The sequence below is a fragment of the Peribacillus sp. B65 genome, from assembly GCF_058513295.1.
Genome location: NZ_CP195840.1, coordinates 4,636,340 through 4,694,010, shown reverse-complemented (window position 1 = coordinate 4,694,010; position 57,671 = coordinate 4,636,340). Strand labels below are relative to the sequence as shown.

The window sequence follows — 57,671 nt, the reverse complement described above, 5'->3', positions numbered from 1 at the left end:
TACAGGAAAACTTCGGTGTCAAGGTCGATCATGTGGCGGTAATTGACTTTCAGGGATTCGTGAAGATGGTCGATTTACTTGCACCTGAGGGGGTAGCGGTGAATGTGGACCAGGAAATCATTGATGATATGAGCATTCAAGCAAGCGTCGGTAAAAATGTTTTACATGGCGAGGAAATATTGAAATATGTCCGTTTTAGACATGACGATGAAAGTGATTTTGGAAGGGTTGAGCGACAACAAGAAGTAATGGTTCAATTAAAAACAGCCTTTATAAATCAAATCTCGTCCTTCGAAGGGATGGCAGCCCTTCCTAGTATAATCGAACAAGGACTCTCGTACTTGGATACGGATATTGGACTGAAAACAATAATGGAAATGGGGCCAAAAGCCGTCTTCCATACACCAGACACCGTCGAAACCTTAAGGGTTCCAGTGGAAGGTAGCTTTAAAGATGAAATATATCCCCAGTCCGGAGCCGTTTTGGAAATGGACTACACTAAAAATAAGAAGGCACTTCAAGAATTCTTTTCAAAAAAATAAAAATTGTATTATGGACCTCGCAAGAATAATCACAAAAACGAGAGGGATAAGTAATCCTTCTCGTTTTTTATCATCAATAAAGCAACCTGGATCATTTAACAAAAAGCGGAATGTTTTTAATGAAATCCGGGGTTATGATGCCATTTTCGGTAATGATGCTTGTAATTAGATGATTCGGTGTAACATCAAAGGCTGGATTGAAAGTCTTCACGTTTTCAGGAGCGATCCTAACACCTTGAATGAAGGTGATTTCCGCTTCATTCCTTTCTTCGATCGGGATGGAAGTGCCGGACTCGAGAGTGAGGTCGAATGTGGTTGATGGAGCGGCCACGTAAAAAGGGATACCAAAGTGCTTGGCTAATATCGCCAATCCCAATGTCCCGATTTTATTGGCTGTATCTCCATTAGCCGCAATTCTGTCGGCACCGACGATGATTCCATTTATTCCTTTCTGATGAATCGTATGGGCAGCCATATTATCAGAAATTAATGTGACATCAACCCCCGCTTGCATCAATTCCCAAGCAGTCAAACGCGCCCCTTGCAGGACAGGCCTGGTTTCACATGCATACACTTTTAGCGGAAAGTCCTTTTCTTTTGCCAGGTGGAAGGGAGCCAAGGCTGTGCCATACCGAGCCGTGGCAATTCCCCCAGCGTTGCAATGCGTTAGAATGGAATCTCCTCTAGTGAATAAGGATAAACCATGTTCCCCGATTTTCCTGCACATTTCTTCATCTTCAGCAAAGATGGCTTTAGCCTCCGATATAAGTGCTTCCTTGGCAGTTGAAATGCTTTGCGCAGCTTCCAGAGTATTTTCCATCCTCCTTAACGCCCAAAAAAGGTTGACAGCGGTTGGCCGTGATGATGCGAGTTTTTCAATATGCCTTGATACATTTTTCTTGAATTCGGCTAATTCAGCGGTTGTTTCCTGTTTCGCACCAAGTGCAACACCAAATGCTGCCGTCAGTCCAATTGCTGGGGCACCGCGAACTTTTAATGTCAAAATGCTGTCATACACATCATCAACAGAATGAAGTTCAATGAATTCAGTTATGGAAGGAAGGGCTTGTTGATTTAATAATGTAATATGGGTATCAGCCCATTGTACCGAATAAGGTAATGGTGCTTGTGTTGTCATGTGCAGGTCTCCTTTTAAATGGTTGAGTAAGATGGCAGTGTACGTTGCTTCAAGGCTTCAATGACAGCTGGAACATCCAATTCTTCCCGTTTTTTAATTAAAAAAGCACCAATTTCCAATGTAGCCGTTTTGGCAGCGATCCTTGTTTCTTTATCTTCAATGACATTTAAATCGGCAACATGGGAAAGTCCGATGGTTCGCCGAATCAGTTCACAGCCGGCAAAGCCGAATGCATCTTTTTTGAATTTTGTCAGTAAATAAGGCAGATAACCTTTCACATGGCAAAATGGGCTTTTATTTTGGCCTTCCCATAATTCGGAATAAGTTTCTTCAAAGGCATTCCAAAATTCATTAAGGTGTGTGAAAATCTCTTCCTTTCCAACGCTATTACGTGTGACTGCCTGAAAGAGAAGGTTGGCAGTGTATTGACCAAGGTCAAAACCAACTGGACCATAAAAAGCGAATTCTGGATCGATAACCTTTGTTTCAGTTTCACTTGCAAATATACTTCCAGTATGTAAATCTCCATGAAGCAAGGCTTCCTGCTCGGTTTCAAAGCTTTGTTTCAGCTTAGCGACCTCAAGGATCACTTCTTTATCATTCCATATATTTTTGGCGGCATCAGTCAATTCCACCTCGAAATCTCCCGGGAGTTCCTCAAAAAATGGATCCGTGAAAATGAAGACCTCAGTGATTTTGCAGAGTTCGGGATTCGTGAAATGTCGGGCAACTTCCTTTTTGGCAGAGGGTTCTAAATGATAATCGGATGTATAAAATGCCGTTTTCGCAACATATTCACCAATATGCTGTGAAAGCAATGGATATGAATCGCCTTCGATCAATCCTGTTCTAACGATTTTCAAATGGGATAAATCCTCCATGACCGTGATGGCAAGCTTTTCATCAGAATAATAGACTTGCGGTACGAATTCTGGGCAATAACTTCTGAAATGAATCAGCGCATTCGCTTCAATGGCAGCCCTTTTCAATGTCAGCGGCCAACCTTCGCCAAGTACCTTGGCATAAGGAACCGCTTGTTTAATAATAATTCCTTTATTTGTGTCTGTGTCTGTAATATGAAAAACATAATTTAAGTTTCCATCGCCGATTTCTTTACATGTTAAACTTGCATCCGCATTGACCAACCCAAGTTTTTTTGCAAGGGTTATAGCTGTTTCGTTTGTCAATCTCTTAAAATTTGAATGGTTTTGAGTCATTCTTTTCCCCTCCGGATTCAAAATAAGAATAAAAAAGCCTCTTTCATATAGAAAGAGGCAGAAGTTTTGGCTTCGGACCTCTTATCTTCCAGAATATGAATTCTGGTGGAATTAGCACCGTGCTCTGTGGATTTTATAATCCGGCGGTGAATCCGCCCCATTTCACAATGGTATTACAGTCGGTTGCTGGGCTTCATAGGGCCTTTATCCCTCAGCCTGCTCTTGATAAGAGTAAATGTTTTCTGAAATTTTAATCTTCGGGAAAATAATATCAACTTTTTAAATAGTTTGTCAATGGGTAATTTAATAAAAATCAGGACGGCGATCTTCGAATACAGGTATTTTGTTACGTGCTTCCGTAACTTTATTGAAGTTCAAGGTGCCTGTCAGGAGTTCGTTTCCTTCTCCGGCTTCACTTATGATATTTCCCCAAGGATCAATAATCAGGGAATGACCGGCAAATATATTATTGACATCAGAGCCTGAGCGATTAACGGCTACTACATAGGCTTGGTTCTCGATGGCACGGCTAATCAATAAGGCTCTCCAGTGATCGAGTCTCGGCTTTGGCCATTCAGCCGTAACGAATAGAACTTCGGCGCCTTTAGCGGTATGCGCTCGCTGCCATTCAGGGAAACGGATGTCATAACAAATGAAACCAGCACATATTTTTTCATCAAGAGTAAATAAACCATCCTTTTCTCCTGGCTTCAGGAAATGATGTTCATCCATTAACTGAAATAAGTGAAGCTTATCATATTCTTTTATGAGACTTCCCTGTTTATCGATGATGATCATGGTGTTATAGATTCCCTTGCTTGTTTTTTTCGCAATGGAACCGCCTACTATGTGAATCTCGTGTTTCCTTGCCTGTGTTTTAAGAAATTCAATCGTTTTTTCCGCCTCTTGATCAGCAATCTCATTTAACCTGCTTAAGTCGTATCCGGTTGTCCAAAGCTCTGGTAAAATGACGATATCGGGTTCTGACCGTGCTGCTTTTTCCAACCATTGTTCCGCAACCTGAAAATTGATATCCGGTTGCCCGAATGCTATATCCATTTGAATACAAGCTATTTTCCACTTCATCGTTTAAAACCCCCACATGTAAAAAATGCTTTACAAGACTATGATAAACATATATCATTTGTGTCTAGAATTTCAAGAAATTTCAGAGAAGGTGTATAAATGGTGCAATTCGAAAAATCCAGACAGCTTCAGGACCTGCCCAAGCAGTTTTTTGCCTCACTAGTCGCAAAAGTCAATGCCATCACGGAGCAAGGACATGATGTCATTAATTTAGGCCAGGGAAACCCTGATCAGCCGACACCAGACCATATCGTGAAAAGCTTGCAGTCTGCCGCTGAAAAAACGATTAATCATAAATATTCGCCATTCCGGGGGCATCAATATTTAAAAGATGCTGCTGCCGTCTTTTATGAACGTGAATTCGGTGTCAAGCTGGATCCGAAAAGTGAAGTGGCGATTCTCTTCGGGGGAAAGGCAGGCCTTGTCGAACTGCCGCAGTGTTTATTGAATCCGGGTGATACGATCCTTGTTCCGGATCCCGGCTATCCGGATTATCTTTCCGGTGTTGTTTTAGCCCAGGCAAAGACCGAATTCATGCCCTTGACAGAAGAAAATGATTTTCTTCCAAAATACAGTGACATACATAAAGAAGTGCTTGATAAAGCCAAAATGATGTTCTTGAACTATCCGAACAATCCCACAGGTGCTTCTGCAACTGAAAGTTTCTTTGATGAGACCGTCTCTACTGCAAAAGAGCATTCAATTTGTGTGGTCCACGACTTCGCTTATGGGGCGATAGGATTCGACGGAAAAAAACCGATAAGCTTTCTCCAGTCAGAGGGAGCGAAGGAAATAGGAATAGAAATATACACACTATCGAAAACATACAATATGGCAGGGTGGAGAGTCGGCTTCGCAGTGGGGAATAAGAGTGTCATAGAAGCTCTTGAACTATTACAAGACCATCTTTATGTGAGTCTGTTCCCGGCGATACAAGAAGCTGCCGCAAGCGCTTTGCTTGACTCGCAGAGCTGTGTAGAGCAGTTAGTGCAGATGTACGAGGGACGAAGGAATGTTTTCATTGAGGGATTGAGGGCAATCGGCTGGGATGTCAAAGCTCCTGCTGCATCATTTTTTGCCTGGCTCAAGGTACCTAAAGGTTTTACGTCCGAGAGTTTTGCAGACTATTTATTAACGCATGCCCACGTTGCTGTTGCCGCAGGGAATGGATTTGGTGAATTTGGCGAAGGTTATGTCAGGGTAGGGCTGCTGACTTCGGAAGAACGGCTGAAAGAGGCTGTGGAACGGATAAGTAAATTAAAATTATTTTAACCACAATGATATATCCGATTAATTCACCCTTAAATAGTTAAAACTTATTGACAAAGTAGGGATTACCTGTCAGAATACAAAATAAATTCTTAATCTTTCGATACTTGGATGCAAATTTATATATCAGCGTTTTCTTATTTTGAGCAGGTGGAGGGACTAGCCCTATGAAGCCCAGCAACCGACCGTAATTCCATTGTAAAATGGGGCGGAATTCTTCGCCGGATTTTTCTTGAAATCCACAAGGCACGGTGCTAATTCTTGCAGCCAATGGCTGGGAGATAAGAAGATGGCTTATTAAAGCCTCTTCTTTATGAAGGGGCTTTTGCCATTTTGAGACCATTTCAGGTTAATGACATCGAGAGTTTACTAACGTGATATAGGAGTGATCAAATGAGCGAGATAGTCGCTACTTATTTAATTCATGATTCTAAGGGAAATCATGAGAAAAAAGCAGAGAGCATTGCCTTAGGTTTGACTGTCGGGACATGGACGGACCTGCCCCATTTAGTCCAGAAACAACTGGAAAAACATAAGGGACGCGTCGTATCGGTGACACCACTTTCCGAAGAAGAGAGGGCAAACAGCTACTTTAATCGTAAAGTATACCGTTCGCTTATTAAAATTGCCTATCCGGCAAGGAATTTCTCCAATGATTTACCTGCAATCCTAACGACGGTCTTCGGCAAACTTTCATTGGACGGGGAAATAAAACTTATCGACTTGGATTTTGTCGGTGATATCCAAAAAGCCTTTCCCGGGCCGCAATTTGGCATTGAAGGCATTAGGAAAAAGATTGGCGTATTTAACCGGCCCCTGGTGATGAGCATCTTTAAAGGTGTATTAGGAAGAGACCTAACATTCCATAATGAGCAACTGAGGCAACAAGCATTAGGAGGTGTCGACCTAGTTAAAGATGATGAGATCCTCTTTGACCAGGAACTGACTCCATTTTTCGATAGAATAAAAACGGGAAAAAGAATATTGAATGATGTCTATGAAACCACTGGCCACCGAACTTTATATGCAGTCAATCTATCAGGGAAAACATTTGAATTATTGGATAAGGCAGAGCAAGCGGCTGATGCAGGGGCAGATGCCTTGTTGTTCAACGTTCATACATATGGTTTGGATGTATTGCAGGCCTTGAGTGAACATGATCGTATCAAGCTGCCGATCATGGCGCACCCCGCATATAGCGGGGCATTGTCAGCTTCATCATTTTATGGGGTCGGCTATCCATTATTGCTTGGTAAATTAGTAAGGTTATCAGGTGCGGATTTATCCTTGTTTCCGTCCCCTTATGGAAGTGTCGCACTTGAAAAAAAGGAGACCTTGGCGATTGCTGAAGCTCTGACAAAAGATGAACTTTCATGGAAAAAAGCCTTCCCTGTTCCCTCTGCTGGCATTCATCCGGGCATGGTTCCGGATCTAATCAAGGATTTTGGAATCGATAGTGTGATTAATGCCGGAGGTGGAATTCACGGGCATCCTGATGGAGCAGATGGCGGGGCAAAGGCTTTCCGATCCGCTGTGGAAGCCGTACTGGCAGGAAAGGAACTATCTGAAGCGGCTGCTGAGGATGAAACACTAAAAAAAGCTCTTGTGTTATGGGGAGGCCTATAAGAAATAATGAAACCGATCATCTTTTGTGATTTTGACGGAACGATCACCAACTCGGATAATATCATTTCCATCATGAAGAAATTTGCGCCTCCGGAATGGGAAGCGTTGAAAGACGGTGTCCTTCAGCAAAAAATCAGTATATCTTCAGGAGTAGGGGATATGTTTTCCCTGCTTGATAGCGGCTTGAAGGATGACATCATCCAATATGTAAGAAAGACGGCCGGCATTCGTCCAGGGTTTTATGAATTCGTTGAGTATACGAAACAAGCCAACATCCCTTTATATATTGTAAGCGGGGGCATGGATTTTTTCATTGCTCCGCTTTTAAATGATATCTTGCCAACAGAGTCCGTTTATTGCAACCGTGCATTTTTTGATAAGGAAAAGATTTATATTGAGTGGCCGCATTCTTGTGATGATCAATGTAATAATGGTTGCGGTTGCTGCAAGCCATCCATTATGAGGGAAATTGCGGGTGCGGAAGATTTTAAATTCGTTATTGGAGATTCAGTAACGGATTTTGAAGCTGCAAAACAGGCGGATTTTGTCATAGCCCGTGACATACTGCTTGAAAAATGCGATAGGGAAGGGATTCCACATCAAGGATTTGAAACGTTTTTTGATGTAATTGATATTATTAAGCAGCAAAAGGTGGGTAAAGCGTGAATAATCATTCTAAAGAATGGCAGGAGCTGGCAGATATTAAAGCTGAACTGGCCGAAAGGGATTGGTTTATGGGAACTAGCGGGAACTTGTCCATTCGGGAGCCTAAAAGACCTTTCTTTTATATTACGGCAAGCGGTAAGGATAAAAGGAAGCAATCGGATTCGGACTTTTTACTGGTGGATTTAAAAGGAAAGCCAGTTGAAGAAACGAACCTAAGACCATCGGCCGAAACTTTACTTCATACAGTCATTTACCGGAAAACGAATGCGAACTGTGTACTCCATGTCCATACAGTTGAAAATAATGTGATATCCGAATTGTACGGGGATGAAGGCCAAGTTTCATTTCGTAATCATGAAATCATTAAAGCGACCGGTCGGTGGGATGAAGATTCGGAACTTCGGATTCCAATCATATATAATCATGCTGACATTCCGCTGTTATCAGATAAGTTCGAGCCACATGTCGAAGAAGACTCTGGCGCCGTGCTGATCCGCAATCATGGTATTACGGTTTGGGGTAAAAGCGGACTCGAAGCAAAGAGAATACTTGAAGCTTGCGAATTTTTATTTCAATATCAACTGTTGCTTAATCAACAAAAGGCATTTGCAGTTTCTTTAAGATAAACACTAATGTAGGAGGAATGAATGATGGCGACGATCAGATTCCAGGAAACAAACGAGGTTATTGAAAACGGTGAACAGGTAAAAGGCTTTTTAGAAACACAAGGGGTTATTTATGAGCAATGGGACATTTCTAAATTACCGGCCCATCTCGTGGAAAAATACGATCTAACAGATACTGAAAAGGAGGAAATCCTTGCAGCATTCCAATCAGAGATAGCGGAAATCTCCGAAAGAAGAGGCTATAAAGCGCATGATATCATCACATTATCCGATGCGAATCCGAACTTGGATCAAATGCTTGAAAACTTTAAGCAGGAACATCACCATGAAGATGATGAAGTGCGTTTCATAGCAGGCGGTACGAGTATCTTTGCGATTGAAGGCAAAGAGAAACAGTGGTTTGACGTGCGCCTTAATCCAGGTGATCTTATTAGTGTACCAGAATCAACAAGACATTATTTCACGCTTGCAGAAGATAGAAAAACTGTTGCTGTCCGCATTTTCGTTACAGCGGCAGGATGGGTGCCGATTTACGAAAAAGACGAAGTTCAAGCATGAATCAATGTTAAAAAACCAGCTTACGGGCTGGTTTTTATTTGTAGAAAAAAGGGAAGTCGGGATGATCTCACCTAACCTTGATTTTATAAAAAAACATGATTAATCCCTTTGTGTTTTTTCTATTTTATAGGAAAGAAATCTCGCAAGATTGAAGAAATTTGCGACACTCCTGCCGAATAACTGGCTAGCCGAGGCCCCACAGACGCTTGCGTCGAGGAGGCTCGGGAGACAGTCGGCGGAAAGGGAGCGGATTTCTGAAATCGACTGGACGTTTTTAAATAAAAAACTGCAGTCGAACTCGCTTTTCTTCGAATTTGCCTAGTCTGAAACCAGCTTACGGGCTGGTTTTTTTATGTGAATCCGGCAAGTGCTTTAGTAAGGTAATTATGATAAAATTTAACGGAATCGAATTTAACAGGATCATAGGAGCAGATAAGAATGAAAACAACCGAAGTGTACATATTGGGCGGCTTTCTCGGCAGCGGGAAAACGACGCTTCTTCGAAATATATTAAAGCAGGAAAGTGACGCGGGCAGAAAAGTGGCCGTGCTTTTAAATGAGCTCGGCAGTGTATCGGTTGACAGCGGACTCATTGGTGATGGAGTGCCTCTGAAGGAGTTGTTTGACGGGTGCATCTGCTGCACAATTCAAGATAAACTGGAAGTTCAGCTTCATGAATTGCTAACCGAAAATGACTTGGATGCGGTTTATATTGAAACGACGGGCGCTGCTCATCCAGTTGAAGTATTGGATGGCATCATGTCCCCGATCTTCGCCAAAAGGCTGGAGTATAAAGGGATTATCACCGTGGTCGATTTATTAAGGTGGCGCGATCGCGAGGAACTGTCTCCGCAGCTTCGACAGCTGCTTGCCGAGCAAATCCACCATGCCGATTTCATACTATTGAATAAAGCGGATTTAGTAAGTGAGATGGAGGCCGCACAGCTGATATATACGATACAGGCACTGAATACGGATGCTGTATGTTTATTGACGGAGTATGCAGACGTTTCCTTGAAATCATTGCAAGGGATGCAAAGAAATCGGCAAAATAGCCATCAAAAGCTTGATGTACATGACAATTTGCATTTAACTGCAGTCGTTCATACCTTTGAAGGTGCCGTGGCACAAACCGACTTTGAAGAGTGGCTTAGGTCCCTGCCGGAAACGGTATATAGAATGAAAGGATACATTTCCTTTACACATTCACAATACCCCCATTTATTTCAATACTCCTACGGAATGCCGATGTATATGAATGAAATGATGAAAATGCCATTGAATATCGTCATCATCGGGGAAAAGTTGGATGAGGAAATGTTGATCGGTCAGTTGAAAGCTTTGGAAGCGAGAGCGGTCTGATAAACGTTTACCGCCCATAAAAGAAGGGAAACATATAAGAAGACTTTCTTATCAAGGAGGCGGTATTAATGCCATGGAATAAGAACGATTACCCAAATTCGATGAAGAATCTAGATAAAGATGTCAGGGAAAAGGCTATAGAGATCGCGAATGCATTATTGGATGAAGGATATGAGGATGGGAAAGCCATTCCAATTGCCATAGACCGGGCTAAGATGTCGGTGGGAAAAGATTGAAAAAATGGTCAGACCCATTTGAGGGTCTGACCATTTTTATTCTTGCATTCCAAAGGCGGCAAATGTCTTTTCGTCTTCTATTAATCCGCACGCAGCACATTGCACCCGAACTTCAGGACCATTATATGCTAGATGGAACGGCTGAAGGGAATCGTTCGAATATTGTTCAACAATCTCACCGGATTGCGGATCCTTTTTAACAGGGGTTGCTACTTGCTGAATGAGATTGAAGCGAGATTTATTTGTCCGGCAATTCGGACAGCGGTATACTTGAGACACTGTACTCACTCCTTTTTTGAATTTTAAAAAGCGTAATCGTATTATTAAGATAGTCTTTACGAACTTGATCAATAATATGTATGAATTAGTAATGGATGGAAGGGATACTATGAAGGAAAATATCAGGCAAGAAGAATTACTGGTGGCTTATTTAAGCATATGGAACAATCGTAAGGTGACCGATGGAGGTGGAAGGGAAGTTTTGCCGGAACTCGTCCGCCGTGAGCTTTTGGATGAAAATGCCCATCCCCGTGCCCGAAAACCAGTATTGGAGAAATTTTACCTCTCCATTAAACGCGTGATGGAATCTTCGCTTTCGGAAGAAATGAAAAATGCAATCGTCATGCTCTATATCACTGAATTGGAAAGATTATGATTCCAGATTGTGATACGGGTGCTTGTTAGCAAATATTCTTATCCGCTTCATACTTTTTTCACAAATCATTGTTAAAATTTTAAAAAAATAGATATTTAATGAATAAGGAGCTTAAAATATGAAGTGGGGCATTGGGCTTTTTCTTGCCATCGTACTGCTTACTGGGTGTAATAGCGGTAATGCATTTACTAAAATCAATAAAAGTGAATCTTTCCTGGCGACTGTCAATATCAAGGATACTTCTCTGACTTTTATAGATGAAAACTATCATCCATTTGCAAAATGGGATATTTCAGAACCATTTACCGGAGCCCTGCTCCTGGCAGACAAAGATACTATCCTGCTTTATGGAAAAGAGATGAAGAAAGTCCAAGTTTACTCTTTATCAGCAGGAAAAATGATAAACAGTTGGGAAATTGGGAAAGGAATCGTCAATATGCAATTGTTACGTGATGGAAAAAGCATCGTGGCGGTCAATCAAGCGAATCACTCCATTTATTTTTTAAATGCTGATGGGGAGGTACAGGATATTGTCAAGGTTGGTAAAAGCCCCTTGACCGTTCTTCAAGGAGAGCAAGCAAATCGCTTGTATGTTATTAATTTTGGTGATACCAAATGTTCAGTGATAAATCTTGAAACGAAAAAGGTCGATTTCGAATTTCCCGTACATAGTTCCAGCACCGGCACGTTATTAAGGGAAGAAAAGGATGAAATATGGATCGGAGGACATGGTGATGGGGACCAAGTGGAAGAAGATCTATATATTTATTCGGCAAAAACGGGAGAGTTGAAGAAGAAACTGAAGGCCCCCACCATGCCGATAAAGTTCCTGGAGAATGCTGAAGGCATATTTGTCCTAAGTCATGGTACAAGCTCCTTATATAAATTGAATGATCAATATGAGGAAGTGAAAAGCAAAGTGGTCGGCGTCAACCCCTTTGAAATGGCGAACTTCAATGAAGATGTGGTCGTGGCGGGATATGATAGTGATGAAGTGTATGTAATGGATGCTGAAACAGTCGATGTTAAAAAAACGATAAAAGTCGGCGAAGGTCCGTTCCAATTGATGTTGAGGGAGTAGATGACATGCATGCTTACACCATTTTAGTCGTGGATGATGAAGAAGATATGCGAAATCTAGTTGAAATGTATTTGCTGAACTCAGGTTATCGATGCCTTCAAGCTGCGAATGGAAAAGAAGCTATAAGGATGGTTGAAACAGAGGAAGTGGATTTAATCCTATTGGATATCATGATGCCAGGTATGGACGGTTTCTCCGTTTGTGAAGAGATTCGTGATAATTGGGAGATCCCTGTGATATTTGTCAGCGCGAAAGGTGAAGAATGGGATAAGGTGAAAGGGCTGAAGCTTGGCGGCGACGATTATATCGTCAAGCCGTTCAATCCAGGAGAATTGGTAGCAAGGGTCGAAGCTGTATTGCGAAGGACAGGGAAATTATCATTGAATGAAGAGAATCAAAACCATGTCCGATTCGGTAAAATTAGCTTGAACTTACAATCCAGAACGGTTTTGGTTGAAGGGAAGGCAATCAATTTAACCTTGAAAGAATTCGAATTGCTGTTATTTCTCATGCGTCATAAAAGCCAGGCACTCAGCCGCGAACAACTGCTTGAAAATGTATGGAGCGGGGAGTATGGAGGATCTTTACGTACTGTGGATACCCATATCAAAACGTTACGAATGAAATTAAGAGCGGCCGATTACATTCAAACCGTCTGGGGAATCGGTTATAAGATAGAGGAAAAGAAATGATCAATAAATGGCGAACCCTTTCATTTAAATTATGGCTCACCATCATCACCGCCATCATCCTTTCCGTTCTGTTCGCATACTCACTTTCTCAATATTATTATAAAAATCTATATGTCGAGAAGCTTAAAACAGATTTAGTCAATGAAGCGTCATTGCTAGGGGCGGATTATACCGGCGGTGAAATCAGTGATGACTTCAAGGGAAAAGTTGAATGGTTTAACAGTAAGAATGACAGCGAGGTCTTTGTCGTCAACAATCCCAGGGAATTGAGTGCCTGTCTGCCTTTTGAAATCAATTATGATACCCTTATTTCTGAAGAAGAACGGCAAATGCTTTTAGATGGGAAAGCCGTTGAAAAAGAGGGATATGAGAAAAGGTTTGAAAAGAACATCGTAGCGGCGATCATACCCCTGATTGACGAAGATCGCCTCGAAGGTATCATCTATACATATATTCCAGTAGATTCCATTACGGTCTTACTTAAGGAATTTGCTGTAAAATGGTTGGCAGCGATCCTATTATTCTTGATAGTCGCGATATTTTTTACTACGAAATGGTTGAAAAGGCTAATCAGTCCGATTAAGGAAATCGAGACTGCAGCCCATCTCGTTTCAGAGGGGAATTATGACATACAGGTCCATGTAAGGAGCCATGATGAAATAGGTAAACTGGCAATAGCCTTTAATGATATGGCCAATTCCATCCATTTGGAAGAAGAAAGAAAAAAAGAGTTTCTTGAAAATGTAGCACACGAGCTCAGAACCCCGCTTAGTTACGTAAAGGGATACACGCAGGCCATATTGGATGGTGTCGTGAAAAATGATGAAGAACAACGGAAATACCTTCATCTCATTTCAAGGGAGGCCCTTAGGCTGCAGCGGCTTGTGGGTGATCTGATGGACTTAACAAAAATGGATAGTGATCCATTCTTGTTAAATAAAATCCCAATTGCCTATGCCCAATTCATAGAAGACGTACTTGTGAAATATGAACCGATAATAAAGGAAAAGCAATTGGACTTGCAGTTGGATCTGGATCCAGACCCGATTATTTTTGGGGATGAAGGAAGGATGGAACAGATCCTGCATAACATTTTTGATAATGCCATTCAGTACACGGATTCTGGAGGGGCGATTCATATTACCCTAATTCAGCATAAAGATGATTGCGAACTGCTGATAACTGACACGGGTAACGGGATTCCGGAAGCGGATCTGCCTCATATCATGAATCGTTTTTACCGAGTGAACAAAGCACGCAGCCGTTTTGATGGCGGTTCAGGGCTTGGACTGTCCATTGTCAAAAAATTGGTGGAATTGCAAAATGGTAAAATCGAAATAGAAAGCAAGGAAAAAAGGGGAACAAAAGTCAAGGTCATCCTACCGGTTATAAAAGAAGAATGGAATTCATAAAAAGGGGATACGTTCAAAAATGAAAAAAATCGTATTATTTTGCATGACGTTAATTTTTTTGGCCGGATGCGGCAAGGAAGAGGAAATTCCGAAAATGCTAAATGTCGATTTAGCTGTCGATCCAATTCAGGGTAAAGTGAATGAGCCTGTAAAATTTCAGGCAAAAGTGACTTATGGGGACGAAGCCGTGACAGATGCGGATGATGTCAGTTTTGAAATTTGGCTTGCGAATAGCGATGACCATGACAAGATTGCAGTAAAACATAAAAGAAACGGCATATATGAATTGGAGAAGATTTTTGATGAAGAAGGAACCTATTATGTATATGCCCATGTAACGGCAAGGGATATGCACAACATGCCAAAGAAAGAATTCGTCATAGGGAAGCCAAGCACTCCTGAACAAAATGGTGGGAAAAAGGAAATGGACGAAATGGATGATGAAGAAATGAAATGATGAATGACCATCAAAAAAAACAATTCGGAAGAGAATCCGAATTGTTTTTTTTTTTTTGAAAAATGGACCAAGGCAATAGGGTAGAAATGATCGGGACAAAAGACGGAGCATCGAAGTTAAATCGAAAAATTTGTAACATAAAAGTAATGAAAGTCATATTAAGTTGGTTAAATACGATATGTCAACAAAAAGTTATTAGTATTCAATGGAAATGGTTCTATGTAACTACCATTGACAAGTGAGGGCTGGAAAAATATGAGTATATATACCACCGAAAGAAACATAGATAGGTAAAGCATTCTTGCAAGCTTTCTCTGAAACTAGGATAATAATATTTTCTCTTTCGTATCCTGTTAAATTCGATGGAAATTGCTGGTGCATTTATTACAAAAAGTGCATGTTATGATAATTCCAGAAGCAAAGCACAACACAAAACGAACATCACAGGAGGAAATACGAATGAAAAAGAAAATGTTTATGTCAGCAGCAGCGGCTGCAGCTATTATATTCACAGGAGTAGGAGCTAACCAAGCTGAAGCAGCCAACTGTGATACTGTTAAACAAGTAACTTATAAATCTATGAATAAAGAGGATATGCAAAATGTCCTTAACCAATACCTAGCTAAATACAACATCACTTTACCTGCAGCGCAGGCACAACAAAAACCGGTTCAAAAACCAGTCCAAAAACCAGTTCAAACACCAGGTCAAGAAGCTGGAACAGCGAACCAAGCAAAACCTGAAGCAAAACCTGAAGCAAAACCTGCAGCACCTGAAGTGACACCTGATAAATCAACTGATGAAAAACAAGAGACAAGCTCTGAATTAAGTGCTTTTGAACAAGAAGTTGTTAAATTAACTAATGCAGAACGTGAAAAACAAGGTTTGTCAGCTCTTAAAATCGACACTGAGTTGAGCAAAGTTGCACGTATCAAGTCTCAAGACATGAAAGATAATAACTACTTTGATCACAATAGCCCAACTTACGGCTCACCATTCGATATGATGAAAAAATTCGGAATCAGCTATACATCAGCTGGTGAAAACATCGCACAAGGTCAACAAACACCTGAAGAAGTGGTACAAGCTTGGATGAATAGCCAAGGACACCGTGAAAACATCATGAACTCTAGCTTTACTCATATCGGAGTAGGTTACGTAGAATCTGGTAACTACTGGACTCAACAATTCATCGGAAAATAATAGATTAATAGAAAAGTGCATCCCATTAATATGGGGTGCGCTTTTTTTTTGCGAGAAATAGATTATTCCATTCCATGGAAAAAAATCAATTCTGACATTGATTGGTTCTCTATAATGTACCCAAATCTAAAAAAATTGAACCAAGAAATAACTGGAACCGCACCTTAACATCAGTGAGGTCCCGGTGAAGCCACTTAAATCTCGGATACATCGATTTCTGAATACTGTGTATTGAAACTTTTCTGAAGACGTATTTCCAATGTTGATTCTTTATATTGGGCTGATGCCCCTTTTTTCTTTACAGGTGCGGGGAGTGTTATGACATGCCGATCTGACTCTTCAGGAATCCCCTCGATGATGGATTGGTTAGATGTATGGTAAAGTTTCATTTTCTTTAGCCAAGATTCATCTTCTATTGGAATTCTTACGAAGACATATAAATGCGTTTCAAATACTTCGGCATGTAAAGGATGTTCAGATCTGGCATTTTCTTTTTGTGAGCGGCCATCATTTTGATTCATCATACCTTGCATATTTTCAGGTATGACTTGTGAAAATACTTTTTCAATGAATGATTGTACATCACTTTGCTGCATATTTTTCATGAAATCCTTTTGGTTCGGGTTATTCTTAAAAGAAAAAAGTGAATTCCAAGGAAACATATTGAATTCCTCTCTCCTGCTTATGGTCTGACAGGTTTATTTGTTATATTTTATGCAGCTAAAGCCCATAGGTTCTTTTATATAATTACTAAATTATAGAAAACGGAATAAACTTATGTATAATTAAGTAAAATCCATTAGATAAAGAGGGTAGGCCTGTGGATGAAAAAGTAGCTTTTATTACTGGTGGAGCAACGGGAATCGGCAAAAGGATGGCATTTTCACTCGCGGATAATGGAATGGCCATTATCATTACTTATCGAAAAAGTAAAAAGGCAGCTTTAGCATTAGTGGATGAATTACAGGAAAAATACCATGTTAAGGCACTTGCGATTCAAGGTGACTCGTCAAGTGAAGAAGATTGCCGGAATATTTTGCAAAAGATTTTGGAGGTCTTTGGCCATGTTGATATCTTCATTCATAACGCAGGGCCATATATGCATGATCGTAAACACATGACTGAATATGGCAGTGATGAATGGAAGTACATCATGGATGGGAATTTAAACGGTTTTTTCTATTTTGCGAAGGAACTTATTCCGCAAATGCGAAGTAGAAACTGGGGCAGAGTCATTACATTAGGGTTTGAACGGTGTGAAACTGCACCAGGTTGGATTTATCGTTCTGCTTTTGCCGCGGCAAAGAGCGGCTTGACCTCCTTGACAAGAACTTTAGCTGCGGAAGAAGCTACACATGGCATCACCGTGAATATGGTCTGTCCTGGTGATATAGTAGGTGATTGGAAAGAGGGGGAAATCAGGGGCGCGAGAGCAGAAAAGGATGGTACGGTTCCAATCGGCAGACCGGGTACAGGCGAAGATATAGCGAGGGTCGTCACGTTTCTTTGTGATGAGGAGTCAGATTTCATTACCGGCAGCATCATTCCGGTAACAGGCGGAAAGGATGTTCTCGGGAAAATATATAAAGCCTAGCGTGAGAATGAAAAAGGGTGAGGCCGGTAATCCAGCCCCACTCTTTTTTCACGCCATTTTTTTATATTTCACTTGCTGTATGAACCGTAAGCGAGCCGCCAAGCCTATTGCTCCGAGAGCCAAGCCGGTAATTAGGCCAATCCAATACCCAAAGGCTCCCATATCGGTATACTTTGCGAAAACATAGCCAATGGGAAGCCCGAGAATCCAGTAGGAGACCAGTGACATCGCAAATGTGACATTAACATCTTTATAACCACGCAATATACCCTGAATAGGTGCCTGGAGGGCATCCGATATCTGAAAGAAGATGGCATATATTAAAAAATGTGAAGTCAGCATCATTACCTCATGATCTTTTGTGTATAAAGAAGCCACAGGTTCACGGAAAAGGAATAGGATGGTCGACAAAACGAGCGACATTGTCAAGGCCATCGAAATGCCAATCCAGCTATACACTTTTGCATCTTTATAACGGTTTGCCCCAATTTCAAATCCAATGACGATCGTCAAAGCCATGGATATACTTAGCGGTATCATATAAAGCAGGGAGGCAAAATTCATGGCAATCTGATGCGATGCTATTGTGACGGTATCATACTTACTCATCAAAAGGGTGACGGCCGAGAAAATGCTTGTTTCAAAAAAGATAGCCAGCCCGATGGGTACTCCAATCAATAATAAAGCACGCCATTCTTTCCAGGAAACCCGGAAAAATTCATTGAAAACCTTATATGTCGAAAACGGGTTGATTTTTATTACAACAAGGATGGCCACCAAGGCAATTAACCAATAAGTAATGGCAGTGGCGTACCCCGAACCGACACCGCCAAGTTCGGGGAATCCAAGCTTTCCGTAGATTAATAGGTAATTAAAAAGGACGTTTACCGGGAGTGCACATAAGGTGATTATCATGGATATCCTGGTCTGCCCCAGAGCATCAATGAATGCCCTTAACGCATTATAAACGAATAAAGGAATGATACCGAGTGAAAGTGCAATCAAATAATCATGAGCAACCATGTGGACACTATCTTCAAGGTCCATGGCATTCAATACGGGGTTCAAAGAAAACGCCCCAATGATTAATATGAATAAGGCTAAAGTGACAGCTAAATAAATGGCCTGCATCACGGAATAGGAAACGGATTTAGACTGCCTGGAACCGACCAGCTGTGAAACCACCGGCGTTAAGGCAATCAATATCCCGCTCAGCCCCGTGTATACGGGTGTCCATAGCGAACTGCCGATGGAGACGCCAGCAACGTCCTGAGTGCTGTATTGTCCTGACATCATCACATCAAAAAAGGTCATGGCATACATGCTGATTTGGGTTATCAGGATAGGTATCAATATATAAAATAATAGGCGGATCTTTTGTGATTTAGTATAAGTCTGATTCATTAAAGTACCTCAATATCAATATTTGCAATTTTCAACACAATGAAAGAATTATATCACATAAGCATGTGATGTTTTAAGAGTTTTTATTTGAAGCTAAAAAAGACTTGCCGTTTTGGGCAAGTCTCAGCTTGTAGACAAAAGGGGTTCGGAATTAAAAAATTCAGAACCCCTTTTGATTTTTCGCTTATTTAAGTTAATAAGTGCAGAGCAAGTATACGTGGATTCCACACATGTGAAAGAGTGCGATATGGTTTCCATGAAAAGTGCCTCATATCTCAATGTTCGGGGAAAATTAAACGACACTTTAAAGATCTAAAGTAACCATTTCAAGTTGATCTCGCTGAATAGAATCATGTTTAGAAAGCATCCTCATCACCTCAAGTTTTAATTAGTCTATTTTAAAACAATAAAGACTTTAGGCAAAAGGGTTCTATCTAAAAGTTAAAACAAAGTTGATTGGAGCGGGTGTGCGAGACTCCTGCGGGAAAAGCGCGTCCAAGGGGAGACCCCACAGGCGCAAGAATCCCGAGGAGGCTCCCGGACCGCCCGCGGAAAGCGAGTGCCTTACGTTATAATCAACGTCAAAATTTGTACAAGCCATAAAAAAATGTAGACAATCTCGATTTTCATCGAGGTTGTCTACATTCTGAGACTTTCCGTTTTTGGGCAAGTCCTTTTGTCAGTCGCGCATGGATTCAAAATCATTCATGGCTTCCATATTTGAGTCTTTTTGAAGAATGAAGGCTTGGGACGGAATGGCAATTTGTACATCTTCCTGTTCCAATATCTCCATTATTTTAAAGTTCACATCTTCTTTGATTGATAAATATCCTCCAAAGTCCGTCGCTTTCGTGAAGAAATAAAGGTAAAGATTGAAACCGGAATGACTGAACTCATCAAATTTAACCAAAATCGTTTCCGGATGGACTTCAGGATGATCAATCAGCATTCTTTCTATGTCTTTAATGACATTTTCCAATTTTTCTTTTGGTGTCGTGACATTCACACCTAAATGGAAGGCAATCTGTCTTTTTCCCATCTTGGACCAGTTGATGATCGGTTCATTCGAAAGGGTCGCATTTGGGACTGTAACTAGAGCTTGGGCAAAAGTCCGAACTTTGGTGCTTCGGAATGTAATGTCTTCAATGGTTCCCTCAACACTTGGAGTTTTGACCCAATCTCCTATGGTAAAAGGTTTTTCGGTAACGATGACGATCCCTCCAAAGAAGTTGCTGACTGTATCTTTAGCGGCAAGAGCGAAAGCCAATCCACCCAATCCAAGCCCTGCAACGAATCCATCGACATTAAATCCCCATTCTTCAGCAATGATGGAGGCACCAAAAGCAATGATGATTAATTTTATGATTTTCGTAAAGAACGGCATGACGATTTGATCGACTTCAAGCCCGAATTTACTTACTAATTTCGGAAATAAAATGGTTAAGATCGAACTGATATTGAAAATCGTCCAAATTATTAAGAAGACAAAAAATGATCTGTATATTTTCGATCTTAATTCAACCGAAGGTGAGTCAATCGGAAAATAGTGCAGTGAAATGATAACACCAATCAAAACGATAAGCCATCTTACCGGCTGTTCTAAAGCGAGCATTAAGTTGGCGGCAAATTCTACTTTGCGTTTTTCTGCAATTCGTAGAAAGAACTTGAATATATATGTAGTAAATACTTTCCGAAGCAAAAGGAAGATTAGAAAAATACCAATGGATATTCCTAATTTGGTCCAGGCTTCGATTCCATCAAATTGATCTAGTGATTCAGAAACTTCTTGCAATGTATTACTCCTCCAATGTATCTTGTAGTATTGTAGAATACTAAGATTATAATATATTCATGCTGAAAAAGGAAAAATAATCGATGATTACATTCCTCACGGGGATTTTGCGGTTCACTGAATACTTTTTCAAGTTATTAATGGCAGGGATATATGGTAATATGGATGCAAAGTGATTTTTTAAGTTTGGAAGGTGGAAATATTGACTAAGAAAATAGTATTTACCGGAGGCGGTTCTGCCGGTCATGTATCTGTTAATGCAGCAATCATCCCGGAATTTTTAAAGCATGATTGGGATGTTACCTATATTGGTTCAAAAAAAGGCATTGAAAAAAATATCATCGAAACGGAATTTCCCGAGGTCCGTTATGAAACGATTTCCGTAGGTAAATTCAGACGTTATCTATCAGTTGAAAATATGAAAGACCCTTTCCGGGTCATAAAAGGGATTTTTGATGCACGAAAAATATTAAAAAAGACCAAGCCGGATTTCATTTTTTCTAAAGGTGGATTCGTTTCGGTTCCAGTCGTTTTGGCAGGCAGGATGCTGAGAATACCGATTGCGATACATGAATCGGATTATACGCCTGGTCTGGCTAATAAGATTGCCATGCCACTTGCATCGAAAATTTTCACCACTTTCCAGGAAACGGAAAAAGACCTTCCGAAAGATAAGGCCATGTATCTAGGCGCTGTATTGCGCGATGGGATTTTTAAGGGAAGCGCTTCAGCTGGTAAGACGTTCTGTGGATTCACGAATAACAAACCGGTGTTACTCGTTATGGGCGGGAGCCTTGGGGCCGTTAAAATCAATAATATGATTACAGATAACCTAGATGCTTTATTAAAGGATTACCAGATTATACACATTTGCGGGAAGGGAAATGTGAAAACGGAATTGAAACAAAGGGGATATGCTCCTTTTGAATTCGTACATGAAGAATTATTCGATCTTTTGGCGGCTGCTGATGTCGTTGTATCAAGGGCAGGTTCGAATTCAATCTTTGAATTCCTTGGTTTGCAAAAGCCGATGCTGCTTATCCCTCTAAGTGCCAATGCATCCCGCGGAGATCAAATTCTGAATGCGTCAAGCTTTGAAAAACAGGGCTTTTGTAAAGTCATTCAAGAAGAAGAGTTAAATGACCGGATTTTTAATGCTACATTAGCGGATTTATTGGAACAATCGAATGAATATCAGGAAAAAATGCGTCAAAAACGCCCATTCAAAACGGCAGCTGAAATGTATGAATTATTACTTCAAGTAATGGCTGCAAAAAAATAAGTATCAATCCCCTCTATGCAGCATATCTTTTTCGAACAGAGGAGGGGGTAGAATGGCTTATGAATATTCCAAAGGATGGTTCATTCAGCAGCTAAAAGCTGCAGGGATAAGCTATCATCCAATTGAGAAAAAAAAGCTGGAGCTGTATAAAACCTATATTCTTAGGCGATTATACGACGATTTGCAAAAAAGATAAATCATAAAAAAGAACCGCAACGTCGTTAACGTTGCGGTTCTTTTTATAGGAAATTACTTATAAAAGGAAAAAAACAGGAAATAAGAATACCTGCGATAGCCATTGCCGCACCTGCGACAGCCCCGGTGAACTCACTTTCCTGGGCAGCTTGAGCAGTTCCGAGACCGTGAGCGATCGTACCATAAGCGATACCACGAGCGAAGGGCATCGTAATGTTTAGTTTATCCATCATTTTTGGAGCGATCATCGTACCCAGCACCCCAGTCAAAATGACGAAGGCTGCTGATATATTGGAATTTCCGCCATAAAGTTCAGTGATTTCAACAGCGATGGGCACTGTAATGGATTTAACCGCCAATCCTTGGAGTATGAATTGCGGAAGAGAAAATGCTTTAGCGATGGCGAAGGCAATGATCAATGTGACCATAAGGCCAAATATCATGCCGCTAATTGCCGGCATTGCATATTTAACGATTATCTTTCTATTCTTATAAAGTGGTACGGCCAAAGCAACGGTAGCCGGTCCCAGGAAATAGGTTATGATGTCTTTTCCCGGTGAATAATCTTCGAAGTCCAAACCGCTGATCAGCAATACGAGAATTATCGTAACCGTACTGAAAAATACGGGCGTCGTAAAAGGTGATGGATGTTTAGCATATATTTTCCTTCCAATGAAATAGGCAAGGATGGTTATCAAGATGCTATATGTTGTGATGAGCGCTGTCATGCTGCTTAACCTCTCCTCTATGGGATAGCTTCTGAACAGTCCAAGCTGAAACGATGAATCCAAATATCAGGCTGACTCCCAATGTAAGTGCCAATGGCAAACCGAATTTAATGAAAAGCCATCCCATTGTCATTAAACTGATTGAAATGGGGATGAAGAAAAAGGCTAGGTGCTTTACCAAAAATCCTGAAGTAAGTTCAATCCATTCGACTTTTATAACCTTCGTCTGTAATAAACCGAATAACAGAATCATGCCGATGACGTTGCCTGGTACGGGTAATTGAAGTAAATTGGCTAAATAATAGCCGAGCTTGCAAATGATGAGCAGGAAGATAAGCTGCACGATAAAAGCAAATGTTTTTTTCATGATTAAGTCCTTTCAATGACGCTTTGAATATATTGATGAATTGGTCAATTGTATTCATTATAAAAAAATATCCCTAAAAAGAATAGGGATTTGCAGCAATCTATCTTAAACATCCTATGTAAATGGAAAAAAGAGCTTTCCAGGTTTGGAAGCTCCGGCCATTATATGAAAAGATAAACAAATCCAAATTGAAATGTTCTTCGCTTTATGCTTCAAGTAACTGCTGTTCGTCATCATCATGCTGTCTAAGGATATGAAAGGTGTATAAATCTTTAGGGATTTCATACAAATCGTAGATATCTTCTTCATGATTGATCTGATCATAAAGGGATTTTCTTGTTTCGTTGGCATTGACGGCATAGGGAAGCTTTTCTGCAGCTTTTATAGAGCGGATATTTTTTTTGCGAATACGCATGAAGACCGTTTCCAAACCGAGCTCGAAAAAAAGCTCTTTGAAGAAAGCGTCTTTTGCAATGGCATTATACCCTTTTCCATGATAAGGCTTGCCAAGCCATGTGCCTAAGAAACCTGCACCATTTTCAATATCATATAAAGAAATACAACCGATGGGATTTTCCCATTCATCCAAGATTGTTCGTGAAATGAGTTGCCCAGCATCTTCGGCTTCGATCGTTTGCTTAGTGATGAAAACATATTCTTCATATGAATCTACCTTATGGCGCACGAAAGGGAAGACATCTGGATGCGTCATTTGTTCATAAAGAGAAAAACAATCTGTGAAATCTCTCTTTTTTAACATTTCCGTCCCTCCGTTTGAGGGCAGTTCTTATGCGTAGTCGCTGCCCACCCTCGAAATTTTTTAAGTCGTTCATCAAAAAATTTCGGGGTGGGAATCGAACCCACTAGAACCGGAAACCGGTGGCGCACCATTTGCCTTCCCTATTTTTATTGTCAGAAAATATGCAAATCTAAAGTACCTTACGAAGGTATAATACTAAAAAAAAAACGGTTTGGGAATAGGTTTTTTGCCTTTTTTTTTCGTCAAATTTCAACTTTTTCCTGAAGGGGGAAATCAGTAGGCAAACGTCTGCATTTTTCCTTGAAAAACTGGTTCTTCGCCCGCCTTTTTCTTTAAAATTCACCTGTGAATTGCATGAATAAAATGATTGCGCCGAGGGCCCATACATAAATGGAGAATATTTTCAGTGAACGCTTTTTTAAGAAATCGATCATCCATACTACTGCAATATAACCAAAGATTGCTGCGGCCAGGGTTCCGACGAAAAGCGCAGTGAGTGGAAGCCGTTCAACATCTCCAGTAAAAATCGGTTTCATCTGAAATACGATGCCCCCCGTAATGGCAGGAATTGAAAGCAAAAAGGAAAAATAGGCTGCAGTGGCCCTATCCAATCTGCAGAAGAGACCGGCGGCTATCGTTAGGCCGGAGCGCGAAAGAGCAGGCATGATGGCAGCAGCTTGGAAGGTACCGATAATCAGCGCATCTTTAATGGAAATTTCATTAAGGGATTTGGCCCCTTTTTTCACTCCGTCCGCTACCCATAAAATCAGTCCGGTCGCTAAAAATTCCCAGCCAATGGTGACACCTGTTTTTGAAAGGCCATCAAACCAATCCCCGAGTAAAATGCCGGCAATCACTGCAGGAATCGTCCCAGCAATGAGAAGCAGAGTCATTTTGGAGAAAGGATTTTTCAAAATGGCAATTATGTCATTCTTATAGACGACCAATAACGCCAGCAATGTTCCGATGTGGAGCATGGTATCCAGAAAAATTCCGGCCTCGTCAAGATGGAAAATATGCCGTCCTAAATATAAATGTCCAGTACTTGAAATAGGTAAAAACTCAGTCAAGCCTTGAATGATCCCAAGGATGAAGGCTTGAAATTCATTCAGCAAAAAAACATCACTCCATTCTAGAAGGTATAGGACAATCCATTATTTAAACTGTATGCACAAGAATGATGAACATGTCCGGATTTTATTTGCATTATCAAGAAAAAGCAGTCCAATTTCACCTGTTTTCGAATAAAATGAAAGGAAAATGAAACTATTTTTCATTTGATTCGTAATTATTCATATGAGAAAGGAGGAGAAGACACTATGCCTACTAAAGATGAAAGAGTGTTTGCTGCCCTTATTTATGTGATCAGCTTTTTTACAGCATTTATCGGTCCTTTGGTGATTTGGTTATTGAAGAAGGACTCGTCACAATTTGTGGATTATCACGGAAGGGAATACTTGAATTTTTTCATTTCCTACACCGTTTATTCAATAGTCGCAGGGATACTCACTATAGTATTGGTTGGATTCTTGCTATTGCCGGTAATCGGGATAGCTTTAGTCGTATTCACCATCATTGCTGCTGTTAGGGCTTATGAAGGAACGGATTACAGGTTCCCGTTGATCTTCAGGATATTATAGAATGATGTAAAAGGATTCCGTTCATTCGGAGTGCTTTCAGACTGCAGGCAAACTCGAGGAAAAGCGAGTTTGCCTGCAGTTTTTTATTTAAAAACATTCCAGTGGAATGAAGAAATCCGCTCCCTTTCCGCCGACTGCCTGCCAAGCCTCCTCGCCTAGCGGCTGCGGTGTCTCGGCTAGCCAGTAATTCGGCATGAGTGTCGCAAATTTCTTCAATCCAATAAGGAATCATTAAAAAGACATTAGTCTTGTTTTTAAAATTGGGTAGAAGCCATTTTGTCTACAATAGGATTCCGTTCAATTCGGAGTCCTTTTTTATTTGAACCGTGTTGGGAAATGCCCTTCATTAAAAAGGGAATAGATCACATTAAAGCGAATAAAGTATTATGAAAACTACTTCCATGCACTTTTAGGAAGTGGATGTCGGGCGGATTGTGGTACTGCTAATCAATGGCCGCCCTTAAGGCGGCAATCTTTCTTGTAAGGAGTGAGGAGCAGAGCGGGATATGAATATACGTGAATTTTATCAGAAAACGAGCAATTCAAATTTTCATGCATCTTGGATATCTCTTCTTTTGGCATTTGTATTTTTCATTTGCCATATTTTTGCGATGATACCGGGCAATATATTATTGATCACGTCTCCTTTTATTTTCTTTAGCATTGCCCAATTTATCAGTCATCGGATATATGAAAATAGAATGAAGGAATTACCTGATGAACTCGTCGGGACGAATACCGGGTTATTAAAAAATGAACATGTTTTATTGACTTTTATGCCAGCACCGACATTGCGCCTGCTCCTATTTGCGCCTGATGGGTCACTAATGGGCGAAATACGGGATTTGAATATGAAGTGGTTCATGTGGATGATACCCAATTTCTTGTCGATGCTTATGACCAAGCGTTATGAACTTGTGGACCATGAAGGGCGTTTGCTGGCTAAGTACCATATCAAAAGGGGGCTTTTCAATAAAATGACGATCATGGATGACCAGGGCGGCATTATAGGATCGTATCAAGAAAATAGGTCATTCGTGAAAATCAATGGAATGATCTATAAGGCAGACGGTACGGAATGGATGCCCATTGAAACGCCGGGGAGCGTTAATTCATTCGAGATTGTCACAAAAGACGGGGAAAAGATCGTTTCATATCAAGAAGGCTGGATGCCTTTGGAGTGGGGGAAACGATTCAAGACTAATACACCCATACTTTCTTTTTCATCAAATGTTGCTGAAATTCCTAAAATCATCGTCTTTGGGTTCTGTGCAGCCACTCTGAATCATCGTTCAAATTGACTATTGTTACCCTTTAGCAAATCTTTTAAATATTTGATATAATAATAGGAGATACATAGATTAAATACATAATAAAAAGGTGGTAAATTATGAGTTTACTTAATGAGATTCTTGATTATAATGAACAGTTTGTAGAAAAAGGTGAATATGTTAAGTATAGAACGGACAAGTTTCCTGAGAAACGTATGGTCATCATAAGCTGTATGGACACTCGGCTCGTTGAACTATTGCCAAAATCCTTGAATGTCAAAAATGGCGATGTCAAAATCCTGAAGACTGCCGGGGCAATTGTCTCCCACCCATTCGGAAGTGTGATGCGGAGTATCCTTGTTGCTATTTATGAGCTAAAGGCAGATGAAGTATTGGTCATACCTCACCATGACTGCGGAATGGCATCAGTCGATGCCGATTCTGTAATGGACAAGATGATCCAACGTGATATACCAAAGAGCACCATCGATACACTGGGAGCTGCAGGAATCGATATCCGCAATTGGCTTCGCGGATTTGATGATGTTTATGAAAGTTGTAAGAACAGCGTCGAAGTGATTAAAGGACATCCTTTGATCCCTAAAAATATTCCTGTGCATGGTCTAATCATTTCGCCTGATACAGGGAAGCTGGAATTGGTAGTAGATGGATATTCGCAAGAACAAAAATAATATATTCATCGAGGCTGTCGGGATCATTCCCGGCAGTTTTTTTTCAAATTTTTATCATTGCTATTTATTTTTATCCTTTTTTTTGTTAAAATCGCCAAGTGTAGTTTGTCACTAATACAAACGGGTGGGCGAGGGATAAATTTAATAAGGATACAACATGAAGAAATTAAACTTGGAAACGTTTTTTCATTTTTCCGACTATGGAACGAATGGAAAACGTGAAATCCTTGCTGGAGTGGTCGGCTATTTTACGATAGTCTATATTCTCATCGTGAATTCCCTGATTTTATCGGAAGCGGGCATACCGATTAATGGTGCAGTGATTGCCACGATTCTTTTATCTGCTTTAAGCTGTGTCATGATTGGACTTTGGGCGAATGTCCCAATCCTTCTCGTTCCAGGAATGGGCGTAAATGCCCTATTTGCTTATACCATGGTTCAAGGAATGGGTCTATCTTGGCAATCGGCTCTTGGTGCTGTGTTTATCTCCGGGGTAATTTTTGTAATCATCGCTTTTACAAAATACTCTAAGTTAATCAGTGATTCGATTCCAAGTTCGATAAAAGAAGCCATATCTGTCGGTCTTGGCTTATTCTTGATGCTAATCGGTCTTGAAAAGGGCGGGATAATCACAGGAGGTTCATCATCAATCGTCGCACTCGGAGATTTAAGCGATCCAGCGGTGTGTGCAACGGTGTTGACCTTTTTATTGGCAATCACGCTGTTCATCAAGAATGTCCCCGGTAATTTCATGATTACCATCCTGGCAGGCAGCCTCATTGCCTATTGGTTCGGGACGGTTCAACTATCGGATATCCATTTTTCAGGCATAGACACAGCTTCCTACGGCGATCTTTTCTTTTCATTATCGTTCCTGGAAGCAAACCGGATTGAATTCTGGATAAGTGTATTTGCGATGACGATGGTTCTTGTTTTTGAAAATATTGGTCTTGTACACGGGCATGTAGACAGTATCAACCGCCAGGATGCCTATAAAAAGTCGCTGCAGGCGACAAGTGTGTCCGTTCTATTATCAGGTTTATTCGGTTCGAGTCCTACCGTTGCAACAGTAGAAACGGCAGCTGGAATCGCATCAGGAGGCAGGACTGGTTTTACTTCAGTGGTGACAGGCGTGCTATTCATTCTATCACTGTTATTTATACCAGTGATTAAAGTAATCCCTGACAGCGCCATTGCCCCCATCTTGATTATCATTGGCATTTTGATGCTCGGAAACATAAAAAAGCTGAATTTCAGTGATTTAACCGAGAGCATACCTGCAATCATGATCATCACGATCATTCCTTTCACATACAGTATTGCCGATGGAATGGCATTCGGTTTCATCCTGTACCCTTTCTTGAAGCTTGTAACCGGAAAAGCAAAAGAAGTGTCAGCCCCGATGTATGTGAGTGCCGGAATGTTTATCGTCTATTTCATCATCGGTATGATCGGTTAATTATTCAAAAGAGCGGTTGGAATGAGTTAATTCTTATTCCAACCGCTCTTCTTATTTGTTTTTTCGTTGGAAAAAATGGATTTAATGTGATTTACGCGATGACACATCCATCTTGAAAATGCTATGATATAGAATATTAAAAAATGATAAATGAAAAGCAGCATATTAGAGGATGTGACAGGATGATTATTGAAGGTTTAAAAAGCCATGGTTCAGGAAATGATTTCTTAATCATTGATGAATTGACTACAACCCTGACGTTTACTGAAGAAGAGCGGAAAAATTTCGCGAAGGCCCTATGCAATAGGGAGAAGCTTGGAGCGGATGGTATTTTGTTCGTAATGAAAAGTGAACATGCCGATTGCCGGATGCGTGTCTTTAATGCGGATGGATCTGAAGCCTCGATGTGCGGCAATGGACTTCGCTGTGTTGCACGTTACGCGAACGACGTTCTAGGGCTAGATAAAATGATCGTTGAAACCATGAAGGCAGATCTACTCGTGGAAAAAACGGAAGATATTTATGAGGGCATTCCGACTTTCAAGGTGGAAATTTCACCAGTAAGTTTCAATGTGAAGGATCTACCTCTTGTATTGGCTAAAGAACAGCTGCAAAACGAACCATTGCCGGAACTTCATGATACCCTGCTATTTTCGGCATTGGCGGTTCCTAATCCACATTTGATCACACTCGTCGATAGTGATGTTTTACAAAGTGATTTGCAGGAAGAACTTTCAACAAAGGTCAATCAACCAAATGAACTTTTCCCTGATGGTGTCAATGTCAGCTTTGTGAAAGAGCTGGAACCAGGGAGCATTTATGTGCGGACATTCGAACGGGGAGTAGGCTTCACGAATGCATGTGGAACGGCGATGTCGGCTTCAAGCCTTGTAACATGCTCTGTTGGTTTAAACGCGTTGGAAAGTGAAATATCTGTCTACAATAACGGCGGAAAAGTGAAATGTGTCGTCCATCATGATGAAGAAAGCCAAAAGTATTCAATTGATTTAATCGGGAACGCAACTTATGAATTCAAGGTATCGATTGAAATAGATTTAGATCAGCCTGAAAAATTTGAAATGCTTGAAAAAGAGGATTTTGAATTGGAAACAAGCTTATATGCCAAGCTTCAGGATGAAGTGCAAAGTTATTTGAAAACAAAATTATAAAGAAATCTTCAAACTGCAGGCAAACTCGGAGAAAAGCGAGTTTGCCTGCAGTTTTCTTATTTGAAAAAGTTGCAGTTGATTTCAGAAATCGGTTCCCTTTCCGCCGAGTGTCTGCCAAGCCTCCTAGGCTCAAGCGCCTGTGGGGTCTCGGCTAGCCAGTTATTCGGCAGGAGTGTCGCAAATTTCTTCAATCCAGTGAGTTTTCATCTCATATAAAACAGTAAAAAATCATGTAGTGAAAGCCAGTCTTGTATTCTCTATATTAAATTGAGAAAGGGTTTCGGGATGAGACCATTTCGAATCCCATTAGGTTGACAAACCCGAAGAAAAGCGAGTGCCCTACGTTCCAACGCTACATTTTACATTCCCTCAAGGTTGCCTAATAAATAAAGCGACTTCTGACTCTTTGGGTTTACTTCAGTTGTTGGTTTTTTTTTGTTTTAGGAACGACAAAACTTCCAAAAAGGCTGGTCCATTATCGACAAGTCTGTAATCCACAAAAGCACATCCATCCCTTTTTATTCTGTTTGGGATGGTTTCAATCGTATAGTCCTTTAACTGGAGATTTTCGTCCACTTCTTCCCAAAACAAAGGAGTAGCCACACCTGCGAAAGAATTTCCCCGTGGGGAATAAGGCTGGATGATGGTTTTTCCTTCACTATGCTGCACAAAGTCCAAGTAAAGTCGATTGTGCCGATTTATTTTCATTCTTTCGGTTGTAAAATCATTTGGATTGGAACTTGTTAAGTAGTCACCGAGAAAGTCGGTGAATATGCGTGTCTCCTGATAAGTAAATGTGTCTTCAGGCAGTGGGATGTGAATTTGCAGTCCTTTATTACCTGAAGTTTTTACAAAAGCTTTAATCCTTAATGATTCCATCACTTTTTTAATTTCCTGTGCGGCCTTTATTGCAAAGGAGAAAAATTCGATTGATGGGGGATCCAAGTCCAAGACGATTTCGTCAGGTCTTGTTTTACCCGCTTTCTGAAATGGGGCATGGAATTCCAATGCAAGCTGATTACCAAACCAAAGAAGCGTTTCAATATCGTTACACAGCATGTATTCGATATCCTCATCCATGAACGTTTTAATAAAAGCCGGCGCATAATCAGGTTTGTTTTTCTGGAAAAATCTTTCTTTATCCAAAGTGCCATGAGGATAGCGGATCGTCGTAAGCAGTTTATCCTTCAAGTAGGGTAAGAAGAAAGCTGAAACCTCTCGTAAATAATGAAGGTATTCAACTTTTACCACCTGTTTACCTTCAGTTATCCAAAGCGGTTTATCCCTGGAAGTTATTTGTACCGTATCTGGAAATGTGTATTGACCTAGCACAAATTTCTCCCAGGTACATTCATCGGGAGTCGTTTGTAAAAGCCATTGCGAAAACTGGGGTTCACGCAATTCATTTTCCTCGTATACGTGTAAGAATTGAACTTCTATGCAAATGGACGGATGGATATAAAAAAATTGTGCGTCTTCGTTTGATGCATTTTGCTTTATCAGTTGATGCAATATACTTTTATCTTGAGCACTCAGTCCATTTTTAACACTTCCGATTTTCGTTACGGCACCTTCCTTGAAAACTGCGAGGGAAACATAACCATTTTCTTTGTGCAATGCTGTAATGAAACAAGAAACGGTTTTCCAGTTTTTCACCTTAATCCAAGATGTAGTGCGTTTTCCTTCTTGCCAAGTACCCCTAATTTCCTTGGCGACAACCCCTTCGCCATCTAATAGGGTGACCTTATTCAAGGCACTTTCCAAAACGTCAAAACTTTCTATTAATTGTATCAAAGCCTTATCGTTGGGATCAGGCGGAATAGGAAAGCCAAGTTTTGCCCCCATATTCAACATCAATTCCCTACGTTCTTCCATAGGTTTAGCTGCTAAGTCTTTTCCGTTGATGCGAAGCAGGTCAAACGCTATAAACCGGCATGGGGAAAAGCGGGATTTTTCGGATATTAGGGATTGTTTACCAAGGCGTCCTCGCCACTGTATTTGAAAAAAGTCCGCTTTCGCTTCATTGGTAAGCCAGACCAATTCTCCATCCAACTGAAGCGGGAGATATTCTTCCAGGTCCAGTTCTTTGATGTAAGCAATGATTTCTGGGAATTGTGGTGATAATTCCTTCTCGTTCCGACTTGAAATGCTTATGGTATCGGAGTCTATCGTTAAAATAGCCCTAAAGCCGTCATATTTGACTTCATAACGCCAATCCTTGGAGCTGGGGGCTTCGGGGTAATATGTTGGCAGCATCGGTTTCATTTTTGTATCACCTCCGCAAAAAATTGATTAACATTATTTTGCCAAAAAAACGAAGTGTTAGAGTTGGCAATTGTTTTTTAGGTTTTTTTTGAACAAAGGGGAATAATAAAATTGTTCTTCTCTTTAAAAATAAGTTATGAGGTGACGAATATGCATACGATGTGGAAGGGGAGCATATCATTCGGTTTGGTGAACATTCCGATCAAACTTCATGCTGCAACGGAGGATAAGGATATTTCTTTAAGGACGTTGCATAAGGAATGTCATTCACCGATTAAATACGAAAAAGTTTGTCCGATATGCCAGAAAGAAGTGGGTAAGGATGATATAGTCCGCGCTTTTGAGTATACAAAGGGAAAATTTGTTGTATTGGAAGACAATGAACTAGAGCAACTGAAAAAACAAAACGAAGAAAAAGCCGTGGAAATTGTGGATTTCGTTAAAATTGAAGAAATAGATCCCATTTATTTCAATCGGAGTTACTACATGTCCCCTAATGATGGAGGGATAAAAGCTTATTCCCTTTTGAGGCAGGCCCTCAAGGAATCGAATAAGGTAGGATTAGCAAAAATCATCATTCGCTCTAAAGAACAAATGGCGGTAATCCGAGTCGTTGATAATACCTTGGTGATGGAAACGATTCATTATCCGGATGAAGTCCGTTCCACAGCGGATGTTCCGAATATCCCCGCCAATGATACCATTGCAAAAAAAGAAATCGATACTGCCGTATTATTAATAGATCAATTAACGACCACTTTCGATCCGACAAAATACACCGATGACTATCGAACCGCGTTACTTGAATTGATTGAATCAAAGAAAACGGGACAGACGACGATTACAGCCAAAACAAAAGAACCAGTTTCCAACAATGTAACCGATTTAATGGAGGCATTACAGGCATCCATTGACCGTACGAAACATGATGAACCGGAAAAGAAAAAGACGACCCGAAAGAAAGCGGCACCAAAAAAAAAGAAACAAGCTTAAACAGGAAGCTGAGCGGAAGACATATGGTGTCGCTCGGCTTTTCTGCTTGTTTTAGCAAGGAATCAGGCCTCTTATAAGGGAATGAAAGTGACTTTACAGGGAGGTATTTGAATAGGGAATGAAAGTGAAAATAGGTAAGTGAATCACGATTTAAGGATTAGAATGGAACTAAAAGAAAATGATGGATGATAATGAAGGCAAAAAAATTCGCTCCCTAAAGAGCGACAATGAGGAATTCAATCGTGAAAATCAACATATAGGCGAACGGTTGTAGTTTTCGACTATATATTGTGTTCATATTCTACCATATTTAATTCTGAAATAGCAACAAAATTACTGAAACTAACCTATGAATTTTTCTGGAAATCAATGATATTTCGCCCATTTAACGGCTCATGTGGCTTTTTCACTTCATATATTTTTAAAAACTACTGAATATAATGGATTTTTAGTATAATTTATACATATAGGATGATATAAATTAAATATGAATGGAAGATGCAAAATGGAAAATGGAAAAATCAAATCACTTCAGGCCGGAAAGCCGAAACATGAAAGTTTTTCGAATGTCGATATCTTTTCAGCCATGGATAAACAAGCACAGGATAATGTGACAGTGACTAAATCAGGCATAATTGGTGATGGGGTAGGTAATGAAAAGTTCCATGGAGGTCCTGATCGGGCTTTGTGCTTTTACCCCTTTGAGCATTATTCATTATGGAATGAAAGATTCTCTAAAAAGCTGGATATCCCAGCATTCGGTGAAAATTTAACCGTAGCGGGGATGAGGGAAGAAACCACGTATATCGGCGATATTTATCAAATAGGCGAAGTGATTGTTCAAATTAACCAGGGGAGGATACCTTGTTCGACCATTTCCCACTTCAATCAAGAACCTAAGTTTTTGGAACTCGTGCTGAAAACGAGTTTCACTGGTTATTTTGCAAGAGTACTTCAAGAAGGAACGATAAATAAACAAAACGAGATCGTGCTAATAGATCGTTTGCAAGAAAAAATTTCAGTTCATTATGCAGCAGAGGTAATCCTTCATAAACGAGATGGGCTGGAAGGCGCCAAGGCTTTACTTACTCTGGACCCATTAGCGGAAGACTGGAAACAAAGAATCTTGAAGAGGGTTCAGGCTGCAAAAGATTGAATCATTTTTGCAAAAGTGAAAAAAATGTCGATCAGGTATTGAAATTGACAGATTATTAATGTAAATTAAATATAATCTAATTTTGAAATCTTGTGAAAATTATATAAATGGATCTTATCGAGAGAGGTGGAGGGACTGGCCCGAAGAAACCTCAGCAACCAGCTTAGGCAAAGGTGCTAAATCCAGCAAGCAGAGCTTGATAGATGAGGAGAATGTTTCAAAAAACCTTCTTCTTTGAGAAGGTTTTTTTTCCTTTTCTCTCATACTCATAAAATACGACAAAAACAGGACTGTTTTTGAGAGAGGGTGTAATGATGAATTTTCGTAAAGAAGTGAAAGAAAGAATGCTGGTTGGGGAAGGGGCAATGGGGACCTTATTGTACTCAAATGGCATCGATCAATGTTATGAGGAATTAAACTGCACGAATCCGGATCAAATAGAGTCTATCCATCGTGCCTATCTGGAAGCTGGTGCAGATATCCTTCAATCGAATACATACGGAGCCAATTTCAACAAATTGAAACGGTATGGACTTGAAGATGAAGTAAGCAGAATCAATCGCCAGGGAGTCATTCTTGCTAAAAAAGCGGCAAAAGGAAAGGCTTATGTCTTCGGTACCATAGGGGCACAACGGAGTATCAGAAAATCGGATTTAAGCCTGGAAGAGATTAAACGGGGGTTTCGTGAACAGCTATACAGTCTGTTGATGGAAAATCCTGATGGGATTCTCTTGGAAACATTTTATGACCTGGAAGAGCTGGAAACCGTTCTGCAAATCGTAAAAAATGAAACTGGACTGCCGATCATCGCAAATGTCTCGATGCATGAACTGGGTAATCTCCAAAATGGAATCCATTTAAATGAAGCCTTTCAAAAACTCGAGCAATTGGGTGCCGATGTTGTTGGGGTGAATTGCCGTCTTGGTCCACATCATATGATCCGGGCCTTGGAAGAAGTGAGTTTGCCAAAGCAAGCATCGATTGCCATATACCCTAATGCCAGCCTCCCTGATTATGTGGATGGAAGGCTCGTCTATAAAGCCGTGCCGGAATATTTCGGTTCAAGTGCCCTGGAACTTCGTGAGCAAGGTGCCGCTATCATAGGCGGGTGCTGTGGAACGACGCCACTGCATATTCAAGCTGTAAAGAATGCGATCGGAAGTTTTGCTCCCGTAAAAGAGAAAGTTACGAAATCCCGTGAAATAGAAATAATTGAAGTGAACGAAAGAGAATTGGAACTTCCACTGTACGAAAAGGCCAAGACGGAAAGGACGATCCTGGTTGAACTTGATCCACCTAAAAAGCTGGGAATAGAGAGCTTCATGACCGGTGCAGAGGTTTTGAAAAAAGCAGGGGTCGATTCCATTACACTAGCGGATAATTCACTTGCCTCACCAAGGATATCGAATGATGCTCTGGCTAACCTACTGAAGAACCAATTGAATATTAATCCGATGGTGCATATAACATGCCGTGATCGAAATTTGATTGGCCTGCAATCACATTTAATGGGTCTGCAGACGGTGGGGCTGAATGAATTATTGATCATCACCGGAGATCCTTCAAAAATAGGGGACTTCCCGGGTGCCACTTCGGTTTATGATTTATCTTCCTTCGACCTTATAAGCATGGTCAAACAATTTAATGAAGGTCTTTCCTATTCCGGTCAAAGTCTGGGGCAACGGGCAAATTTTAAAATTGCGGCAGCGTTTAATCCGAATGTGAAATATTTGGATAAAGCAGTACTGAGAATGGAAAAGAAGATTTCCTGTGGTGCTCAATCCTTTTTGACACAGCCAATTTATTCGGTGGAGCAAATCGAAGAAGTACATGAAGCTACAAAACATTTAGAAACCCCGATTTTCATCGGTATCATGCCTTTGACAAGCACCCGGAACGCAGAATTCATCCATAATGAGATCCCAGGCATCAAATTGCCTGATAACGTAAGAAGGGCAATGGCTTTAGCGGGGGATGACCCTGTAAAGTCAAGGATTGAAGGGGTTAATATCGCGCGGGAACTGGTGGACGCGGCAAGGGAAAAATTCAAGGGCATATATTTAATCACTCCGTTCCTTCGCTATGAAATGACGGCGGAACTTACGAAATATATTAGAAAAGTCGATAGTAAACAGACATCAGAGGTGGCAGTACATGAATAAAAAAGCGATTCAAGATCAGTTAAATTCCAAGATTCTCCTACTTGATGGGGCGATGGGAACCATGCTTCAAGCGGAGGATTTGACAGCAGATGATTTTGGCGGGGAACAATTCGAGGGCTGCAATGAATATTTATCACTGACGCAGCCGGAAATCATCCAATCCATTCATGAAAAATATTTAGCGGCGGGCGCAGATATCATTGAAACAAATACCTTTGGAGCGACCAGCATCGTTCTTGAGGAATACCAAATAAGCACGATCGCCTACAAGCTAAATAAAATTTCAGCTGAGCTTGCCGTTAAAGCTTGTGAAAAGTATTCCAATGAGGAATGGCCAAGGTATGTAGCTGGCTCGATGGGCCCCACTACAAAAACGCTTTCCGTAACGGGCGGAACGACTTTTGATATTTTAACCGATTCTTATGAAGAACAGGCACTGGGTCTCTTGGATGGCGGTGTAGACTTGCTATTGGTGGAAACCTGTCAGGATATGCTTAATGTCAAGGCTGCCTTTTCTGGAATCAAAGCAGCATTCGCAAAAACAGGAAAAGATGTGCCTGTCATCATATCAGGAACAATCGAACCGATGGGCACGACACTTGCTGGCCAGTCCATAGAAGCTTTTTATTTATCGGTTGAACATATGAAGCCCGTAGCTGTCGGCCTTAATTGTGCAACAGGGCCGGAATTCATGATAGACCATATCAGGACACTTGCAGATATATCAAACAGCGCCATCAGCTGTTATCCGAATGCCGGGCTCCCTGATGAAGAGGGCCACTATCATGAGTCACCTACTTCCCTGGCAGAGAAAATGAAGCAATTTGCCGAAAAGGGATGGGTCAATATCATTGGCGGATGTTGTGGTACGACACCAGAGCATATTAAAGAACTTTCCAGGGTCCTCGAAGGCATGAAGCCCCGTACTATTACGGAAACTGCCCATGGTCATGCCGTATCAGGCATAGAGCCGCTCATTTATGATGATTCAATGCGTCCTTTATTCGTAGGTGAAAGGACGAATGTTATCGGTTCCCGAAAGTTCAAGGAGCTGATACGCGGCAAGCATTACGAGCCAGCAGCCGAAATTGCACGTAACCAGGTGAAAAAAGGCGCCCATGTCATTGATATTTGTCTTGCTGATCCTGATGGGGATGAGCTTGGCGATATGAAGGAATTTGTAGAAGAGGTCGTCAAAAAAGTGAAGGTCCCATTGGTCATCGATACTACGGATGAAGTTGTACTTGAACAAGCATTAAAACATTCACAAGGAAAATCGATCATTAATTCCATAAACCTTGAAGATGGTGAAGAGCGCTTTGAAAAAATAGTACCCTTAGTCCATCAATATGGTGCTGCCGTTGTCGTAGGAACCATTGATGAAATAGGGATGGCCGTCGATGCTGAACGGAAATTGGAAGTGGCAACACGGTCTGTGGATCTGCTCGTCAATAAGTACGGTCTAAACAAAAGTGACATCATCTTTGATCCGCTTGTATTTCCTGTAGGCACAGGAGATGAACAATATATAGGGTCTGCTTTAGAGACGGTGAATGGAATAAGGGCGATTAAAGAAAAGTTTCCAGAATGCCTAACGATACTTGGCATTTCTAACGTTTCTTTCGGTCTGCCAGCGAGGGGAAGGGAAATATTAAATGCAGTTTTCCTTTACCATTGTACAAAAGCGGGACTCGATTATGCCATCGTGAATACAGAAAAACTTGAACGTTTCGCTCTGATTCCGGAAGAGGAAGTGAAACTGGCTGAGGCACTCCTGTTTGAGACTTCAACTGAAACTTTAGCGATTTTTACCGAATTTTATCGTGGAAAAAAAGCTGAGAAGAAGGATAATGGTGTGATCCTGCCATTGGACGAACGTCTAGGTAACTATATTATCGAAGGAACGAAAGAAGGATTAATTGATGATTTAAATGAAGCGATTGAGCGCGGTGATACCCCATTGGAAATCATTAATGGACCATTGATGGATGGCATGAGTGAAGTGGGTCGGTTGTTTAATGACAACCAACTTATTGTCGCAGAGGTGCTTCAGAGTGCTGAAGCGATGAAAGCGGCAGTATCTCACCTTGAACCACTTATGGAAAACTCTGAAGATAGCGCTAAGAAAGGGAAAATCCTTTTGGCGACTGTCAAGGGAGATGTGCATGATATCGGGAAAAACCTAGTGGATATCATCCTATCGAATAATGGCTATGAAGTCATTGATTTAGGGATCAAGGTCGCCCCGCAACAAATCATTGAAGAGGTTCGAAAACATGAGCCAACCATCATTGGCCTTTCTGGGTTACTTGTCAAATCTGCACAGCAAATGGTTTTAACCGCTCAGGATTTAAGGCAAGCGGGAATAGATACCCCAATATTAGTGGGTGGGGCAGCATTATCACGTAAATTCACCGATTTTAAAATATCACCTGAATATGAAGGACCGGTTTTATATTCCAAAGATGCGATGGATGGTTTGGCTGTAACGAATATTTTACATGACTCTGACAAAAAAGTGGTGTACTTGGAAGAGTTAGTCGAGAAACGAGAAAGGTCGAAAGCGAATGCCGCCATTGCCGCCACGCTGGAAAAACCTGTCCGTAAGCAGTCCACAGCTGCTCCTTTAAGCGATGCTCCTGTTCAAATACCGCGTGACATCAAACGTCACGTCCTGAAAAACTATCCATTGGATGTCATCCAGCCATATATAAATAGGCAAATGCTGATTGGTCATCATTTGGGGTTAAAAGGTAAAGTTTCCGAACTGCTTAAGCAAGGGAATGAAAAAGCAGTGCAGCTCAATGATCTCGTTGATGAATTGATTGAATTCCTTAAGACGGAACCGGATTATGGCTTGCATGCAGTTTATCAATTTTTCCCTGCTCAAAGCGAAGGAGATAGGCTATTGGTATACAACCCGGACAATCATCAAGAGGTTTTGGAAACTTTCGATTTCCCAAGGCAAGATACGAGTCCGCATCTTTGTTTAGCGGACTTCGCGAAACCGGTCTCCTCCGGGCAAATGGATTATGTTGGTTTCTTCCTGGTCACTGCCGGAAAAGGAATCAGAAAATGGGCAGAAAAACTTAAGCTTGAAGGAGATTTCTTGAAAAATCACGCCCTTCAATCACTTGCTCTCGAAACAGCAGAAGGGTTTGCGGAAAGAATTCATCAATTAATGCGTGATGATTTAGGCATAAGCGATCCGATTGAAATGTCCATGAAAGAGCGATTTGCCGCTAAATACACCGGACAAAGGTTTTCTTTTGGTTATCCTGCTTGTCCTAATCTGGAAGACCAGGAAAAGCTATTCCGCCTGTTACAACCTCAAGATATTGGCGTGGAATTGACTGAAGGATGCATGATGGAACCAGAGGCTTCCGTTTCCGCCATTGTTTTTGCACATCCTGAAGCTCGTTACTTTAATGTCGATCGATAATTCATATTATAAGGCAGCGGTATTTTTTACCGCTGCCTTATTGCGCATGAATCCCCTATATTGGCACATCTTAATGGTCAAAAGGAAGGGGATGCAACACCTATGAAGAATAAGCTTAATTTATTTCTTTCCATGGCGGGTTCTTTCATTATTATTTTGTTCCTTATGGCTGTGCAAAACGTTCAAGTACATGCAATGGTACCTGAAGAGATGACACCGCTCCTAAAAAGTAAGGAAAATCAGAAAATCGCCTATTTGACTTTCGATGACGGTCCATCTTTGAATACCATCAAGATATTGGATATTTTGGACCGCTATCATGTTAAAGCCACATTTTTCGTTAAAGGCAACGAAGAGCCATACGCAAAGGAATGCTATCAGGAAATGATTTCCCGCGGTCATTCGATTGCCCTTCATTCATATACACATGATTATTCCATCATTTATCGATCGACTGAGGGTTTCTTTCAAGACTTGAATAGACTTGAAACCATGCTGCAAAAGGAGTATGGGTTAAAAAGCCGAATTGTGCGCCTTCCTGGCGGCTCGAATAATCGTCTGCGGCATCAGGCTGCCACTAAACCCATCATCAATGGAATCCTTCAACAACTAAAGGACAAAGGGTATATATACTTTGATTGGTCCATTGACTCGACAGATGGCTTCAGTCCGTCAATAAGTGAACGACAAATCATTACTGCTGTACAAAAAGGGACGAAAGATCAAAAGCATGTTAATATCTTATTGCATGATATCAATAGTATGAAAAATACAGTGAAAGCATTGCCTGATATAATTGAATTCCTAAAAAAAGAAGGGTATACCTTTGATACTATTGATGAGACAACCCCAAAAATGCATTTTAATTGATGAACACATTGTTTATCTATAGTAAATTAAGGTATAGGATATAGAGATTACATTGTGAAAGGATTTATCGTTTCTATGATGCCATCATTGTTTTTATCACATGGAACACCGCTATTAGCTTTGGAAAAGAATAGCTACACTTCTTTTTTGAAGGATTATATGCAAGCTATGAAGAAACCTGCTGCCATCGTTATTTTGTCAGCACATTGGGAAAATGAAGATCAAATGATTTCTGCAGTAGGGAAGCATGAAGTCATTTATGATTTTGCAGGATATCCTGAAGAAATATTTCAAATAACTTATCCTGCCAGGGGATGCCTTGAGCTTTCAGATCGAATTTTAACCTTATTGTCCAAGATAGGTGTATTGGGGGAACTTGATGAAAGGCGCCCCCTGGATCATGGAGCATGGGGGCTTTTGCATATCATGTATCCCGAAGCTGACATCCCGACCGTATCCATGTCCATCAGTCCTGCGCTGCCATTGGACAAGCAGTATGAAATTGGGAAAGCATTGAGAGAATTAAAGGAAAGTAATGTCCTAATCATAGGAAGCGGTGGAATTGTCCATAATTTCACCCAAATTCAGAAAGATATGCATGTTGCAGAAGGATGGGCAATCGAGTTTGAGAACTGGGTCGAAGAGAATATCATGAAATGGGATTTGCAATCTTTGTTCAATTATGAAAAAATCGCCCCTTACAGTACAGAGGCTGTGCCTTCCAAAGAGCATTTCATTCCATTGGTCATCGCAATGGGGTCAGGAGATGACAACAAAAAAGCTACTCTCCTGCACAGGAGCTTTCAATATGGCAATCTGAGTTTAACAGCTTGGAAGTTTGATTGAGGTGAAAGGGTTTTCAAATTAGTTAAATTTACCTGAAAAATAATCATTATACAAAAATACAAAATTCTTTTTTTAGCGAAAAAAAGACTTAAATGAGCAAAAAAGACAATTAAAAGCGATTTTTGACGAATTAAACAGAAATATAGTTTAAAAAAGGTTGCATAAAGTGGTTTAACCTTTGGATATTTCGACAAAAACATGTTAATATAACATCTGAAAACGTTTTATCCTTTAAAATTTTATTATTCAATAACCAAAGTTATTTAGTATATATCTTATATATATCATATATTTGGGGAAAATTTAGAAGAAAGAAATTTGGGGATGGATAAAACGAAATGAAAAAAATTATGAGAAAAATTTGGGGGTTTACAAAATGACCATCAATGATTCTAAGGTATACGACCAATGGAAAACTTTTTCGGGTCCAAACCTTGGGTATGTCATGGAGCAATACGATTTATTTCTAGCCAACCCGGAAGAAGTGGATCCGGAACTGAAAAACTTTTTTGAAGTATCTGGTCCTCCTTCGTTCGATGTATCGGCAGAAACAACGACTGGAAGTGCACTAACTGTACAAACTGGAGAAGTTCTTCCAATGAAGAAAATTATGTCTGCAGTTAATTTAGCTGAAAATATCCGTGCATACGGACATCTTGCTGCAAATATTTATCCTTTAAAAGAAGAAGCTCTGGACACTGAACAAATTCACTTTGAAAAATATGGCTTGACTGCAGATGATTTAAGGAAAATACCGGCTGACTTAATTTGTCCGGAATCACCTGAAGACGTGAAAGACGGATACGAAGCCGTACAATACCTAAAACAACTCTATACAAAAACGATAGCCTTTGAATTTCATCATGTTAATGACTTGGATGAAAAGCAATGGCTTACTGATATGGTCGAATCCGGAAACATGTTCCCGGAAGTGGGAAAAGAGAAAAGAGAACTATTACTTAAACGATTGAATGAAGTAGAAGGCTTCGAGAAATTCCTTCACCGCACATATGTAGGGCAAAAACGTTTCTCTATTGAAGGACTGGATGCTTTGGTTCCGATCTTAGATGAAATGATTTCACAAACTGTTCAAAACGGAACGGGGAATGTGAATATTGCCATGGCTCACCGTGGACGTTTGAATGTGCTTGCACATGTATTAGGAAAGCCATATGAGGTCATTTTCTCTGAATTCCAACATTCACCTAATAAAGATTTGGTTCCTTCCGAAGGTTCAACAGGCATTAACAATGGATGGACCGGTGATGTTAAATACCATTTAGGTCTGGATAAACAGATTACTAAAGCTAATATACAAAAAGCAAGGATTACACTTGCCAATAACCCAAGTCACTTGGAAGTGGTCGGCCCAATCGTGGAAGGGTATTCTCGTGCGGCTCAAGAAGACCGTTCAGAAAAAGGATTCCCTGTTCAGGACATTTCCAAATCCCTTGCAATCCTGATTCATGGTGATGCAGCATTCCCAGGTGAAGGAATTGTACCTGAAACGTTTAACTTAAGCCGTTTACGCGGTTATCAAGTTGGCGGCGCCATCCATATCATTGCCAATAACATGATCGGTTTTACAACGGAAAGTGAAGATTCACGTTCAACTTTATATGCTAGTGATTTGGCAAAAGGCTTTGAAGTGCCGATCGTGCATGTGAATGCAGATGATCCAGAAGCATGTATGGCTGCTGTGAACCTTGCTAACCTATATCGTGAAAAATACAACAAGGATTTCTTGATCGACCTGATCGGTTACAGACGTTTCGGCCATAACGAAATGGATGAGCCATTGGTGACTCAACCTGAAATGTATGCATTAATTCATAAGCACCCAACCGTTAAAGAGCTTTATGGGAAAAAACTTATTGAAACTGGCGAGTTCACTGAAGCCGAAGTTAAAGCGATTGCTGAGCAAGTGGATACAAGGCTTGCAGATGCATATGCGAAAATTTCCGGAAATAAACCGGAAGCTTCTAAAGAGTGTAATCCTCCTGGGATTATTGAAAAAGGACTTCCAGCGATTGAAACGGCAGTTCCGAAACAAGAACTTGTTACAATTAACGAAGAACTTGTTAAGTGGCCGGAAGGATTCACTCCTAATAAAAAATTAGGAAAGATTTTATCACGTCGCTTGGATTCCTTTGGTGCTGACGGAAAAATTGATTGGGCTCATGCCGAGACATTGGCATTTGCATCCATATTGAGTGACGGCACACCAATCCGTTTGACAGGACAAGATTCAGAGCGTGGAACATTCGCACAACGTAATATCATGTTACATGATAGTGTTAATGGCAAAACATATTCACCACTTCACACACTTGAAACTGCCAAAGCATCATTCGCTGTTCATAACAGCCCGCTTACTGAAACGGCAGTTCTGGCTTATGAATATGGTTATAATGTATTTGCACCTGAGACACTTGTATTATGGGAAGGGCAATTCGGTGACTTCGCTAATACAGCACAAGTGATCTTTGACCAATTCATCGCGGCAGGCCGTGCAAAATGGGGTCAAAAATCAGGTCTTGTCATGCTGCTTCCACATGGTTATGAAGGACAAGGACCAGAGCACTCAAGTGCACGACTGGAACGCTTCCTTCAATTAGCAGCTGAAAACAACTGGACAGTTGCCAACTTAAGTTCGGCAGCTCAATACTTCCATATCCTTAGAAGACAAGCTAAGATTTTGGATCAAGAGCAAGTACGTCCGCTAGTCATCATGACACCGAAGAGTATGCTCCGTAATCAAGTGATGGCTTCTACAGCAGAAGAATTCAGTGAAGGCGCATTTGAATCATTCGTAGAAACCAAAGCATTGGGCAAAAAACCTAAATCGGTTGAACGCATTGTTTTTGCTTCAGGTAAATTGGCGGTTGAACTTCGTGAAAAAGCGGCAACTGAAAAAAATACGGATTGGTTGCAAATCATCAGTATCGAAGAAATTTATCCATTCCCATTCACTGGAGTTCAAGAAGCCCTGAAAAAATATACAAATCTTAAAGAAATCTTCTGGGCTCAAGAAGAACCTAAAAACATGGGTGCTTGGACATTTGTTGAACCTCGCCTAAATGCAGCGGCTCCTGGCAATCTTTCAGTAACATATATAGGAAGGAAGCGCAGATCAAGCCCGGCTGAGGGAGATCCACTTGTCCATAAAAATGAACAACAACGGATTATGACTCAAGCAATTACACGCAATAATGAGGGGGAGAAATAAAATGGCTGAAGTAAAAGTACCTGAATTAGCAGAATCAATTTCTGAAGGATCTATTGCGCAATGGTTAAAACAACCCGGTGATCACGTTGAAAAAGGAGAATATGTCCTTGAACTTGAAACGGATAAAGTCAACGTGGAAATCATTTCAGATTATACTGGTACACTTTCGGAACATTTAGCAGAAGAAGGCGATACTGTCCAAGTCGGACAGGCTATCGCCATCGTTGATGAAAATGGATCAGCTGCAGCAGCTCCAAAAGCGGAAGCTCCTAAGGTTGAAGAAGCTAAAGCAGAACCAGCTAAGGCTGAACAAGCGGCTCCTGCTAAAGAGGCTCCTAAAGCAGAAGCGAAAGAAGCATCATCCACTCAACAAGTTATTGCTTCACCAGCTGCAAGGAAATTGGCTCGTGAAAAAGGAATTGACTTGACTCAAGTGCCTGTAGCCGACCCACTAGGTCGTGTACGTGTACAAGACGTAGAAGCAGCAAGTAATGCTCCTGCAGCTCCTACAGCACCTGCGGCAGCTCCAAAACAAGCTCCTGCAGCTAAACAAGCAGCCGCTCCTGTTGAAGTGAATGATGACCGCATTGAAGTGGTTAAGATGACACGCCGTCGTCAAACCATTGCCAAACGTCTAGTTCAAGTACAATCCGAAGCAGCCATGCTTACTACTTTTAACGAAGTCGATCTTTCTGCAGTCATGGAATTGCGTAACCGCCATAAGGATTCTTTCGTGAAAACAAATGACGTTAAACTTGGTTTCATGTCATTCTTCACTAAAGCGGTCATTGGCGCATTGAAAAAATATCCGCTATTGAATGCTGAAATCCAAGGCGACCATATCCTGAAAAAGAATTTTTATGATATCGGTGTAGCTGTATCCACAGATGAAGGTCTTGTTGTTCCGGTAGTAAGGGATGCTGACCGCAAAAGCTTTGCTGAAATCGAGAAGAACATTTCCGATTTAGCTGTTAAAGCGCGTAACAACAAACTGGGACTTTCAGATTTATCAGGTGGTACTTTCACCATCACAAATGGAGGGACTTTCGGTTCCCTATTATCAACACCAATCTTGAATGCCCCTCAAGTTGGGATCTTGGGCATGCATACAATCAAGACTCGTCCAATCGCTGTTGGAGATCAAATCGAAAACAGACCAATGATGTACCTTGCATTATCTTATGATCACCGTATCGTAGACGGAAAAGAAGCTGTTGGTTTCTTAGTGGCTATCAAAGATATGCTGGAAGATCCAGAACAACTTTTACTTCAAGGCTAATAAAATAATAAGAAACCCCCCTGTCATCATGACATGGGGGTTTTTTGTTTGAAGAACTGAAAGGATATTTTCATAGAAAAAGAGATAATGAGGTTCAAGAAAGGTTATCTCAATTGAAATTGAATGTTTTTGAAGGTATTTTTGAATGAATTTGAGTATTTTTAAACGTTTGTGATTGATTATTCCTTCGTTTTCATATATGATGATGATATTAAAGTGAGGTGGGCGAATTGTTGACAACTGAAAGGCACCAGTTCATCTTATCGATCCTTAAAGAACATGGAACGGTAAAGCTGCAGGAGCTTGTAGATCAGCTACAAGCCTCGGAGTCGACCATTCGGAGAGATTTAGTGCAACTCGAAGAAATGAAGCTCTTGAAGCGTGTGCATGGCGGGGCCTCTTTACTTCAAAGAAAAGGCCTTGAACCAACAACTATTGAAAAACAAAACAAAGCAAGAGCTGAAAAACAACTTATAGCAAAGCTGGCGGCTTCATTCATAGAGAAAAATGATTGTATATATCTTGATGCAGGCACGACAACTGCGGAAATGATTCCTTATTTAAAGGATAAAAATATAACGGTGCTGACAAATGGTCTTATGCATATTCCAAAACTCATCGAATTGGAAATCAAAACAGTGTTAGTTGGCGGAACGATTAAATTTTCGACAAATGCGGTTATAGGAAGTAATGCTGTACAGTTTTTGAATGAATACCGTTTTGATAAATGTTTCTTGGGAATGAACGGCATCCATCAAGATTTGGGTTTCACAACACCCGACCCGGAAGAAGCCCTACTGAAGAAGATGGCGTTACGCCTCTCTAACGAAACTTATGTGCTTGCTGACAGTTCAAAACTGAATGAAGCTACTTTCGCTAAGGTGGCAGATGTAAGCGATGCCATAATCCTTACAGACAGCAATGATGAAGAGGCTGTTGCTCAACTCGATAAAAATCCAAAGGTAAAGGTCGTGACCATTTAATGATTTATACAGTGACACTCAACCCATCCATCGATTACCTTGTCGAGGTGGAAAGTTTTCAAATGGGCAAGGTGAATCGAACCAGTTATGATGCAAAATTCCCTGGAGGGAAAGGGATCAATGTTTCCCGAGTGCTTAAAAGGCTGGGCAATAGTACGACAGCTTTAGGATTCATCGGTGGACAAACAGGTGAATTTGTAAAAAGGTTCTTAAGACAGGAAGAGATTTTCACGGACTTTACAGAGATAGCTGGAGATACAAGAATAAACATCAAATTGAAGACAGGGCTGGAGACCGAAATTAATAGCCAAGGGCCAGTCATTTCAAAAGGGAATTATCAACAATTATTTAGTCAAATTGAACAGTTGAATAATAATGATATCCTCATTTTGTCAGGAAGCATCCCTCCAAGCGTTCCATCGGATGTATACGAAGCCATGGCAAGGTCATGTTCCGATAACGGCATTAAAGTGGTGGTGGATACGAGTGGCAAGGGATTATTGAATGTCCTTCCACACCGGCCATTTTTAATAAAGCCGAATCACCATGAACTGGGTGAGCTTTTTTCCACAGAAATAAGGACGGTTGATGATGCTAGAGAATATGGTACTAAATTGGTTGAAGCAGGAGCACAAAATGTTATTGTTTCAATGGCGGGACAGGGGGCCGTGCTTTGCACCGGTGGAGATTCATATTCCGCAAATGTTCCAAAAGGGAACGTCATCAACTCAGTGGGTGCCGGTGATTCCATGGTCGCAGGTTTCATCGGGACATATGAAAGGACAGGGGATATTTTATCCGCTTTCCGCTTCAGTCTTGCCGCAGGAAGTGCTACAGCCTTTTCATCCGATCTCGGTACACTGGATAAAATTGAAGAGTTATTACCGCAAATTGCCATCAATCAACTAACAGGAGGCTGACTCTATGAAAATTACAGACTTGTTAAAATTGGATACAATCATAATAGATTTGCAAAGTGTTACAAAGCAAGCAGTCATTGATGAACTATCAGGAAAGTTGGCCGAGGCAGACAGGTTAAACGATGTGGAGGGTTTCAAAGCTGCCATCTTAAAACGTGAAGAGCAAAGCACAACAGGGATTGGTGAGGGGATAGCCATACCGCACGCAAAAACAAATGCTGTAAGGGTACCAGCCATCTGTTTCGGCAAATCGGTCAGTGGTGTTGATTATGAATCGCTTGATGGGCAGCCAGCTCATTTGTTCTTTATGATTGCAGCAAGTGAAGGAGCGAATGCAGATCACTTGGAAACCCTTTCACGGCTTTCTTCGTTACTGATGGATGATAAATTCAGAGCCCGCTTGATTTCTGCTTCTTCCGGTGAGGAAGTGTTGGAGATAATCAATCAAAAAGAAATGGAGGCTTATGAAGAAGAAAGGGAAGAGGAGCAATCAAGTAATGATGCCAGTGGTAACGATAAAGGAGGTAAAATCCTTGCCGTTACAGCATGTCCAACAGGAATTGCCCATACTTATATGGCTGCCGATGCGTTAAAGGCCAAAGCGAAGGAAATGGGAATCGATTTCAAAGTGGAAACAAATGGTTCCACAGGAATCAAAAATGGTTTAACCGCCGCCGAGATTGATGAGGCGGATGCAATTATCGTCGCAGCGGATAAGCAGGTGGAAATGGATCGTTTTAATGGAAAACATGTCATTATAGTGCCTGTTGCCCATGGAATCCGGAAGACCGAGGAGCTGTTAACCAGAGCCGTGAATCAGGATGCACCTGTTTACAAAGGAACTGGAAATGATAAAACTGATGAAGGTGATTCAGCTAAAGGAGGATTGGGGATCTACAAGCACTTAATGAATGGCGTAAGTAATATGCTTCCATTTGTCGTCGGGGGCGGAATCCTGATTGCGCTTTCTTTCTTTTTCGGGATAGAGGCAGCCGATCCGGCAAATCCGGAGTATAATCCGATTGCCAAAGCATTAAGTGATATTGGCGGTGGAAATGGTGCTTTCTTCTTGCTTATCCCTGTCCTGGCTGGATTCATTGCTTCAAGTATTGCCGACCGTCCAGGTTTTGCTCCTGGTATGGTAGGGGGATTATTGGCAGCACAGGCCAATGCCGGTTTTCTTGGCGGACTGATCGCCGGTTTCCTTGCAGGTTATGTCGTATTACTTTTAAGAAAATTGTTTTCCAAGTTACCGCAAACACTCGATGGCATTAAACCGGTTTTACTCTATCCTGTTTTCGGAATGTTAATTACAGGGTTTATCATGATATTTCTTATAAATGAACCAGTAACAGCAATTAACACGGGCCTGACCAATTGGCTTCAGGGCTTATCCGGAACGAACGCAATATTCCTGGGCCTGATTCTTGGGGGTATGATGGCTGTGGATATGGGCGGACCTTTAAATAAAGCAGCATTCACCTTTGGTATTGCAGCCATTGAGGCATCAAGTTTCGGACCGCATGCTGCAGTAATGGCTGGCGGAATGGTTCCTCCCCTGGGAATCGCATTTGCAACAACATTCTTTAAAAGTAAATTCAGTGAAATGGAAAGGAAGTCCGGATTCACTAATTACTTCATGGGTGCTTCATTCATCACAGAGGGTGCCATTCCTTTTGCGGCGGCGGATCCATTGCGAGTTATCGTCAGCAGTGTTGTTGGGGCAGCGACGGCAGGGGCCCTGTCAATGGCTTTTGGTGTAACTTTGCCAGCGCCTCATGGGGGAATATTTGTCATCCCTCTAGTCAACCATCCTTTCCGCTATTTGCTGGCTATTTTAATAGGAGCCCTTATTACCGCTTTAATATTGGGATTCTGGAAAAAGAAACGGATATAAAAAAACTGAAAGAAAGCGGGTCCAAGTACATTGGATCCGCATTCAGTTTGTAGACAAAAAGGTTTCGGAATGGCATCGTTCCGGAACCTTTTTTAATTTTATTTGATGGAAGCAGTTATTAATAGAGGATCTAAGTGACTATCATGCGTATTTTCTGCTGCCGCATGAAACGAATAGGCAAACTGTTTTGTTCTCTTGCACATAGTAGCTACTCTCAGGATCAGTTGAACTTTCTTTAATCTCCCTGTTTTCTTTCTTGATAATCTTATCTGGTGGAAAGGACTTCTTTACACTGTTTTTACGATCTTGATTTATTTCTTCTTGAATGTGTCCTTGATGGCACGTGCTTCCTTAGGATAGATGTTTCACTATACCTAAAAAATAAAACCAACCTTTTATATGGCTGTGATAATTTTTCGGATTCTGGATGTGGTAGAGTCCTTTAACACGTTCTGTTCCATCTGATTTAAAACGGCAAGGATCCAATCCTTTGCTTTTTACATACGAAGAAAAAGCCATTCAAGCATCTAGCAAGCGTATTGTCCGATGTCAATTTAGTGCCGATCGAGCTTTGGCTAATTGGGGTTACACAATATTGAAGTGATAATTTATCTATAAGAAAAATCATTGTAGATAGCTGTTTATTACCGATTAACGAAACTTTTCAGTCATTAAGAACGTACCATTAATAATGGCGACCTAAAAACTGGGAGGTAGTAAGTATGGATTTGACCCCAAAACAACGAAACTTGTTGCTATCATTAACCACTGATTGGCAGACACCGATTCAAATTTCTGGCCGTCTTCCGAAAGAATGGGGAACTCTATCCTGTATAAATCAGACTCTTAAAGAGTTAGTCCGTGAAGGGTGGGTGCAAGCTAATCCAGTAATGTTCGGTCTATTCCGATTAACCACGGAAGGCATGAGCATAAAGGAGTTAGAATTGGGTGAGAACTAATGCTATATCGGCAACTTACACAAGAGGATAAATTCATTTTATTCGATTAGCTGTTATTTCAATCGTAAATTAACAATGAAAATTAACATAGCCTAAAACAAAAAAACTGAAGACAAACTCGATTTTCGTTGAGTTTGTCTTCAGTCTGAAAGCGAATCCAATTACATCGGGTCCGCTTTTCTTATATCCAATCCAAAACTTCAATCCGGTTGCCGAAAGGGTGATACAAAAATGCGGTTCGCTTCAGGAAACCTTGCGTCACTTTAAAAGATATATGATTAATTATTAAATGTGGCTAGAAGCCTATAGCCTATCTTATTTTCAACTACAAGAGCCGAATGGGATTTTTCGCACAGTCCTCAATTGGTCGATCCGGATTCAAACCATTCTCACCTCCCTCATTCCTTATAGATCCAATATTAAAACAAAATAATTATTATAAGGTTTGCTAATCTTAATATCGACTGGTTTTTTAAAGCATGAATGTTATGTTTATGGGTAAAGGAGTATTAAATTGACAAAAGGGAGTGAACGTACATGCTGAAGAAAAATACCTTAAAAACGACGAAAAGGGATGATATGATTGATGTAACGACGGAAGTACAGGCCTTCATTAATGAAAATGGGGTTCAAGAGGGGATAGCTCTTATATATTGTCCACATACGACAGCAGGAATCACGATTAATGAAAATGCTGATCCCGATGTCAAAAAGGATATGCTAAGAAGATTTGATGAGCAATACCCATGGAACCATACATTGGATTTACATATGGAAGGAAACACGGCTGCCCATTTGAAATCAAGTACGGTTGGTTCTTCACAGCAGGTGATTATCCATAAAGGGAGCTTAATCCTTGGTACATGGCAGGGTGTATATTTTTGTGAATTCGATGGTCCCAGAGAAAGGCAATATTTTATAAAATTATGTGTCGACCGGTAAAATGGAAGGTATGGCAAGGATGAAGTGGGAGGAAGCGGATTGGACGATGTTTGGATTGAAGGAAGCAAAGTAATATTGAGGAATGTTAAACAAGCCGATTTAAAACGTTTATGGAGCCTGAAATATGGAGAAGCCGATCCAGAATGGAAAAAGTGGGATGCACCTTATTATCCTCTAGAACTCATTGATTTCCAAACGTATATCGAAAAAGAACTGAAGCATAAAACCTATGATGAGAAAATGGGGGCTTACTCCGAGTTATTAATGGAAAAAAACGATCAAATAATAGGCTCTGTTGTATATTACTGGGAACATGAACCTTCACGCTGGCTTGAAATCGGAATTACGATTTTTGAGCCCGAGTATTGGAACGGCGGTTACGGAACAGAAGCGTTAATGTTATACATAGGTTATTTATTCGAAAAAATGGAGATTGAGCGGGTTGGTCTGACGACGTGGTCAGGTAATGAACGTATGATCGCAGTTGGAGAAAAGGTGGGCATGCAAGTAGAGGGAAGGATGAGAAAATGCCGTTATCATGATGGTTATTATTACGATTCAATCAGAATGGGAATGCTAAGGGAAGAATGGAAATCATTAAAATTTCGAAGTTAATAGACCCGTGAAAATTTTTCCTTCATTTCCTTGGAAAAAATTTAGCACTGTTTTCTCCCATATGGTCTGTTATCCTAGGAAGATGCTTAACGAGGAGGTTACAGGATGAAATTATCAGTTATAATAACTGTGATAATGACTCTAAGTGTCATCATACTTGGGATAGCTTTTCCTAAGGGAACGACCAGTAAAGCTTCGGATGGATCAACCAAACATGTCATTAAACAAGGTGAATCGATATGGGATATTGCGAAGCAGCACGGTGTTCCAATCGGTAAGTTGAAAGAAGTCAATAATAATGTAAATAATGTTGCCGAGCCCGGTAAAACATTGATTATTCCACATGTAATGAATGAAAAAGATAAAGAATTATTAGCAAGGCTTGTGCATGCAGAAGCTAAAGGGGAGCCATACAGAGGTAAGGTCGAGGTGGCAGGAGTTGTTTTGAATCGCCTTGATAGCGATGAATTTCCTGATACGGTACGGGAAGTCATCTATCAAAAAAACCAATTCTCGCCTGTTGGTGATGGCAGTATAAATAAACCAGCAGGAGATGACGCCAAGAAAGCTGTCAATGAAGCATTGGCGATTCATGGCTATACAAATGATGCATTGTACTTTTGGAATCCTAGCATTTCGGACAGCGAATGGATGAAACAATTAGATGTAATCAAAATAATCGGCGGTCACCATTTTGCCATATAAACTGCATCTCAAGAACCGGCTTTCCAAATGGGAGGCCGGTTTTTAATTTAGAATCCTTCCGTTAAACGATGTCAGCCCACATCTCGCGGGGATTCAGCTCATAAATGCTGTTTTCACGGTACATGATGCTTCCGATAATGAGTTCACGCCTTATCGTTGCATAATCATCATGGAATGACTGTATGAATTCATTCAGTTCTTTTTCTGGATACTTACGTCCCTTTTCCAGAAGGCTGCCAATATGATGAAGGATGATCATTTTCTTTTTCCTTTGTGCCGGTATTGTTTTTAGTCGGCCATCTGGCGTATAGAAGTTTTCAAGGATCTTTTTGTGTTCTAAATTCAGCTTTTGATTATCCATATTATTAGAGTCCCCCTTATTTGAAACCATTTTAGGTAATGCTGACGAATAATGCTTCAGTACATCTTCATTCAAAAAATAATATACCGTATTTTTTTCCCTGCGATCCTTCACTAAATTAATGTCCTTCAATTTCGTTAAATGGTGTGATATGGTCGGGGCCGTCAATTTCAATATTCCCGCAATTGCCTGTCCGTGTTTCGGGCCATTTGCAAGGATGGATATAATCCTGATCCTGGTTACATCACCAATCGTTTTGTGGAAAGCGACCAATTTTTCTAATTGCACTTTTATCCCCCTTTTCTAATTAGGTTATCATCTAATTAGATGATAATCTAATTAGTGGGTATTAATCAAGTTAATATTCACTTTTCTATATTGCTTGGAAGAACTGGTGTATACTTTAGGTGAATACAAAAAAATTAAGCCGGAATTAAGGAGCTGTAACATGGCTAATACACATGTTTATACAAAAAAAGAAGAAGTGGTCAATGCGATAACCCACGGTATCGGCGTTTTGTTAAGTATTGCCGCCCTTGTGTTTTTAATCATATTCTCAGCCCAAACAGGATCGCCTTGGCATGTAGTCATTTCAGTCATTTATGGTGTTTCCATGCTTCTTTTATATGTTTCTTCCACTTTAGTGCATAGTTTTCCAGAGGGCAAAACGAAGGATATATTTGAAATCTTTGATCATTCAGCCATATATATATTCATTGCCGGGACATACACGCCCATCATGCTTCTTGTGATCCAAGGGTCACTCGGCTGGACACTGCTAGGTATAATTTGGGGAGTTGCAATCATAGGCGTCGTCTTCAAAGCTTTCTATGTGAAAAGATTCCTCTTCCTTTCGACGATTCTCTATATTGCGATGGGGTGGATGATCGTTATCGTTTGGGGACCACTTACAGCAACGATGCCTTCAGCTGGTATCCAGTTATTGATTGCAGGGGGATTGCTTTATACGTTTGGAGCCATCTTTTATGTTTGGCGCGGTTTTCCGTTTCATCATGCGGTTTGGCATGTATTCGTGCTTGGGGGGTCTGTCACACACTTTTTTGCGGTATTGTTTTATATCCTTCCACTATGATAACTTCGTTGATATGATGTATCTGAGAGATTCTTGAGGTTTTAAATGCCCCCTATTAGGAAATAAATAACGTATACAAACTAAAGGAGGAAAAAACTAATGAGAAGATCAATCAAAATATTATCGGTCCCGTTTGCGGCTATGCTTGTTTTGGCTGGATGCGGCGAAGAAAACGATGAAGTGAAAAACCCGCCAGTTCAGGAAAATGAAAATCAAGCGGAAAATAACCCTGAAACAGGAACGGATAATAATGAAAAACTGCCTTTCACTTATAAGGATTTTCAATTAGAAGTGGATTATAAAGGCAATGATAACGAATACGAAGCTGAATATGATACCATGGGAGCCCAAACAGAAGCTTCGATCGAGGACAAACTTAACAAACATGAAGTTCACGGTGATGAAGCAATGAAAGAATTGACCCCGATTTTAGAAAAATTGACATTCACCAAAGATTCATCAGATGAGGAAGTCATTCAAGAAGTGACAAAAGCTTTTAATTTGAAAGATGACTATCAAGAATTCGATCTAGAGGTCGTTTTCGAAGATGGTACGAAAAAAGAATATAAAGTGAATAATAAGTAACCAAATCCGTTACTATATTCTTCCTTGTGTAATAAAATGGTAGCATGTTCATTGTGTCCTCAATAGTTGTCAAATTACTGTTACTATAGTAAAATGATTACGGTTAGCAAAGGGGATAATATACATTTGCTATTCATATTCGGACTTATGGGGATAGGACCGCAATAAATACTTGTAAAAAAGATTCTTTTTAAGAGTCTTTTTTTTATGCAGAGTTCCGGAATTTTGAATATAGATGAAAGAGAGGGTACCACTAGCGGTACCCTCTCTTTCATTTACCCATCATTGGGAAAGTGGTGCATTTTTTTTTGGCAGCATATTAGCCGACGCTAACCTTGAACGGATTGTAATGCCAAGCCAAGATGCAAGGAATGCCTTTAAAACGCCTACAATTATAAATGGAGCAAAACCGCTGGCAAATGCCACTGGCCAAGATAATGAACTCATATATTTTAACCAAACCGTACCGATGACCAAAGTAACTATCATCCCGATTGTATTTGCAAGGAAAGCCATCGCAACTGAGAAACGCGTTTTTTCCAATATCAAACCCGTTATATACACTGTCGGGATATAGGATAATAAATAACCGCCAGTAGGACCGAATATTTTAGCAAGCCCTCCTGACATTTCAGCGAATACAGGAACACCCGCTGCTCCAATGAACAAATATAATAAAACGGAAGAGGTTCCATAACGTGAACCGAGTATCGTAGCTGCCAATCCAACAGCTAGAGTCTGTCCTGTAATCGGTACTATGGGCAGTGGAATTGTAATTTGGGCAAGTATTCCTATAAGTGCTGCAAATAAAGCTGTAACCATCATCATTCTTAACTTCTCATGACGTTCCTTCATCGTGCTTCCTCCTAATGTAAACCTAGTTATGTAACGAGTTAACATATAAAGAATTTTAATATGTTAAGTAAACACTGTCAATGGTATTATGAATTTTATTTCAATAATGGTCTTTTAAAATAAATGAAACTTTTTGAATGCGTCATTCGTATAAATGGTAAGCAAAGTAATTGGAGGGGATTATAACCAGATATTATCATTGTTGGTAAAACGCTTATCCCAGGTCCTTAAAGTAGTAAGCGGCTTGGAAAAATCGAATCTAAAGGATGAAAAAGATGGAGTTATTTGGGGTTCCGTTAGAAACAGTCTATTTATATGGATTAATTATATTCGGGGGGCTAACATTCTTATTTATTTTGTTTAATGATATATTTTCCGGCCTTGAATTACCGGATATATTTAATCCAACTCTCATCTTTAGCTTTTTCACCGTGTTTTTTGCGAGTGGGTTTTTGTTTGAATCGCTTTCAGGACTTAATGCTGGATTGAGTGCCGGCATTTCCCTGATCATTTCATTAATTATCGTCACTTTACTGAATGTATTTGTTTTGATTCCCATCTCATCAGCGGAAGAAAGTTTGACATTTCATGATAATGACCTGAGAGGGAGGGTCGGCAGGGTTCTGACATCAATCCCAGTTGACGGGTTTGGGGAAGTCCTGATTGAAAGCATCAGCGGAAGCATCGCGAAAACTGCGGCAAGTTATAAGAATGAAGGTATTGTTTCGGATTCAAAGGTCTTGATCATCGAAGTTAAAAATGGGGTTGTCTATGTTATGCCCCACCAGGATTAAAAAAAGGGTAGGAGGTAAGTTATGTTTGATTTAATTTGGATTGTTGTCGCCATTGTTGCATTTTTACTTATCGCACTTATTGCTGTCTTTATTACGAAATACCGTACTGCTGGTCCTGATGAAGCATTGATCGTGACCGGAAGCTATTTAGGAAGCAAAAATGTTCACATCGACGAATCAGGAAATAAAATTAAAATCGTCCGCGGCGGTGGTGCATTCGTTCTCCCGGTGTTCCAGCAAGCGGAACCACTAAGCTTGTTATCAAGCAAGCTTGAGGTCTCAACTCCTGAAGTATATACGGAACAGGGAGTTCCTGTCATGGCAGATGGTGTATCGATAATCAAGATTGGCAGTTCAATCACCGATATCGCCACAGCGGCAGAGCAATTTCTTGGTAAATCAAAAGATGACCGTGAACAGGAAGCGCGGGAAGTCTTGGAGGGACATCTTCGTTCCATCCTTGGTTCGATGACAGTCGAGGAAATTTATAAAAACCGTGAAAAGTTTTCCCAGGAAGTACAGAGGGTAGCCTCGCAGGATC

Annotated in this window: 55 protein-coding genes, 3 pseudogenes and 3 riboswitches (1 of these 61 cut by a window edge); of the genes and pseudogenes, 41 read left to right on the top strand and 17 right to left on the bottom strand. The window is 40.7% G+C overall.

Annotated features, from left to right (window positions below):
- Positions 1 to 542, top strand: the 3' portion of a protein-coding gene (locus ACSR9O_RS22935) for an LCP family protein (protein ID WP_101225245.1). It extends 349 nt beyond the left edge of the window; the window shows 542 of its 891 coding nt (coding positions 350-891); its start codon lies beyond the left edge, outside the window; it ends in the stop codon at positions 540 to 542.
- A gap of 91 nt (positions 543 to 633) precedes the next feature.
- On the opposite strand, the gene mtnA is transcribed toward ACSR9O_RS22935, so the two are convergent.
- The 3 genes from mtnA to ACSR9O_RS22920 all read right to left on the bottom strand — a co-directional run bounded on the left by mtnA (position 634) and on the right by ACSR9O_RS22920 (position 3,983).
- Positions 634 to 1,680 (bottom strand): S-methyl-5-thioribose-1-phosphate isomerase, encoded by a 1,047-nt coding sequence (gene mtnA / locus ACSR9O_RS22930; protein WP_491725158.1) that lies wholly within the window; start codon positions 1,678 to 1,680, stop codon positions 634 to 636.
- Between the two features lie 14 nt (positions 1,681 to 1,694).
- The gene (gene mtnK, locus ACSR9O_RS22925; protein ID WP_491725157.1) at positions 1,695 to 2,897 is read right to left on the bottom strand and encodes an S-methyl-5-thioribose kinase; all 1,203 of its coding nucleotides are present in this window, start codon (positions 2,895 to 2,897) and stop codon (positions 1,695 to 1,697) included.
- Between the two features lie 78 nt (positions 2,898 to 2,975).
- Positions 2,976 to 3,129, bottom strand: a riboswitch (SAM riboswitch).
- A 71-nt stretch (positions 3,130 to 3,200) separates the two neighbouring features.
- A complete protein-coding gene (locus tag ACSR9O_RS22920; RefSeq protein ID WP_491725156.1) occupies positions 3,201 to 3,983 on the bottom strand; it encodes a carbon-nitrogen family hydrolase in 783 nt (260 codons plus the stop codon).
- A 99-nt stretch (positions 3,984 to 4,082) separates the two neighbouring features.
- Between ACSR9O_RS22920 and ACSR9O_RS22915 the strand changes: the two genes are divergently transcribed.
- The 7 genes and pseudogenes from ACSR9O_RS22915 to ACSR9O_RS22885 all read left to right on the top strand — a co-directional run.
- Positions 4,083 to 5,255: a pyridoxal phosphate-dependent aminotransferase gene (locus ACSR9O_RS22915; RefSeq protein ID WP_311735951.1), complete on the top strand. Its 1,173-nt coding sequence runs from the start codon at positions 4,083 to 4,085 to the stop codon at positions 5,253 to 5,255.
- A 131-nt stretch (positions 5,256 to 5,386) separates the two neighbouring features.
- Positions 5,387 to 5,540, top strand: a riboswitch (SAM riboswitch).
- Between the two features lie 105 nt (positions 5,541 to 5,645).
- A complete protein-coding gene (gene mtnW / locus ACSR9O_RS22910) occupies positions 5,646 to 6,878 on the top strand; it encodes a 2,3-diketo-5-methylthiopentyl-1-phosphate enolase (protein ID WP_101225240.1) in 1,233 nt (410 codons plus the stop codon).
- 6 nt (positions 6,879 to 6,884) lie between these two features.
- Positions 6,885 to 7,544 (top strand): 2-hydroxy-3-keto-5-methylthiopentenyl-1-phosphate phosphatase, encoded by a 660-nt coding sequence (locus ACSR9O_RS22905; protein ID WP_491725155.1) that lies wholly within the window; start codon positions 6,885 to 6,887, stop codon positions 7,542 to 7,544.
- Positions 7,541 to 8,170: a methylthioribulose 1-phosphate dehydratase gene (locus ACSR9O_RS22900; RefSeq protein ID WP_491725154.1), complete on the top strand. Its 630-nt coding sequence runs from the start codon at positions 7,541 to 7,543 to the stop codon at positions 8,168 to 8,170. The genes ACSR9O_RS22905 and ACSR9O_RS22900 overlap by 4 nt, the downstream gene beginning before the upstream one ends.
- A gap of 24 nt (positions 8,171 to 8,194) precedes the next feature.
- Complete coding sequence (locus ACSR9O_RS22895; protein ID WP_491725153.1) at positions 8,195 to 8,728, top strand: cupin domain-containing protein; 534 nt, start codon at positions 8,195 to 8,197, stop codon at positions 8,726 to 8,728.
- 438 nt (positions 8,729 to 9,166) lie between these two features.
- Positions 9,167 to 10,090 carry a CobW family GTP-binding protein gene (locus ACSR9O_RS22890; RefSeq protein ID WP_101225236.1) on the top strand — a complete coding sequence of 308 codons (924 nt, stop codon included), beginning with the start codon at positions 9,167 to 9,169 and terminating at the stop codon, positions 10,088 to 10,090.
- Between the two features lie 68 nt (positions 10,091 to 10,158).
- A pseudogene (locus tag ACSR9O_RS22885) lies at positions 10,159 to 10,305 on the top strand (DUF2188 domain-containing protein); the annotation flags it as partial.
- 57 nt (positions 10,306 to 10,362) lie between these two features.
- Here ACSR9O_RS22885 and ACSR9O_RS22880 read toward each other — a convergent pair.
- A complete protein-coding gene (locus ACSR9O_RS22880) occupies positions 10,363 to 10,605 on the bottom strand; it encodes a DNA alkylation repair protein (RefSeq protein ID WP_101225235.1) in 243 nt (80 codons plus the stop codon).
- A gap of 16 nt (positions 10,606 to 10,621) precedes the next feature.
- Here ACSR9O_RS22880 and yoyC point away from each other — a divergent pair, with 16 nt between their 5' ends.
- The 6 genes from yoyC to ACSR9O_RS22850 all read left to right on the top strand — a co-directional run bounded on the left by yoyC (position 10,622) and on the right by ACSR9O_RS22850 (position 15,826).
- A complete protein-coding gene (gene yoyC, locus ACSR9O_RS22875; RefSeq protein WP_260357882.1) occupies positions 10,622 to 10,981 on the top strand; it encodes a protein YoyC in 360 nt (119 codons plus the stop codon).
- A gap of 118 nt (positions 10,982 to 11,099) precedes the next feature.
- Complete coding sequence (locus ACSR9O_RS22870) at positions 11,100 to 12,062, top strand: YncE family protein (RefSeq protein WP_101225233.1); 963 nt, start codon at positions 11,100 to 11,102, stop codon at positions 12,060 to 12,062.
- Between the two features lie 5 nt (positions 12,063 to 12,067).
- Positions 12,068 to 12,754 carry a response regulator transcription factor gene (locus ACSR9O_RS22865; protein WP_230175690.1) on the top strand — a complete coding sequence of 229 codons (687 nt, stop codon included), beginning with the start codon at positions 12,068 to 12,070 and terminating at the stop codon, positions 12,752 to 12,754.
- Complete coding sequence (locus tag ACSR9O_RS22860) at positions 12,751 to 14,166, top strand: sensor histidine kinase (protein WP_402937651.1); 1,416 nt, start codon at positions 12,751 to 12,753, stop codon at positions 14,164 to 14,166. Before ACSR9O_RS22865 ends, ACSR9O_RS22860 begins: the two co-directional genes overlap by 4 nt.
- Before the next feature lie 19 nt (positions 14,167 to 14,185).
- Complete coding sequence (locus ACSR9O_RS22855; RefSeq protein ID WP_101225230.1) at positions 14,186 to 14,623, top strand: FixH family protein; 438 nt, start codon at positions 14,186 to 14,188, stop codon at positions 14,621 to 14,623.
- Between the two features lie 459 nt (positions 14,624 to 15,082).
- Positions 15,083 to 15,826 (top strand): CAP domain-containing protein, encoded by a 744-nt coding sequence (locus tag ACSR9O_RS22850; RefSeq protein ID WP_427572330.1) that lies wholly within the window; start codon positions 15,083 to 15,085, stop codon positions 15,824 to 15,826.
- A gap of 194 nt (positions 15,827 to 16,020) precedes the next feature.
- Here the strand turns inward: ACSR9O_RS22850 and ACSR9O_RS22845 are convergent, their stop codons facing one another.
- On the bottom strand, positions 16,021 to 16,431 hold the full coding sequence (locus tag ACSR9O_RS22845) for an Hsp20/alpha crystallin family protein (protein WP_491725152.1): 411 nt from the start codon (positions 16,429 to 16,431) through the stop codon (positions 16,021 to 16,023).
- A 215-nt stretch (positions 16,432 to 16,646) separates the two neighbouring features.
- Here ACSR9O_RS22845 and ACSR9O_RS22840 point away from each other — a divergent pair, with 215 nt between their 5' ends.
- Positions 16,647 to 17,420: an SDR family oxidoreductase gene (locus tag ACSR9O_RS22840; RefSeq protein WP_260357879.1), complete on the top strand. Its 774-nt coding sequence runs from the start codon at positions 16,647 to 16,649 to the stop codon at positions 17,418 to 17,420.
- 48 nt (positions 17,421 to 17,468) lie between these two features.
- On the opposite strand, the gene ACSR9O_RS22835 is transcribed toward ACSR9O_RS22840, so the two are convergent.
- Positions 17,469 to 18,824 carry an MATE family efflux transporter gene (locus ACSR9O_RS22835; protein ID WP_101225226.1) on the bottom strand — a complete coding sequence of 452 codons (1,356 nt, stop codon included), beginning with the start codon at positions 18,822 to 18,824 and terminating at the stop codon, positions 17,469 to 17,471.
- Positions 18,825 to 19,503: 679 nt separating this feature from the next.
- The gene (locus ACSR9O_RS22830; protein ID WP_230175694.1) at positions 19,504 to 20,616 is read right to left on the bottom strand and encodes a mechanosensitive ion channel family protein; all 1,113 of its coding nucleotides are present in this window, start codon (positions 20,614 to 20,616) and stop codon (positions 19,504 to 19,506) included.
- 193 nt (positions 20,617 to 20,809) lie between these two features.
- On the opposite strand from ACSR9O_RS22830, the gene murG reads away from it, so the two are divergent.
- Together murG and ACSR9O_RS22820 are read left to right on the top strand one after the other, a co-directional pair.
- Positions 20,810 to 21,898, top strand: coding sequence for an undecaprenyldiphospho-muramoylpentapeptide beta-N-acetylglucosaminyltransferase (murG, locus tag ACSR9O_RS22825; protein WP_491725151.1), 1,089 nt, complete (start codon positions 20,810 to 20,812; stop codon positions 21,896 to 21,898).
- A gap of 52 nt (positions 21,899 to 21,950) precedes the next feature.
- Positions 21,951 to 22,094 (top strand): DUF2639 domain-containing protein, encoded by a 144-nt coding sequence (locus ACSR9O_RS22820; RefSeq protein ID WP_101225224.1) that lies wholly within the window; start codon positions 21,951 to 21,953, stop codon positions 22,092 to 22,094.
- 43 nt (positions 22,095 to 22,137) lie between these two features.
- On the opposite strand, the gene ACSR9O_RS22815 is transcribed toward ACSR9O_RS22820, so the two are convergent.
- The 4 genes from ACSR9O_RS22815 to ACSR9O_RS22800 all read right to left on the bottom strand — a co-directional run bounded on the left by ACSR9O_RS22815 (position 22,138) and on the right by ACSR9O_RS22800 (position 25,060).
- Positions 22,138 to 22,821, bottom strand: a complete 684-nt coding sequence (locus ACSR9O_RS22815) for an LrgB family protein (RefSeq protein WP_101225223.1) — start codon at positions 22,819 to 22,821, stop codon at positions 22,138 to 22,140.
- Complete coding sequence (locus ACSR9O_RS22810; protein ID WP_230175696.1) at positions 22,796 to 23,188, bottom strand: CidA/LrgA family protein; 393 nt, start codon at positions 23,186 to 23,188, stop codon at positions 22,796 to 22,798. The genes ACSR9O_RS22815 and ACSR9O_RS22810 overlap by 26 nt, the downstream gene beginning before the upstream one ends.
- A gap of 205 nt (positions 23,189 to 23,393) precedes the next feature.
- Complete coding sequence (locus ACSR9O_RS22805; protein WP_101225221.1) at positions 23,394 to 23,948, bottom strand: GNAT family N-acetyltransferase; 555 nt, start codon at positions 23,946 to 23,948, stop codon at positions 23,394 to 23,396.
- A gap of 332 nt (positions 23,949 to 24,280) precedes the next feature.
- Positions 24,281 to 25,060 carry an undecaprenyl-diphosphate phosphatase gene (locus ACSR9O_RS22800; RefSeq protein WP_101225332.1) on the bottom strand — a complete coding sequence of 260 codons (780 nt, stop codon included), beginning with the start codon at positions 25,058 to 25,060 and terminating at the stop codon, positions 24,281 to 24,283.
- A gap of 207 nt (positions 25,061 to 25,267) precedes the next feature.
- Between ACSR9O_RS22800 and ACSR9O_RS22795 the strand changes: the two genes are divergently transcribed.
- Positions 25,268 to 25,588: a DUF4870 domain-containing protein gene (locus ACSR9O_RS22795; RefSeq protein WP_034311189.1), complete on the top strand. Its 321-nt coding sequence runs from the start codon at positions 25,268 to 25,270 to the stop codon at positions 25,586 to 25,588.
- An 87-nt stretch (positions 25,589 to 25,675) separates the two neighbouring features.
- Here the strand turns inward: ACSR9O_RS22795 and ACSR9O_RS22790 are convergent, their stop codons facing one another.
- A complete protein-coding gene (locus ACSR9O_RS22790; protein WP_491725150.1) occupies positions 25,676 to 25,804 on the bottom strand; it encodes a hypothetical protein in 129 nt (42 codons plus the stop codon).
- 290 nt (positions 25,805 to 26,094) lie between these two features.
- Between ACSR9O_RS22790 and ACSR9O_RS22785 the strand changes: the two genes are divergently transcribed.
- The 4 genes from ACSR9O_RS22785 to dapF all read left to right on the top strand — a co-directional run bounded on the left by ACSR9O_RS22785 (position 26,095) and on the right by dapF (position 30,179).
- Entirely contained in the window at positions 26,095 to 26,889 is a 795-nt protein-coding gene (locus ACSR9O_RS22785) for a hypothetical protein (protein WP_101225219.1), read from the top strand.
- A gap of 89 nt (positions 26,890 to 26,978) precedes the next feature.
- On the top strand, positions 26,979 to 27,551 hold the full coding sequence (locus tag ACSR9O_RS22780) for a beta-class carbonic anhydrase (protein ID WP_491725149.1): 573 nt from the start codon (positions 26,979 to 26,981) through the stop codon (positions 27,549 to 27,551).
- A gap of 157 nt (positions 27,552 to 27,708) precedes the next feature.
- Entirely contained in the window at positions 27,709 to 29,010 is a 1,302-nt protein-coding gene (locus ACSR9O_RS22775) for an NCS2 family permease (protein ID WP_101225217.1), read from the top strand.
- Positions 29,011 to 29,192: 182 nt separating this feature from the next.
- Complete coding sequence (gene dapF, locus ACSR9O_RS22770; RefSeq protein ID WP_101225216.1) at positions 29,193 to 30,179, top strand: diaminopimelate epimerase; 987 nt, start codon at positions 29,193 to 29,195, stop codon at positions 30,177 to 30,179.
- Between the two features lie 417 nt (positions 30,180 to 30,596).
- On the opposite strand, the gene ligD is transcribed toward dapF, so the two are convergent.
- Positions 30,597 to 32,444, bottom strand: a complete 1,848-nt coding sequence (gene ligD, locus ACSR9O_RS22765; RefSeq protein WP_491725148.1) for a DNA ligase D — start codon at positions 32,442 to 32,444, stop codon at positions 30,597 to 30,599.
- 150 nt (positions 32,445 to 32,594) lie between these two features.
- Between ligD and ku the strand changes: the two genes are divergently transcribed.
- The 11 genes from ku (at position 32,595) to ACSR9O_RS22710 (ending at position 50,221) form a co-directional block, all read left to right on the top strand.
- Complete coding sequence (ku, locus tag ACSR9O_RS22760; protein ID WP_491725147.1) at positions 32,595 to 33,437, top strand: non-homologous end joining protein Ku; 843 nt, start codon at positions 32,595 to 32,597, stop codon at positions 33,435 to 33,437.
- 505 nt (positions 33,438 to 33,942) lie between these two features.
- Positions 33,943 to 34,593 carry an MOSC domain-containing protein gene (locus tag ACSR9O_RS22755; protein ID WP_452445237.1) on the top strand — a complete coding sequence of 217 codons (651 nt, stop codon included), beginning with the start codon at positions 33,943 to 33,945 and terminating at the stop codon, positions 34,591 to 34,593.
- Between the two features lie 111 nt (positions 34,594 to 34,704).
- Positions 34,705 to 34,803: riboswitch (SAM riboswitch) on the top strand.
- Positions 34,804 to 34,907: 104 nt separating this feature from the next.
- Entirely contained in the window at positions 34,908 to 36,755 is a 1,848-nt protein-coding gene (locus ACSR9O_RS22750) for a bifunctional homocysteine S-methyltransferase/methylenetetrahydrofolate reductase (protein WP_101225212.1), read from the top strand.
- Complete coding sequence (gene metH / locus ACSR9O_RS22745) at positions 36,748 to 40,197, top strand: methionine synthase (protein ID WP_491725146.1); 3,450 nt, start codon at positions 36,748 to 36,750, stop codon at positions 40,195 to 40,197. Before ACSR9O_RS22750 ends, metH begins: the two co-directional genes overlap by 8 nt.
- A 165-nt stretch (positions 40,198 to 40,362) precedes the next feature.
- Positions 40,363 to 41,067, top strand: coding sequence for a polysaccharide deacetylase family protein (locus tag ACSR9O_RS22740; RefSeq protein ID WP_491725145.1), 705 nt, complete (start codon positions 40,363 to 40,365; stop codon positions 41,065 to 41,067).
- A gap of 75 nt (positions 41,068 to 41,142) precedes the next feature.
- On the top strand, positions 41,143 to 41,913 hold the full coding sequence (locus ACSR9O_RS22735; RefSeq protein ID WP_230175704.1) for a dioxygenase family protein: 771 nt from the start codon (positions 41,143 to 41,145) through the stop codon (positions 41,911 to 41,913).
- A 376-nt stretch (positions 41,914 to 42,289) separates the two neighbouring features.
- Positions 42,290 to 45,142 (top strand): 2-oxoglutarate dehydrogenase E1 component, encoded by a 2,853-nt coding sequence (locus ACSR9O_RS22730; protein ID WP_101225208.1) that lies wholly within the window; start codon positions 42,290 to 42,292, stop codon positions 45,140 to 45,142.
- A 1-nt stretch (position 45,143) separates the two neighbouring features.
- The gene (gene odhB, locus ACSR9O_RS22725) at positions 45,144 to 46,421 is read left to right on the top strand and encodes a 2-oxoglutarate dehydrogenase complex dihydrolipoyllysine-residue succinyltransferase (protein WP_101225207.1); all 1,278 of its coding nucleotides are present in this window, start codon (positions 45,144 to 45,146) and stop codon (positions 46,419 to 46,421) included.
- A 230-nt stretch (positions 46,422 to 46,651) separates the two neighbouring features.
- A complete protein-coding gene (locus ACSR9O_RS22720; RefSeq protein WP_101225206.1) occupies positions 46,652 to 47,404 on the top strand; it encodes a DeoR/GlpR family DNA-binding transcription regulator in 753 nt (250 codons plus the stop codon).
- Positions 47,404 to 48,324 carry a 1-phosphofructokinase gene (pfkB, locus tag ACSR9O_RS22715; protein WP_101225205.1) on the top strand — a complete coding sequence of 307 codons (921 nt, stop codon included), beginning with the start codon at positions 47,404 to 47,406 and terminating at the stop codon, positions 48,322 to 48,324. The genes ACSR9O_RS22720 and pfkB overlap by 1 nt, the downstream gene beginning before the upstream one ends.
- Before the next feature lie 4 nt (positions 48,325 to 48,328).
- Positions 48,329 to 50,221 (top strand): PTS fructose transporter subunit IIABC, encoded by a 1,893-nt coding sequence (locus ACSR9O_RS22710; protein WP_491725144.1) that lies wholly within the window; start codon positions 48,329 to 48,331, stop codon positions 50,219 to 50,221.
- Between the two features lie 119 nt (positions 50,222 to 50,340).
- On the opposite strand, the pseudogene ACSR9O_RS22705 reads toward ACSR9O_RS22710, so the two are convergent.
- Both ACSR9O_RS22705 and ACSR9O_RS22700 read right to left on the bottom strand, forming a co-directional pair.
- A pseudogene (locus tag ACSR9O_RS22705) lies at positions 50,341 to 50,560 on the bottom strand (IS5/IS1182 family transposase); the annotation flags it as partial.
- A 15-nt stretch (positions 50,561 to 50,575) separates the two neighbouring features.
- Positions 50,576 to 50,737: pseudogene (locus tag ACSR9O_RS22700) on the bottom strand (IS1595 family transposase); the annotation flags it as partial.
- A 206-nt stretch (positions 50,738 to 50,943) separates the two neighbouring features.
- On the opposite strand from ACSR9O_RS22700, the gene ACSR9O_RS22695 reads away from it, so the two are divergent.
- From ACSR9O_RS22695 to ACSR9O_RS22680, 4 genes are all read left to right on the top strand, one after another.
- Positions 50,944 to 51,180 carry a hypothetical protein gene (locus tag ACSR9O_RS22695; RefSeq protein ID WP_101225203.1) on the top strand — a complete coding sequence of 79 codons (237 nt, stop codon included), beginning with the start codon at positions 50,944 to 50,946 and terminating at the stop codon, positions 51,178 to 51,180.
- Positions 51,181 to 51,717: 537 nt separating this feature from the next.
- Positions 51,718 to 52,122: a secondary thiamine-phosphate synthase enzyme YjbQ gene (locus tag ACSR9O_RS22690; protein WP_230175710.1), complete on the top strand. Its 405-nt coding sequence runs from the start codon at positions 51,718 to 51,720 to the stop codon at positions 52,120 to 52,122.
- Between the two features lie 39 nt (positions 52,123 to 52,161).
- Entirely contained in the window at positions 52,162 to 52,737 is a 576-nt protein-coding gene (locus ACSR9O_RS22685; RefSeq protein WP_230175711.1) for a GNAT family N-acetyltransferase, read from the top strand.
- Positions 52,738 to 52,842: 105 nt separating this feature from the next.
- The gene (locus ACSR9O_RS22680; protein WP_101225200.1) at positions 52,843 to 53,442 is read left to right on the top strand and encodes a cell wall hydrolase; all 600 of its coding nucleotides are present in this window, start codon (positions 52,843 to 52,845) and stop codon (positions 53,440 to 53,442) included.
- Between the two features lie 61 nt (positions 53,443 to 53,503).
- Here ACSR9O_RS22680 and ACSR9O_RS22675 read toward each other — a convergent pair whose 3' ends face one another.
- Entirely contained in the window at positions 53,504 to 54,091 is a 588-nt protein-coding gene (locus tag ACSR9O_RS22675; RefSeq protein ID WP_491725143.1) for a DUF2087 domain-containing protein, read from the bottom strand.
- A 160-nt stretch (positions 54,092 to 54,251) separates the two neighbouring features.
- On the opposite strand from ACSR9O_RS22675, the gene trhA reads away from it, so the two are divergent.
- Positions 54,252 to 54,896 (top strand): PAQR family membrane homeostasis protein TrhA, encoded by a 645-nt coding sequence (gene trhA, locus ACSR9O_RS22670; RefSeq protein ID WP_101225198.1) that lies wholly within the window; start codon positions 54,252 to 54,254, stop codon positions 54,894 to 54,896.
- Between the two features lie 99 nt (positions 54,897 to 54,995).
- On the top strand, positions 54,996 to 55,481 hold the full coding sequence (locus ACSR9O_RS22665; protein WP_491725142.1) for a YusW family protein: 486 nt from the start codon (positions 54,996 to 54,998) through the stop codon (positions 55,479 to 55,481).
- Positions 55,482 to 55,763: 282 nt separating this feature from the next.
- Here the strand turns inward: ACSR9O_RS22665 and ACSR9O_RS22660 are convergent, their stop codons facing one another.
- Positions 55,764 to 56,336 (bottom strand): biotin transporter BioY, encoded by a 573-nt coding sequence (locus ACSR9O_RS22660; protein WP_230175713.1) that lies wholly within the window; start codon positions 56,334 to 56,336, stop codon positions 55,764 to 55,766.
- A gap of 275 nt (positions 56,337 to 56,611) precedes the next feature.
- Between ACSR9O_RS22660 and ACSR9O_RS22655 the strand changes: the two genes are divergently transcribed.
- Together ACSR9O_RS22655 and ACSR9O_RS22650 are read left to right on the top strand one after the other, a co-directional pair.
- Positions 56,612 to 57,130, top strand: a complete 519-nt coding sequence (locus ACSR9O_RS22655) for an NfeD family membrane protein (RefSeq protein WP_101225196.1) — start codon at positions 56,612 to 56,614, stop codon at positions 57,128 to 57,130.
- 21 nt (positions 57,131 to 57,151) lie between these two features.
- A partial coding sequence (locus ACSR9O_RS22650) for an SPFH domain-containing protein (protein ID WP_491725141.1) occupies positions 57,152 to 57,671 on the top strand: 520 nt, incomplete at its 3' end.

What these genes read in the sequence shown, in the direction of transcription:
- ACSR9O_RS22710 (WP_491725144.1), top strand. Translation starts at nt 48,329, where the DNA reads ATGAAAATTACAGACTTGTTAAAATTGGATACAATCATAATAGATTTG.
- mtnK (WP_491725157.1), bottom strand. Translation starts at nt 2,897, where the DNA reads ATGACTCAAAACCATTCAAATTTTAAGAGATTGACAAACGAAACAGCT.
- ACSR9O_RS22680 (WP_101225200.1), top strand. Translation starts at nt 52,843, where the DNA reads ATGAAATTATCAGTTATAATAACTGTGATAATGACTCTAAGTGTCATC.
- odhB (WP_101225207.1), top strand. Translation starts at nt 45,144, where the DNA reads ATGGCTGAAGTAAAAGTACCTGAATTAGCAGAATCAATTTCTGAAGGA.
- mtnW (WP_101225240.1), top strand. Translation starts at nt 5,646, where the DNA reads ATGAGCGAGATAGTCGCTACTTATTTAATTCATGATTCTAAGGGAAAT.
- ACSR9O_RS22775 (WP_101225217.1), top strand. Translation starts at nt 27,709, where the DNA reads ATGAAGAAATTAAACTTGGAAACGTTTTTTCATTTTTCCGACTATGGA.
- ACSR9O_RS22820 (WP_101225224.1), top strand. Translation starts at nt 21,951, where the DNA reads ATGGCTTATGAATATTCCAAAGGATGGTTCATTCAGCAGCTAAAAGCT.
- ACSR9O_RS22915 (WP_311735951.1), top strand. Translation starts at nt 4,083, where the DNA reads ATGGTGCAATTCGAAAAATCCAGACAGCTTCAGGACCTGCCCAAGCAG.
- ligD (WP_491725148.1), bottom strand. Translation starts at nt 32,444, where the DNA reads ATGAAACCGATGCTGCCAACATATTACCCCGAAGCCCCCAGCTCCAAG.
- ACSR9O_RS22785 (WP_101225219.1), top strand. Translation starts at nt 26,095, where the DNA reads ATGAATATACGTGAATTTTATCAGAAAACGAGCAATTCAAATTTTCAT.
- ACSR9O_RS22890 (WP_101225236.1), top strand. Translation starts at nt 9,167, where the DNA reads ATGAAAACAACCGAAGTGTACATATTGGGCGGCTTTCTCGGCAGCGGG.
- ACSR9O_RS22920 (WP_491725156.1), bottom strand. Translation starts at nt 3,983, where the DNA reads ATGAAGTGGAAAATAGCTTGTATTCAAATGGATATAGCATTCGGGCAA.
- ACSR9O_RS22740 (WP_491725145.1), top strand. Translation starts at nt 40,363, where the DNA reads ATGGCTGTGCAAAACGTTCAAGTACATGCAATGGTACCTGAAGAGATG.
- pfkB (WP_101225205.1), top strand. Translation starts at nt 47,404, where the DNA reads ATGATTTATACAGTGACACTCAACCCATCCATCGATTACCTTGTCGAG.
- ACSR9O_RS22750 (WP_101225212.1), top strand. Translation starts at nt 34,908, where the DNA reads ATGAATTTTCGTAAAGAAGTGAAAGAAAGAATGCTGGTTGGGGAAGGG.
- ACSR9O_RS22695 (WP_101225203.1), top strand. Translation starts at nt 50,944, where the DNA reads ATGGATTTGACCCCAAAACAACGAAACTTGTTGCTATCATTAACCACT.
- ACSR9O_RS22735 (WP_230175704.1), top strand. Translation starts at nt 41,143, where the DNA reads ATGATGCCATCATTGTTTTTATCACATGGAACACCGCTATTAGCTTTG.
- ACSR9O_RS22795 (WP_034311189.1), top strand. Translation starts at nt 25,268, where the DNA reads ATGCCTACTAAAGATGAAAGAGTGTTTGCTGCCCTTATTTATGTGATC.
- ACSR9O_RS22855 (WP_101225230.1), top strand. Translation starts at nt 14,186, where the DNA reads ATGAAAAAAATCGTATTATTTTGCATGACGTTAATTTTTTTGGCCGGA.
- ACSR9O_RS22850 (WP_427572330.1), top strand. Translation starts at nt 15,083, where the DNA reads ATGAAAAAGAAAATGTTTATGTCAGCAGCAGCGGCTGCAGCTATTATA.
- ACSR9O_RS22780 (WP_491725149.1), top strand. Translation starts at nt 26,979, where the DNA reads ATGAGTTTACTTAATGAGATTCTTGATTATAATGAACAGTTTGTAGAA.
- ACSR9O_RS22755 (WP_452445237.1), top strand. Translation starts at nt 33,943, where the DNA reads ATGGAAAATGGAAAAATCAAATCACTTCAGGCCGGAAAGCCGAAACAT.
- mtnA (WP_491725158.1), bottom strand. Translation starts at nt 1,680, where the DNA reads ATGACAACACAAGCACCATTACCTTATTCGGTACAATGGGCTGATACC.
- ACSR9O_RS22655 (WP_101225196.1), top strand. Translation starts at nt 56,612, where the DNA reads ATGGAGTTATTTGGGGTTCCGTTAGAAACAGTCTATTTATATGGATTA.
- dapF (WP_101225216.1), top strand. Translation starts at nt 29,193, where the DNA reads ATGATTATTGAAGGTTTAAAAAGCCATGGTTCAGGAAATGATTTCTTA.
- ACSR9O_RS22810 (WP_230175696.1), bottom strand. Translation starts at nt 23,188, where the DNA reads ATGAAAAAAACATTTGCTTTTATCGTGCAGCTTATCTTCCTGCTCATC.
- ACSR9O_RS22730 (WP_101225208.1), top strand. Translation starts at nt 42,290, where the DNA reads ATGACCATCAATGATTCTAAGGTATACGACCAATGGAAAACTTTTTCG.
- ACSR9O_RS22865 (WP_230175690.1), top strand. Translation starts at nt 12,068, where the DNA reads ATGCATGCTTACACCATTTTAGTCGTGGATGATGAAGAAGATATGCGA.
- ACSR9O_RS22870 (WP_101225233.1), top strand. Translation starts at nt 11,100, where the DNA reads ATGAAGTGGGGCATTGGGCTTTTTCTTGCCATCGTACTGCTTACTGGG.
- ACSR9O_RS22690 (WP_230175710.1), top strand. Translation starts at nt 51,718, where the DNA reads ATGCTGAAGAAAAATACCTTAAAAACGACGAAAAGGGATGATATGATT.
- ACSR9O_RS22845 (WP_491725152.1), bottom strand. Translation starts at nt 16,431, where the DNA reads ATGAAAAATATGCAGCAAAGTGATGTACAATCATTCATTGAAAAAGTA.
- ACSR9O_RS22665 (WP_491725142.1), top strand. Translation starts at nt 54,996, where the DNA reads ATGAGAAGATCAATCAAAATATTATCGGTCCCGTTTGCGGCTATGCTT.
- ACSR9O_RS22815 (WP_101225223.1), bottom strand. Translation starts at nt 22,821, where the DNA reads ATGACAGCGCTCATCACAACATATAGCATCTTGATAACCATCCTTGCC.
- metH (WP_491725146.1), top strand. Translation starts at nt 36,748, where the DNA reads ATGAATAAAAAAGCGATTCAAGATCAGTTAAATTCCAAGATTCTCCTA.
- ACSR9O_RS22895 (WP_491725153.1), top strand. Translation starts at nt 8,195, where the DNA reads ATGGCGACGATCAGATTCCAGGAAACAAACGAGGTTATTGAAAACGGT.
- ACSR9O_RS22860 (WP_402937651.1), top strand. Translation starts at nt 12,751, where the DNA reads ATGATCAATAAATGGCGAACCCTTTCATTTAAATTATGGCTCACCATC.
- ACSR9O_RS22660 (WP_230175713.1), bottom strand. Translation starts at nt 56,336, where the DNA reads ATGAAGGAACGTCATGAGAAGTTAAGAATGATGATGGTTACAGCTTTA.
- ACSR9O_RS22835 (WP_101225226.1), bottom strand. Translation starts at nt 18,824, where the DNA reads ATGAATCAGACTTATACTAAATCACAAAAGATCCGCCTATTATTTTAT.
- ACSR9O_RS22805 (WP_101225221.1), bottom strand. Translation starts at nt 23,948, where the DNA reads ATGTTAAAAAAGAGAGATTTCACAGATTGTTTTTCTCTTTATGAACAA.
- ACSR9O_RS22905 (WP_491725155.1), top strand. Translation starts at nt 6,885, where the DNA reads ATGAAACCGATCATCTTTTGTGATTTTGACGGAACGATCACCAACTCG.
- trhA (WP_101225198.1), top strand. Translation starts at nt 54,252, where the DNA reads ATGGCTAATACACATGTTTATACAAAAAAAGAAGAAGTGGTCAATGCG.
- ku (WP_491725147.1), top strand. Translation starts at nt 32,595, where the DNA reads ATGCATACGATGTGGAAGGGGAGCATATCATTCGGTTTGGTGAACATT.